The 57671-nt window shown below is 35.7% G+C and carries 56 protein-coding genes and 1 riboswitch (2 of these 57 cut by a window edge); of the genes, 20 read left to right on the top strand and 36 right to left on the bottom strand.

Annotation, left to right across the window (positions count from 1 at the left end; all coding sequences use genetic code 11):
- From eat to zwf, 7 genes are all read right to left on the bottom strand, one after another.
- The coding region annotated (gene eat, locus AC1MGI_RS21675) for an ethanolamine permease (protein ID WP_480350138.1) crosses the window boundary (this coding region is incomplete at its 3' end): on the bottom strand, positions 1–1195 show 1195 of its 1267 nt. 72 nt of the annotated region lie to the left of the window's left edge.
- A 515-nt stretch (positions 1196–1710) separates the two neighbouring features.
- Positions 1711–2289 carry a hypothetical protein gene (locus AC1MGI_RS21670; RefSeq protein WP_480350136.1) on the bottom strand — a complete coding sequence of 193 codons (579 nt, stop codon included), beginning with the start codon at positions 2287–2289 and terminating at the stop codon, positions 1711–1713.
- Between the two features lie 292 nt (positions 2290–2581).
- Positions 2582–3229 (bottom strand): 3-hexulose-6-phosphate synthase, encoded by a 648-nt coding sequence (hxlA, locus tag AC1MGI_RS21665; RefSeq protein ID WP_062186860.1) that lies wholly within the window; start codon positions 3227–3229, stop codon positions 2582–2584.
- 143 nt (positions 3230–3372) lie between these two features.
- Positions 3373–3504 carry a GapA-binding peptide SR1P gene (locus AC1MGI_RS21660; protein ID WP_157279684.1) on the bottom strand — a complete coding sequence of 44 codons (132 nt, stop codon included), beginning with the start codon at positions 3502–3504 and terminating at the stop codon, positions 3373–3375.
- A gap of 262 nt (positions 3505–3766) precedes the next feature.
- A complete protein-coding gene (locus tag AC1MGI_RS21655; RefSeq protein WP_480350133.1) occupies positions 3767–3901 on the bottom strand; it encodes a hypothetical protein in 135 nt (44 codons plus the stop codon).
- A 672-nt stretch (positions 3902–4573) separates the two neighbouring features.
- Positions 4574–5605, bottom strand: coding sequence for a glyceraldehyde-3-phosphate dehydrogenase (locus AC1MGI_RS21650; protein WP_062186858.1), 1032 nt, complete (start codon positions 5603–5605; stop codon positions 4574–4576).
- Positions 5606–5838: 233 nt separating this feature from the next.
- On the bottom strand, positions 5839–7299 hold the full coding sequence (zwf, locus tag AC1MGI_RS21645; RefSeq protein ID WP_480350147.1) for a glucose-6-phosphate dehydrogenase: 1461 nt from the start codon (positions 7297–7299) through the stop codon (positions 5839–5841).
- Positions 7300–7574: 275 nt separating this feature from the next.
- On the opposite strand from zwf, the gene AC1MGI_RS21640 reads away from it, so the two are divergent.
- The gene (locus tag AC1MGI_RS21640) at positions 7575–7937 is read left to right on the top strand and encodes a winged helix-turn-helix transcriptional regulator (protein ID WP_480350131.1); all 363 of its coding nucleotides are present in this window, start codon (positions 7575–7577) and stop codon (positions 7935–7937) included.
- A gap of 246 nt (positions 7938–8183) precedes the next feature.
- On the opposite strand, the gene AC1MGI_RS21635 is transcribed toward AC1MGI_RS21640, so the two are convergent.
- From AC1MGI_RS21635 to AC1MGI_RS21625, 3 genes are all read right to left on the bottom strand, one after another.
- Complete coding sequence (locus AC1MGI_RS21635) at positions 8184–10172, bottom strand: PAS domain S-box protein (RefSeq protein ID WP_480350145.1); 1989 nt, start codon at positions 10170–10172, stop codon at positions 8184–8186.
- A gap of 88 nt (positions 10173–10260) precedes the next feature.
- Positions 10261–11103: a CheR family methyltransferase gene (locus AC1MGI_RS21630; protein WP_480350129.1), complete on the bottom strand. Its 843-nt coding sequence runs from the start codon at positions 11101–11103 to the stop codon at positions 10261–10263.
- A 38-nt stretch (positions 11104–11141) separates the two neighbouring features.
- Complete coding sequence (locus AC1MGI_RS21625; protein WP_480350127.1) at positions 11142–13898, bottom strand: response regulator; 2757 nt, start codon at positions 13896–13898, stop codon at positions 11142–11144.
- Positions 13899–14401: 503 nt separating this feature from the next.
- Here AC1MGI_RS21625 and gnd point away from each other — a divergent pair.
- Together gnd and AC1MGI_RS21615 are read left to right on the top strand one after the other, a co-directional pair.
- A complete protein-coding gene (gene gnd / locus AC1MGI_RS21620) occupies positions 14402–15313 on the top strand; it encodes a phosphogluconate dehydrogenase (NAD(+)-dependent, decarboxylating) (protein ID WP_480350125.1) in 912 nt (303 codons plus the stop codon).
- Positions 15314–15379: 66 nt separating this feature from the next.
- Positions 15380–15553 carry a hypothetical protein gene (locus AC1MGI_RS21615; protein ID WP_480350124.1) on the top strand — a complete coding sequence of 58 codons (174 nt, stop codon included), beginning with the start codon at positions 15380–15382 and terminating at the stop codon, positions 15551–15553.
- Between the two features lie 215 nt (positions 15554–15768).
- Here AC1MGI_RS21615 and AC1MGI_RS21610 read toward each other — a convergent pair whose 3' ends face one another.
- The 9 genes from AC1MGI_RS21610 to AC1MGI_RS21570 all read right to left on the bottom strand — a co-directional run bounded on the left by AC1MGI_RS21610 (position 15769) and on the right by AC1MGI_RS21570 (position 24177).
- Positions 15769–16440 (bottom strand): GNAT family N-acetyltransferase, encoded by a 672-nt coding sequence (locus tag AC1MGI_RS21610; protein ID WP_480350123.1) that lies wholly within the window; start codon positions 16438–16440, stop codon positions 15769–15771.
- 3 nt (positions 16441–16443) lie between these two features.
- Entirely contained in the window at positions 16444–17133 is a 690-nt protein-coding gene (locus AC1MGI_RS21605; protein ID WP_480350122.1) for a GNAT family N-acetyltransferase, read from the bottom strand.
- A gap of 40 nt (positions 17134–17173) precedes the next feature.
- Entirely contained in the window at positions 17174–18028 is an 855-nt protein-coding gene (locus AC1MGI_RS21600) for a carbon-nitrogen hydrolase family protein (RefSeq protein ID WP_480350121.1), read from the bottom strand.
- Between the two features lie 380 nt (positions 18029–18408).
- The gene (locus AC1MGI_RS21595) at positions 18409–18930 is read right to left on the bottom strand and encodes an RNA polymerase sigma factor (protein ID WP_480350119.1); all 522 of its coding nucleotides are present in this window, start codon (positions 18928–18930) and stop codon (positions 18409–18411) included.
- 21 nt (positions 18931–18951) lie between these two features.
- Positions 18952–20922 carry a DUF6449 domain-containing protein gene (locus tag AC1MGI_RS21590; protein WP_480350117.1) on the bottom strand — a complete coding sequence of 657 codons (1971 nt, stop codon included), beginning with the start codon at positions 20920–20922 and terminating at the stop codon, positions 18952–18954.
- Positions 20897–21796: an ABC transporter ATP-binding protein gene (locus AC1MGI_RS21585; RefSeq protein ID WP_480350144.1), complete on the bottom strand. Its 900-nt coding sequence runs from the start codon at positions 21794–21796 to the stop codon at positions 20897–20899. The genes AC1MGI_RS21590 and AC1MGI_RS21585 overlap by 26 nt, the downstream gene beginning before the upstream one ends.
- A complete protein-coding gene (locus AC1MGI_RS21580; RefSeq protein ID WP_480350115.1) occupies positions 21789–22178 on the bottom strand; it encodes a GntR family transcriptional regulator in 390 nt (129 codons plus the stop codon). Before AC1MGI_RS21580 ends, AC1MGI_RS21585 begins: the two co-directional genes overlap by 8 nt.
- Before the next feature lie 232 nt (positions 22179–22410).
- Positions 22411–22869, bottom strand: a complete 459-nt coding sequence (locus tag AC1MGI_RS21575) for a hypothetical protein (RefSeq protein ID WP_480350113.1) — start codon at positions 22867–22869, stop codon at positions 22411–22413.
- Positions 22870–22926: 57 nt separating this feature from the next.
- Positions 22927–24177 (bottom strand): ParM/StbA family protein, encoded by a 1251-nt coding sequence (locus AC1MGI_RS21570; protein ID WP_480350112.1) that lies wholly within the window; start codon positions 24175–24177, stop codon positions 22927–22929.
- A gap of 540 nt (positions 24178–24717) precedes the next feature.
- Between AC1MGI_RS21570 and AC1MGI_RS21565 the strand changes: the two genes are divergently transcribed.
- The 4 genes from AC1MGI_RS21565 (at position 24718) to AC1MGI_RS21550 (ending at position 28539) form a co-directional block, all read left to right on the top strand.
- Positions 24718–25620, top strand: a complete 903-nt coding sequence (locus AC1MGI_RS21565) for a hypothetical protein (RefSeq protein WP_480350110.1) — start codon at positions 24718–24720, stop codon at positions 25618–25620.
- Between the two features lie 183 nt (positions 25621–25803).
- Positions 25804–25998: a Fic family protein gene (locus AC1MGI_RS21560; protein WP_480350108.1), complete on the top strand. Its 195-nt coding sequence runs from the start codon at positions 25804–25806 to the stop codon at positions 25996–25998.
- A gap of 11 nt (positions 25999–26009) precedes the next feature.
- Entirely contained in the window at positions 26010–26174 is a 165-nt protein-coding gene (locus tag AC1MGI_RS21555; RefSeq protein ID WP_480350106.1) for a hypothetical protein, read from the top strand.
- A 1495-nt stretch (positions 26175–27669) separates the two neighbouring features.
- Positions 27670–28539 carry a protein-glutamine gamma-glutamyltransferase gene (locus AC1MGI_RS21550; RefSeq protein ID WP_480350104.1) on the top strand — a complete coding sequence of 290 codons (870 nt, stop codon included), beginning with the start codon at positions 27670–27672 and terminating at the stop codon, positions 28537–28539.
- A 268-nt stretch (positions 28540–28807) separates the two neighbouring features.
- Here the strand turns inward: AC1MGI_RS21550 and AC1MGI_RS21545 are convergent, their stop codons facing one another.
- The 6 genes from AC1MGI_RS21545 to AC1MGI_RS21520 form a co-directional block, all read right to left on the bottom strand.
- Positions 28808–28957, bottom strand: a complete 150-nt coding sequence (locus AC1MGI_RS21545; protein ID WP_480350102.1) for an aspartyl-phosphate phosphatase Spo0E family protein — start codon at positions 28955–28957, stop codon at positions 28808–28810.
- Between the two features lie 35 nt (positions 28958–28992).
- Positions 28993–29075: riboswitch (cyclic di-GMP riboswitch) on the bottom strand.
- A gap of 454 nt (positions 29076–29529) precedes the next feature.
- A complete protein-coding gene (locus AC1MGI_RS21540; RefSeq protein WP_480350101.1) occupies positions 29530–29703 on the bottom strand; it encodes a hypothetical protein in 174 nt (57 codons plus the stop codon).
- A 225-nt stretch (positions 29704–29928) separates the two neighbouring features.
- Positions 29929–30951, bottom strand: a complete 1023-nt coding sequence (locus AC1MGI_RS21535) for a DUF4179 domain-containing protein (protein ID WP_480350100.1) — start codon at positions 30949–30951, stop codon at positions 29929–29931.
- Positions 30935–31471, bottom strand: a complete 537-nt coding sequence (locus tag AC1MGI_RS21530; RefSeq protein ID WP_480350099.1) for a sigma-70 family RNA polymerase sigma factor — start codon at positions 31469–31471, stop codon at positions 30935–30937. Before AC1MGI_RS21530 ends, AC1MGI_RS21535 begins: the two co-directional genes overlap by 17 nt.
- A 519-nt stretch (positions 31472–31990) precedes the next feature.
- Positions 31991–33787: a group II intron reverse transcriptase/maturase gene (gene ltrA, locus AC1MGI_RS21525; RefSeq protein ID WP_480345917.1), complete on the bottom strand. Its 1797-nt coding sequence runs from the start codon at positions 33785–33787 to the stop codon at positions 31991–31993.
- An 812-nt stretch (positions 33788–34599) separates the two neighbouring features.
- A complete protein-coding gene (locus tag AC1MGI_RS21520; RefSeq protein WP_480350098.1) occupies positions 34600–35151 on the bottom strand; it encodes a DUF3967 domain-containing protein in 552 nt (183 codons plus the stop codon).
- A 729-nt stretch (positions 35152–35880) separates the two neighbouring features.
- Here AC1MGI_RS21520 and AC1MGI_RS21515 point away from each other — a divergent pair.
- Complete coding sequence (locus AC1MGI_RS21515) at positions 35881–36582, top strand: lysophospholipid acyltransferase family protein (RefSeq protein ID WP_480350097.1); 702 nt, start codon at positions 35881–35883, stop codon at positions 36580–36582.
- 60 nt (positions 36583–36642) lie between these two features.
- Here the strand turns inward: AC1MGI_RS21515 and AC1MGI_RS21510 are convergent, their stop codons facing one another.
- The 3 genes from AC1MGI_RS21510 to AC1MGI_RS21500 all read right to left on the bottom strand — a co-directional run bounded on the left by AC1MGI_RS21510 (position 36643) and on the right by AC1MGI_RS21500 (position 38560).
- Complete coding sequence (locus tag AC1MGI_RS21510) at positions 36643–37293, bottom strand: hypothetical protein (RefSeq protein WP_480350095.1); 651 nt, start codon at positions 37291–37293, stop codon at positions 36643–36645.
- Between the two features lie 143 nt (positions 37294–37436).
- Positions 37437–38018 carry an SMI1/KNR4 family protein gene (locus AC1MGI_RS21505; protein ID WP_480350093.1) on the bottom strand — a complete coding sequence of 194 codons (582 nt, stop codon included), beginning with the start codon at positions 38016–38018 and terminating at the stop codon, positions 37437–37439.
- Positions 38015–38560, bottom strand: a complete 546-nt coding sequence (locus AC1MGI_RS21500; protein WP_480350092.1) for a GNAT family N-acetyltransferase — start codon at positions 38558–38560, stop codon at positions 38015–38017. The genes AC1MGI_RS21505 and AC1MGI_RS21500 overlap by 4 nt, the downstream gene beginning before the upstream one ends.
- Positions 38561–38766: 206 nt before the next feature.
- Between AC1MGI_RS21500 and AC1MGI_RS21495 the strand changes: the two genes are divergently transcribed.
- Positions 38767–39171, top strand: coding sequence for a UPF0715 family protein (locus tag AC1MGI_RS21495; RefSeq protein ID WP_480350091.1), 405 nt, complete (start codon positions 38767–38769; stop codon positions 39169–39171).
- Positions 39172–39318: 147 nt separating this feature from the next.
- On the opposite strand, the gene AC1MGI_RS21490 is transcribed toward AC1MGI_RS21495, so the two are convergent.
- A complete protein-coding gene (locus tag AC1MGI_RS21490) occupies positions 39319–39837 on the bottom strand; it encodes a hypothetical protein (protein ID WP_480350089.1) in 519 nt (172 codons plus the stop codon).
- Between the two features lie 197 nt (positions 39838–40034).
- Here AC1MGI_RS21490 and AC1MGI_RS21485 point away from each other — a divergent pair, with 197 nt between their 5' ends.
- Entirely contained in the window at positions 40035–40400 is a 366-nt protein-coding gene (locus tag AC1MGI_RS21485) for a DUF4259 domain-containing protein (RefSeq protein WP_480350088.1), read from the top strand.
- Between the two features lie 280 nt (positions 40401–40680).
- Here the strand turns inward: AC1MGI_RS21485 and AC1MGI_RS21480 are convergent, their stop codons facing one another.
- From AC1MGI_RS21480 to AC1MGI_RS21465, 4 genes are all read right to left on the bottom strand, one after another.
- Positions 40681–40911, bottom strand: a complete 231-nt coding sequence (locus tag AC1MGI_RS21480) for a permease (protein ID WP_480350086.1) — start codon at positions 40909–40911, stop codon at positions 40681–40683.
- 436 nt (positions 40912–41347) lie between these two features.
- Positions 41348–42483 (bottom strand): IS3 family transposase gene (locus tag AC1MGI_RS21475; RefSeq protein ID WP_480345679.1). Its coding sequence is split into 2 segments (ribosomal slippage): positions 41348–42249 and positions 42249–42483, totalling 1137 coding nucleotides; the frame shifts between segments, so codons are not numbered across the junction.
- A gap of 343 nt (positions 42484–42826) precedes the next feature.
- Positions 42827–43189: a hypothetical protein gene (locus tag AC1MGI_RS21470; RefSeq protein WP_480350084.1), complete on the bottom strand. Its 363-nt coding sequence runs from the start codon at positions 43187–43189 to the stop codon at positions 42827–42829.
- 144 nt (positions 43190–43333) lie between these two features.
- Complete coding sequence (locus AC1MGI_RS21465) at positions 43334–43528, bottom strand: hypothetical protein (protein ID WP_480350082.1); 195 nt, start codon at positions 43526–43528, stop codon at positions 43334–43336.
- A 350-nt stretch (positions 43529–43878) separates the two neighbouring features.
- On the opposite strand from AC1MGI_RS21465, the gene AC1MGI_RS21460 reads away from it, so the two are divergent.
- Complete coding sequence (locus tag AC1MGI_RS21460) at positions 43879–44040, top strand: hypothetical protein (protein ID WP_480350080.1); 162 nt, start codon at positions 43879–43881, stop codon at positions 44038–44040.
- 24 nt (positions 44041–44064) lie between these two features.
- A complete protein-coding gene (locus AC1MGI_RS21455; protein ID WP_480350078.1) occupies positions 44065–44241 on the top strand; it encodes a tyrosine-type recombinase/integrase in 177 nt (58 codons plus the stop codon).
- Positions 44242–45052: 811 nt separating this feature from the next.
- On the opposite strand, the gene AC1MGI_RS21450 is transcribed toward AC1MGI_RS21455, so the two are convergent.
- The gene (locus AC1MGI_RS21450; protein ID WP_480350076.1) at positions 45053–46174 is read right to left on the bottom strand and encodes a hypothetical protein; all 1122 of its coding nucleotides are present in this window, start codon (positions 46172–46174) and stop codon (positions 45053–45055) included.
- Between the two features lie 1193 nt (positions 46175–47367).
- Here AC1MGI_RS21450 and AC1MGI_RS21445 point away from each other — a divergent pair.
- The 3 genes from AC1MGI_RS21445 (at position 47368) to AC1MGI_RS21435 (ending at position 50261) form a co-directional block, all read left to right on the top strand.
- Entirely contained in the window at positions 47368–47853 is a 486-nt protein-coding gene (locus AC1MGI_RS21445) for a hypothetical protein (RefSeq protein WP_480350074.1), read from the top strand.
- Entirely contained in the window at positions 47853–49508 is a 1656-nt protein-coding gene (locus tag AC1MGI_RS21440) for a helix-turn-helix domain-containing protein (RefSeq protein WP_480350072.1), read from the top strand. Before AC1MGI_RS21445 ends, AC1MGI_RS21440 begins: the two co-directional genes overlap by 1 nt.
- 78 nt (positions 49509–49586) lie before the next feature.
- Complete coding sequence (locus AC1MGI_RS21435) at positions 49587–50261, top strand: transposase (RefSeq protein ID WP_480350070.1); 675 nt, start codon at positions 49587–49589, stop codon at positions 50259–50261.
- A 942-nt stretch (positions 50262–51203) separates the two neighbouring features.
- On the opposite strand, the gene AC1MGI_RS21430 is transcribed toward AC1MGI_RS21435, so the two are convergent.
- Together AC1MGI_RS21430 and AC1MGI_RS21425 are read right to left on the bottom strand one after the other, a co-directional pair.
- Positions 51204–51833 carry a hypothetical protein gene (locus AC1MGI_RS21430; RefSeq protein WP_480350068.1) on the bottom strand — a complete coding sequence of 210 codons (630 nt, stop codon included), beginning with the start codon at positions 51831–51833 and terminating at the stop codon, positions 51204–51206.
- On the bottom strand, positions 51814–52287 hold the full coding sequence (locus AC1MGI_RS21425; protein WP_480350067.1) for a hypothetical protein: 474 nt from the start codon (positions 52285–52287) through the stop codon (positions 51814–51816). Before AC1MGI_RS21425 ends, AC1MGI_RS21430 begins: the two co-directional genes overlap by 20 nt.
- Positions 52288–53263: 976 nt before the next feature.
- Between AC1MGI_RS21425 and AC1MGI_RS21420 the strand changes: the two genes are divergently transcribed.
- From AC1MGI_RS21420 to AC1MGI_RS21400, 5 genes are all read left to right on the top strand, one after another.
- The gene (locus AC1MGI_RS21420; protein ID WP_480350065.1) at positions 53264–54364 is read left to right on the top strand and encodes a carbohydrate kinase; all 1101 of its coding nucleotides are present in this window, start codon (positions 53264–53266) and stop codon (positions 54362–54364) included.
- 255 nt (positions 54365–54619) lie between these two features.
- Positions 54620–55531 carry an EamA family transporter gene (locus AC1MGI_RS21415; RefSeq protein WP_480350063.1) on the top strand — a complete coding sequence of 304 codons (912 nt, stop codon included), beginning with the start codon at positions 54620–54622 and terminating at the stop codon, positions 55529–55531.
- 91 nt (positions 55532–55622) lie between these two features.
- The gene (locus AC1MGI_RS21410) at positions 55623–56597 is read left to right on the top strand and encodes a carbohydrate kinase family protein (RefSeq protein WP_480350061.1); all 975 of its coding nucleotides are present in this window, start codon (positions 55623–55625) and stop codon (positions 56595–56597) included.
- Positions 56581–57510, top strand: coding sequence for a pseudouridine-5'-phosphate glycosidase (locus tag AC1MGI_RS21405; RefSeq protein WP_480350059.1), 930 nt, complete (start codon positions 56581–56583; stop codon positions 57508–57510). The genes AC1MGI_RS21410 and AC1MGI_RS21405 overlap by 17 nt, the downstream gene beginning before the upstream one ends.
- Positions 57511–57639: 129 nt before the next feature.
- On the top strand, positions 57640–57671 hold the beginning of the coding sequence (locus tag AC1MGI_RS21400; protein WP_480350057.1) for a NupC/NupG family nucleoside CNT transporter. The gene runs 1150 nt beyond the window's last position; 32 of the gene's 1182 nt are visible here — the first part of the coding sequence; its start codon is at positions 57640–57642; the stop codon falls past the right edge of the window.

The following is a 57671-nucleotide window of genomic DNA, read 5'->3' as shown; positions in this document are numbered from 1 at the left end:
ATAAAGCAATAATGCTTATAATAATAGAGATAATTGGTACTACTGGATAAAATGGTGCTTTATAGGGGCGTGCAAGATTCGGTTCTTTTTTACGTAAAATCATGAGTGATACATTCATCATAACGTATGATACCAATGCCCCAAACGTGGCAATTAATATTAATCGATCTGGATTAAACATTAGTACAAAGACGAAACCTATTACCCCTGGAACAAGTATCGCCATATAAGGAGTGCGGCGTTTTTCGCTTAACTTCGCTAAAAATTTAGGAAAGTAACCAGCTCTTGCTAAAGCGAATGTTTGTCTTGAATAAGCCAGGATTGCTCCTGCTAAGCTCGCTAGCATACCGAATAGACCGACTACAGAAAGGACACTAATTAACCATGAATTTTCATCAACACCAGTAGCAATTGCATAAGAGAGAGGATTTGCTTCTGGAGACGTGCCCGCAGCTCCTCCAAGACCTACAGTGACCGTGACTACAAGGACTGCAAGGATAACAAGTGTAAAAATAGCCCTCATAATACCTTTAGGCATGTCTTTAACGGGATTACGACATTCTTCTGATAACATCGGTAACATCTCCATACAGATGTACAACCACATTGCATAAGGTAGAGCTGCCCAAATACCAGCAATGCCCCCAGGAATAAGGTCTCCCCCAAATAGCTTATCTGCGCTAATGTGTGGCATCCCATAAAAAGAGAAGAGAAGGACCACACCAACGGATATCGTAACAAGAATCATTTCAATGGTGGCGTATTCATTCACACCCAGTATGTGTACAATAAAGAAAAATACATATAGAACAGCAGCAGCAAGAATAGGATGGATTTCAGGAATTAGAAAGTTTACGTAATAACCAGCACCCGAGGTAAACACCGCTGTCCCTACGGCAAACTCCAAAGTAACACCCACACCCGTTATAAATCCGGCTAATGGACCCATTGCTCTCCGTGTAAAAGCGTAGGCCCCTCCTGCATGTGGCATCGATGTAGATAACTCCGAAAGTGATAAACACAACGTCACATACATCACACCGATTATAGCAGTAGCAATTAACATGCCGACATAACCAGATTCAGCTAAGCCATAATTCCACCCAAAATAGGAACCTGAAATTACGATACCTACTCCTAATCCCCATATTTGTATCGGCCCTAAGACTTTCTTTAATTCCAAATTATCACTCATAAAAAGACCCCCATATATTAGTTTCTATAAATTGTCCAAAATAAGCATTTCCAAGAATGACTTTTCACTGAATTACCAGAAATAGGTGGATATTTATAGTGAATATTTGAAAACAGCCTATAAAACACTATTTGATACCATCATTTAGCCTTTAAATATCACAATTATATGAAGATTTTTATGAAGTTTGGTTGATTGGAATAAGTAAAAAATCCCAAAAAATTACACATAATCATAACTGGTTAAACAAAGTTAAGAACATATTAATCAATGCTTCTTCGATTTAGATCCAATTATCCTTGATTAAATAAGGCCATCATTATGTGGTGCTCAGAAATAAACTCATTTTAACGTAATTGAATATTCAGAATTCTTTACATTTAATGAGGGTAAATAAGAAACTATTACATTATGATAATTTCCGCCACATTATAATTATTTAATTTACAAAAATTCTAAATTATCGTGCCCGCATTCCGTTTTCTTCACTAGGTTCTCTATCGATGAAATTTTAATCATTCATGGTGGTGTAGATGTTCTTCTTGAACATTAGAATCGCTAAGTACAGGCTTTGTTTCGAGTTGTGCAAAAGTAAGTATAATGACGGTAGAAATAACTAATGTTACGATCCATGAAACAGTACGGGGATAAAAAGAAATCGATTCTTTAACACGTTTTAATTCAGAATTGATTAAGAGAACGATGAATAGAACACCGATCATAAAAAGAACGTCTGTGAATACCAGCATGAGTACATAACGATCGGAAGGCAACATTTCTCCTAGCATCGCTCCCATCATCCCACCCATTAGTCCAGCTGCAGTTCCTTCCACAAGGGTAAGAAGGTTAATGGCTCTTCCTGCTATAATTCCCACTACAATACTTAAACTCATCGCTATAATAGTAGAAAGTGTTAAGTCCCCTTTTAATGCGATTCCCGCAATTAAGCCGATCACTAAACCACTAGCCATCACTAATACCATGACAATCGTCATACCTGTCATATTTTTCAACTTGTCTTTATGCTTGTAAATATTTACGATACAGATAATTGTATAAATGATTACTAGTAACGTACTTATCACTAGTAACATAAGCATCCCCCCTATTGAGAATTGGACTGTCAATTTCTAAAAAAAGTCTACCAAACAAAAGATATCTTCATTTCCAAATTAATAGGATAAATCATTTAATTTGGAACGTTTTAATTTGTTAAGTAGTCGTTATTTGACAGCGCATACATTTTGTTAGTAACACCAGTTACGGACTTTTTCTTTAGACCCAACGTACCGTTCCCGTTCTATCAATCTTTCCACTTTTGATAGGCAGTGATTCAGTTTAGCTGTTTCACACATTTAGCTGTATATTGAATCATCTACGCTGGCATTACCCTTGGCTAACTAAGCCTTGTTTCACTAATCTTTGCATCTGAGCTGCAACATCTTTCTTATCTTCTTGTCCAGTAATGCCACCACCTACTATGACAAGGTCAGGCTCTGCTTGAATGACTTCTGGCAGTGTATTTAGTTTAATGCCTCCTGCTACTGCTGTCTTCGCATTTTTCACAATCCGTTTAATAATTTGTAGTTGTTCAAATGAGTTTTCTCCGACTGCTTGAAGATCATAACCGGTGTGTACACAAATATAATCTACACCAAGTGCATCAATTTCATATGTTCGTTTTTTAATATCCTTTACATTAATCATATCTACAAGGATTTTTGTCCCATGCTTTTTAGCTTCCTCTACTGCGCCTATGATTGTGGCATCATCCGTCGCACCAAGAACCGTGATGATATCAGCACCCGCTTCAGATGCTTTCATGACTTCATACCCACCTGCATCCATAATCTTCAAGTCTGCTAATACCGTCAGTTTAGGAAATGCCTCTTTCATTTCTTTTACAGCTCGTAAGCCTTCATTAATAATAACCGGTGTCCCGATTTCTACAACATCAATAGATCTCTCTACTTCCCTCACTAACTTGATTGCTTCTGGGATGTTGACAAGGTCTAATGCCAATTGAAGTTCCATGAATTCTTCCCCCCTTATTATTTTTTATGAGTCAATTGTTCTATGACCTATTATAGTTCTTAATTTTCAGAAAATGAAGTATGCACTTTTTTATCATATAGTATATGAAATATACTTTAAAAGAGAAAAGATCTTATCTATCGCTATTGTCCACCATCTACTCTTTTAGAGACATCTTCTAGACATGTACCACATTGTGAATAATGAATACTTACCTTTACACCCTCATAGTTTTCAATGATTTCATTGCAGTTTTTACAAATAATTGTTCCCATATGCCTGGCTCCTTTCAATAACAAATTTTTAAAATAACATGCTTACTTTCGTTCGATTTAATCAGTGTTTTACCATTATTCACTAAAATATTTTTTATCGGATATTGTATTTGAATATTCGTTTATTCCTTTGTTTCATACAAATGGCCATTATCTTAAACCTCATATTCCTAGCCGTTAGCTCCATCATCGCTAATCAAAAGACAAGTTAGCTAATTTGTAATCCTTCTCCAGATATTTGTGAAATGACGAGTAATCGAGTTCATCCCTTTATTTCTGACTTCGATTGACGTTGAACATCAATTTTTATTTCTTGGAATTCACTTTTCCCACACACATAGCATATTGTCACTTTCGTATAAAGAGTTTTGCAATGAATACAATATTTCTTCTCCATGGTAGCATTCTCCTGTTCTATATTTAAATAATTGAAACCAAAAAGAAAGCGCTTACTATATTCTGATCCTTATATACTACAAAAAAGGTCAATTAAGTAGATTGTACAAAGCTTCTAATTTCCTTCATATAGTATAACTATGTTGCATTCTAGTCTTCGCTCCTACTTTAGTAACTGATATCATATTTCCAAAGCTGGTTCACAAACGGGATCGACTCCGATATCCACTTTGGGTTCTTTTCCTATTCTTTGCTTATCGTCACTATAAAGCGTGGGTGTATCTTCCATTTCCCTTCACAACAATCTGTTCACTCACATCATTAACATTCATTCGATTGAACATGGTTTCTGTACCCGTTCATTTATTCGAGATATAACCTATTTAATATTTAGGATAATCCGTGTACTATTCATTATAACTCTTATAATATCAATTAGTAAGTACGCACTTTATTATCATATAGTATCTAAAGTTATAATGTAGGAGAGAAATTTGATGGGACATATTGACAAGAAGGCAAAGGGACTCGCTATTATTGGCACCAGTCAACAACTGGATATTTTTTCCACCCCCTTACATTCTAATTCCGCGAGCAAATTAACGTATAAGAAATGACGAGTCAGTCCTCGCTTGGGCAAGAACTGACAATAATATCACTCTTTTCTTTTATCCTACCCAACCTTAATTTGTGATAAAATTTTCAATTCCTCTGCAACAATTTTTACAAGCTCCACGACTCTGTTTGAATATCCCCATTCATTATCGTACCATGCTAGCACCTTCACTTTTCTATCTCCGATCACCATCGTAGATAGTCCATCAATAATAGCTGAATGGGGGTTTGAATTAAAATCAATAGAAACCAGCGGTTCAGTCGTGTACTCCAAAATTCCATGTAAAGAGCCATTTGCAGCAGATTGAAAGGCATCATTGATATCATTCATCGTTACGTCCTGTCTCAGGTCGACGACGATATCCACAAGTGACACATTAGGTGTAGGAACACGAAGCGCAATACCATGCATTTTGCCCTTTAATTGCGGCAACACAAGAGAAAGTGCTTTCGCGGCACCGGTCGTCGTTGGGATAATACTCTGGCCACAGGCACGGGCACGACGTAAATCTTTATGAGGATTATCAAGATTTTTTTGGTCATTTGTATACGAATGAACGGTCGTCATTAATCCATTTTCAATACCAAATTGTTCATCCAGTACCTTTACTACGGGTGCAAGGCAATTCGTGGTACATGAAGCATTTGAGATGATAAAATGCTTATCAATTTCTAAATCATGCTCGTTAACACCCATGACTATGGTCACATCTGCATTTTCCCCTGGAGCCGTTAAAATGACTTTCTTAGCCCCTGCATCCAGATGAAAAGCGGCTTTCTCCCTCGAATTAAATTTCCCTGTGGCTTCAACAACGATATCTATATCAAGTTGTTCCCAAGGAAGACTTCTCGGATCCATACTGCTTAATAACTGAATGCGGTGCCCATTTACAATTAAGGCTTGATCGCAAGAAACCACATCTCCCTCGAATTTACCATGGCTAGTATCATATTTTATTAAGTGAGCTAAAGTTTCAGCAGGATAGTTTGCGTTGATTGCTACTACATCAAGAGTTTCATCCAAGATTGCTTTACGGAACACAAGTCTACCGATTCTCCCAAAACCATTGATGGCTACTCTTGCCTTCATTTCTCGTTCCCTCCCGACATCAAATATTTTCAAATATCCATCACATTTAACACAAACATACATTCCATTCCCTACCACTGTTATATACCCATTAGACTGAAAAACTTCCACTATACATCTAAGGGATATCACAACATCTACTTTCAAGTTGTATTTCTTCTATATCGTACTTGTAATCGGAGTTCACTCCGTCGGTAATTTATTTTAGTGTTTTTTCTAACAGCGTTGGTTACCTACCACCATTTGAATCCGTCCTCTTGTAATAATTGTTCAGATGCTTCTGGACCCATGGAACCTGACGGGTATAAATGAAGCGGAAGATTATTTTCCTCAAATGCCTCTAAGATAGGTTCCGCCCATTTCCAAGATAACTCAACCTCTTTCCATTGAACAAAAAAAGTGGAATCCCCATGCAGAGCATCAGATAACAGGAGCTCGTAAGCTTCTGGCATACTTTTTTTGTTAGCCAAAAACCTCCCTGTAACAGGCTCGTTTTTTCCATGGTTTAATGGATTTTTACTATTGAATTGTATGGAAATTCCTTCGTTCGGACCGATTTCAATAATTAGGAGATTCGGAGCTGTTTCTTCGTTTTTTTCCTGATATAAATCTTTTATTGGATTTTTAAATTCAATCACAATTCTTGTAGACTTCTCCTTCATCCTTTTTCCTGTTCGTATATAAAATGGAACTCCACTCCAAAAAGGATCATCAATCCACAAACGAGCAGCAATAAATGTATCATTCATTGAGGTACCCTCAATGCTAGGTTCATCTGTGTAGGCTGGAACTAGTTCTCCGTTCATATACCCTTTTTCGTATTGGCCGCGGACCACATCCCTCACTACTTCGGCCTTCTGTAATGGCCTAAGGAATTCCATAACTTTTCTCTTCTTATTACGAATTTCGTTTGCGCTGATCCGTGTTGGTTGCTGCATGGCTGTCATCATGACGAGTTGCAACATATGATTCTGGACCATATCACGAATCGCCCCTACTTGGTCGTAGTATCCGGCCCGCTCTTCTACACCAACGGTTTCACTTGCCGTGATTTGTACATTAGCAATATGTTTATTATTCCATAATGATTGAAACATAGGATTTGCAAACTTGATAGACTCCATATTTTGGACCATTGGCTTTCCAAGATAATGATCAATCAGATAAATTTCATCTACTTCAAATGCTTCGCTTAGCTTTGTAATTAATGCTTGAGCTGATTTCAAATCGTGTCCAAATGGTTTCTCAATGACAAGACGCTTCCATCCTGTAATGGACCCTAATCCACTTTCTTTTATGTTCTGAGAAATCACATCAAAGAACTCTGGTGCGACAGATAAATAAAACAGCCGATTTTCAGGGGTCCCCAACTCTTCTTCGCGTTTCTGAACCATGCCAAGTACCTGTTTATACCCGTCATGATCCGTAACATCCAACGAACTATAACGAAATGCACTTAGAAATTCACTCACTTTGGAAGCGTCCTCATTTTTTAACCGCTTAGAAAATGTTTGCAATGATTTTTCTACATGCATTTGAAATGTTTGATCAGACCACTCTCTTCTTCCTAAGCCTATAATTGTAAAGGATTTAGGCATTTTTCCATCTAAAAATAAATGAAATAAAGACGGGTAAATTTTTCGTTTAGCTAAATCTCCTGTTGCTCCAAACAAAACAAATGTCAACGAATCCAATTCCAATGGCTTTAAAGTTTTCAAAGCATTTTCATCTACATTGATATCACGCGGAACCGCTACACCATTCATGCTATTCCCTCCCGTTTTTTAGCAAAACCCTTATATTTTTACATATGATTGAATGTACCGACTATAAATTTATTGTGAACCCTTCTAAAAATTATTATAATATTCGAACACTTTAATTGTAAGTACGCACTTTTTTATTATATAGTATAGAAAAGCATACTATTGTTCAGGTTATTCAATCCAAGTAAGTGGAGGGAAAACAATTGAGACATCCTATTGACAAGACGTTTAACTGCGAGAAGGAATTAACACTATCCATCATTAGTGGTAAATGGAAAATGCTAATTATGTGGCATCTGGGGAAAGAGGGAACGAAGCGGTTTGGTGAATTAAAATCTATGATGCCAGGTATTACACAACGAATGCTTGTAAGTCAACTACGGGATCTTGAAGATGATCTTGTCGTGAACCGTGAAGTATTTCCCGTAGTTCCACCGAAAGTAGAATATTCACTAACCGAAAGAGGAGAAAGTCTCTTACCTATCCTTGATTCTATGTATGAATGGGGGAAAGATTATATAGAGACATTTTTGACAAACCAACCTGAGAAAACTAAATCCATGTAGAAACGCAAAAAAATGTAAGGGGTTTCAATTGTTCGTTCCCTCTCACTAATAGTAGACATGATTAAGCTAAAAAAGAAAATGAAAGATTTTACTAAAACCGGCTACTTAAGAGAAAAAATGAACGAGGAATCGTTCATTTTTTTCTCTTAGCCAATCATCTTAAATGATCCGACCATAGCTCATATGAAAAGTACCACCGTATAATGGCCAATATTTTCATCATATTGTTCTAGAATTACCCGTCTGCTAGTTAATTACACTAATTCTTTCCTGTTGGTTGAATCGTATAAAAAAGACGGTTCCTTCCTCACTTGTTTTTAAATCAATGAACGCATTATGACGATTAGCAATACTATAACAGATGGCTAATCCCAGTCCTGTTCCCGTGTCTTTCGTTGTAAAGAAAGGAGTTCCGATTTCTTGAAGTAATTCCGTCTTTATTCCACATCCTTCATCATGCACTTCCAAAACAACCTCTTGATCTTCCATATACGTTTTTATTATTAGGATTCCTCCTGACTCCATTGCATCTAGACCATTTAAAGATAAATTCAAAATTAACTGGCTTATTTCCTTTTCATCTAGAAATAATTCAGGACATTCGTTCAACTGAAGCAGAATTGTCTTACCCGTCCGTAAAGCCTCTGCCTGTATCAAGGGATAGAGTGCTTCAATAATTGGATTAAGAAGTTGAGGTGTTTTATAACTTACCTTATTTTTAGCTAAATTAAGATATTCAGTAATAATCGAATTGGCTCGATTTAATTCTGCCAACATTAAATCAATATATTTAATGCTTAAATGTTCAGGATCGCCTTTTGACAATTCTAAAAACCCTCGGACTGTAGTCATGGGATTTCTAATTTCATGAGCAATACCAGCAGCCATAACGCCAATTAAATTCAAACGATCTAAACGAGCCATCTCATTTTCAAGTCGAACACGCTCCGTAATATCTGTAATCACTCTAAGAATACAAGTTTCTCCTTGAATTTCAATAATCTCCGTTGATAACAACCCTTCACGAACTTCACCAGACTTTGTCTGATATTGAATTTTTGCATTTTTAATACTCTTTTGGGTTTCCAAACTATGAATCTCTTCATTAATAGAATTTTCCGTAAGGTGTAAGATCGGGCTGTTTTGATGCATCACTTCTTTATAGCTATAGCCAGTATTGTTTAACCAAATTGGATTTACATTTATATATCTCCCATCTGTTAATGAGCGAATCTCAATTAAACAAGGACTTGATTCAAAAATTTTATAAAAATGTTCCTGTGAGAGGCGGAGATCTTCTTCGATCTTTTTTCGCTCTTCAATTTCTTTTCGGAGCTGTTCATTGGCGATCATTAGTTTCTGCGTTCTTTTTTCTACCAATTTTTCAAGAATCGTATACTGTTGTTTTTTTTCACTATCCGCTTTTTTCCGTGCCGTGATATCACGAATCGATAGGACATAAATATGTTCGTCATCTATTGCTGCTTCACCAATTTGAACATCAACGGGAAACGCCCCTTCTTTCTTGTGAGATGCAATGGCTTCAAGAAGTTGCCCTTTACTCTTCCGTAGAGCTTCCATTTGCAAAGGGGTAGATTCCTCATTAGGATACTTCACTTCAGGTAAAAGGTTGATGACATGTTGCCCTAGTAATTCCTCCATAGAATAACCAAACATATCTTTTACAGCAGGATTGACTGATAAAATATAGCCATGTACATCAAACGTAATAATCGTATCTAATAATGTTTCACCAATCACTCTAGCTAGTGCTTCATTTTTTCGTAAATCAAAAGTTGTACGTTCTAGTTGTTCATTAACGACTTGAAGCTCAGACCGACGACGTAAATCACTTTGAAGTTTCATTCTGTCATGATTTTGATAAATTTTTACAAACTCTTGCACTTTCATTTTTAACGTTTCAGGATGAAAAGGTTTAAAGATATAGTCAACCGCACCAAGGCTATAACCGCGCAGAACATGCTCTGTCGTTTGATTAATCGCCGTTATAAAGATAATCGAGATATATTTCGATTTTTCTCTTTCTTTAATGAGTTTCGCCGTTTCAAACCCATCTAACCCAGGCATCTGCACATCTAATAAAATAACAGCGAAGTCCTGTTTAAGCACACATTTTAATGCTTCCTCACCAGATCTTGCACTTACCAGATTATATTCAGAGGAGTTAAGCACAGCTTCCAAGGCTAATAAGTTTTTGGGATAATCATCAACCATTAAAATATTCACTTTTTGACTCGTTGTCTCGTTACTTGTCGTTTCAATTTCATGAATATCTAATGTATGTACTTGATTTGAAAAAAAATTATTGGATCCTTCGGTATAGTTTTTCAAGCGTATCAATCTCCTCATAATAGTTTGCAATGCTCGTAAATTTAATCGCTTCTTTACTGCCTAAACCAAGAATTCCAGATAAGCCTAAACTTTCATGAAGGAGATTGTATACTCGTTTTTGAAGCACTTTATCAAAATAAATCATGACATTCCGGCAGATAATCACATGAAATTCATTAAATGATCGGTCGGTCACTAAATTATGTTGTGCAAAGACTACGTTTTTCGTTAGGAATGAATGGAATATAGCATTTTCATGTTGCACTTTATAATACTCTGAAAAAGCTTTTGTCCCTCCTGACGCAAGATAATTCTTCGTATATAATTGCATTTTATGTAACGGAAATTTCCCTTCCTTCCCAACATCTAAAACGTTTTCATTCATATCCGTCGCGTAAATCCTCGTTTTTTCATATAGTCCTTCTTCATGTAAAAGAATGGCCATCGAATAAACTTCTTCTCCAGTCGAACAACCTGCATGCCAAATACGAATATAAGGATAGTCCCTTAAAAAAGGGACTACTTTTTTTCGAAATGATAAAAAAAAACTTGGATCTCGAAACATCTCTGTCACATTAATGGAGAAATCATCAAGCAAGCGATTCATAACGAATGGATCATGAAAAATTTTCTCCTGTAAACCTGATATGCTTGCGACTTTCTCTTCACGTATGCGATTCCAAATTCTACGATTTAAGAACGGTAAGGTATAGTTTCTAAAATCAAATCCATAGTAGCGGTAAATTCCTTCTAGCAATAAACTAATCTCAATTTCTTCCAATTCATTATGGACCTTATGTCTATTATTATTCATCTTTTGTCATTACTCCTTACATCACAGCAAGCTCCCACCTATCTGTATAGCCATACCCTCATGATTGAAATAAGTTGCTCCAAATTTACCGGTTTACTAATATAATCAGATGCTCCCGCCTCAATACATTGATTTCGGTCATATTTCATTGCTTTTGCCGTAAGTGCAATAATAGGAAGACTTTGAAATTTGGGAATTTGACGGATAAATTGAATCGCTTCAAACCCATCCATCTCAGGCATCATAATATCCATTAGAATCAAGTCAACGTCTGAATTATTTTGTAAAGTTGCAATTCCTTCTCTGCCATTTTCCGCAAATATCACCTCAACATGATAACTCTCCAGAGCCGTTGTTAAGGCAAATATATTACGCATATCGTCATCCACGACTAGTACTTTCTTCCCTTCTAGCAACGCTTTTCTTTCATGTAACTGTTTACGTGCTTCTTCGGTATGCAATGGAGGCACAACAGGAGTGATACGTCCAAGTCCAGGGTCCTCCAAAAGACCTGTGGCTACCTCTGCTTCAGAAAGTGATATTACCGATTTGTTCAAGTTTTTATTATTAGGTAAATATAAAGTAAATGTGCTGCCATTCCCTTCTATACTTTCAACTTCAATAAAACCACCTAATAAGCGGGAAATTTCCTGACTAATGGAAAGTCCTAACCCTGTTCCTCCATATTTGCGGTTGATTGTTCCATCTGCTTGTTTAAAAGCATCAAAAATAATAGCATGATTTTCTGATGGAATCCCAATTCCAGTATCCTTAACAGAAAATGCAAGTTCTATATCTGAAAGGGGGAAAGCACTCTGTTTTGAAAACATTCCTTTTTCAACTTTTTGAATGGTTAAGGAAACTGTACCATGATTGGTAAACTTGAATGCATTTGATAATAAATTATTCAAAATTTGCTGTAAACGATGTGTATCGGTATGAATATATATTGGCAAATTAGAAGCCATTTGAATGTTGAATTGAATATTTTTCTTACGTGCGACGGGCATAAATTGTGATTCAACAAATTTCTTCACGTCACTAAGGTTTACCTCATTCATCGTTATTTCCATTTTTCCCGCTTCCACTTTGGATATATCTAAAATGTCATTGATTAGATGTAGTAAATCATTTCCGGAAGAAAAGATTGTATCCGCATAATTCACCTGTTTTGCGGTAAGATTTCCATCGACATTTTCTGCTAGCATTTGAGCTAGAATTAGCAAACTATTAAGTGGCGTTCTCAGCTCATGGGACATATTGGCAAGAAATTCCGATTTATATTGTGAGCTAAGGGATAACTGTTGTGCCTTTTCTTCTAGAATACTTTGTACATTCTCCAATTCTCTCGTTTTCTTTTCAGCATTTTCATATTGCGTTTCGATTTGTTCATTAACGATTCTTAATTCCTCTTGCTGTGATTGAAGCTCTTCAGATTGACTCTGTAACTCTTCCGTCAATGCCTGCGACTCTTGAAGAAGCCTTTCTACCTGCATATGCCTTATAATACTTTGAATATTGATACCAAGATTCTTTATGACCTCTTTTAGCAACAGTTGTTCTAAATGACTAAAAGATTGAAAGGATGCTAATTCAATAACGGACAATACCTCTCCTTGATATTCCACTGGTATAATGAGTACTTCTGATGGTGATGCCATACCCGTACCAGAAGTAATCTTAATATAATTACTAGGAACTTGGTTAAGCACGATCATTCGGTTCTCTAATGCGCACTGTCCAACAAGTCCCTCCCCTAAACGAAAGTTATCTGTTCCTATTTTCTGCTGATTATAAGCATAGGCAGCAATTTTTTGAAAAACATCCTCATCTCCTATGCTCCGTTTTATATAGAAAAGACCGTAATTTGCCCCTATAATCGGCGTGAGTTTTGTAATGAACAGATTTCCTAAAGTCTCTAGGTCGTCTATTCCAGAGTACATGGTAGCAAATTCAGCCACTTTTGTTTTTAACCAGCTCTGCTCTTCAGTAGCATTTTTCAACTCTTTTTCATGAAGTGTATGCTCTTCAAGGGCTTGAGCCATTTCATTAAATGACACAGCAATTCTTCCAATTTCATCTTTTGTAGTCATATTTATGCGCGGCAATTTTTCCAAGCCATCAAAATTAACTTCTTCCATAACAGAACTGACCTTGTTTAGTCTTCTTGTGACATTCCACAAAATCCAACTTAGTAATGCGCTGCCCATGAAATAATCTAGAATGATATATATTTTAGTAGCTTTCGTAGTTTGAGTATAATTCTTGAGAGATTGGTTTAATTCTTTTTTCGTTCTTTCATTTTGCGCAGTTTGTAGTTGATTAGAAAGTCCAATCATTGTATCTCTAGCTTCTCTCCCCTGATCCCAGTAAAGTTGAGTTACTTCCTCTTTCTTATCTTCTTTTAATAGTACATCCATTTCTTTATCTATTTCAGAATATTTTTTTATACTAGTATTTAATTGCTTTATGATTTCTTGCGATTCTTTGCTTCCATCCAACTCTTGATGGGCATCTATTGCTTTATTTACATTTTGGAGGGCATGATCCCGATCTTTTGTAAATTGTTCTGCAAATTCACTAGGTGGATTGGCAAACAATTCTCTGGATTCCTTGCTGTAAACATTCAATCCCTCCTGTATAGAGTGAGTCAAATTAAGTATCCTGTAGCTTTTTATATAATTTCTAATATCCTGTTCATAGTTATTCATACTAGTCCAGTGGTAAACACTAAATATCGCATATATCCCATAAATAATACCAAAACATGTAATGACCTGTGTTTTGAATTTCATATAATCCTCGTTCCTATCGATTATTTTATATTTCTCTAAAATACCATTTGCTAATAAATAGAAAATTGTTTTCTTATTACCTAGTAATCAATATAATAAGGTCAATTATAATAATATTCAAACTATTATTTTGGCTATATCAAATAATTCAAAATTACTAAGACTTTCTAATTAATGATCTTAAAACAAATTGTTCGTCTTACACTTTGTGAATCTGAATAGTCTGAACTCGAGTATATTTTTCTATACTATATAATAAAAAAGTGCGTACTTACAATTTAGACTTATCACTATTATACTACTAGTAGGATAATTCAAAATAAATAAAAATTTATAGACGAAAAGATCCATACAACTGTATCACCTAAATAACAGAAGGAGATCTCATTAGTGGCTTGACCGTTCTATGCGAAATTTTAGAACGCTATAAAATCATGTGATAGCTTAGAGATAGTAAGCAGATTATTTTCTCAAATATAATGGGCATTCGGGAGGGAATTAACATGAAAGTCGGCTTAATTGGTTTAGGGAAAATGGGATTAAATATCGGTCAAAATCTATTGGACCACAATCACGAAGTAGTAGCCTTCGATTTAAACGCAAACTCAGTTAGGGAAATGGAAAAGTCCGGAGCTATAGGAGTATCTAGCATTATCGAACTCGTTAAATCATTAGAATCACCAAGAATTCTTTGGATCATGGTTCCCCATTCGGTTGTTGATTCCGTGCTTAGCGAAATAACCCCATTTTTATATGATGGTGATATTGTCATTGAAGCTGGTAATTCCCACTATAAAGATTCCATTCGTCGCTACAATAATTTAGAGAAATTCGGGGTCAAATTTTTAGATGTTGGAACCTCTGGTGGGATGGAAGGTGCCCGTAATGGAGCATGTTACATGGTTGGCGGAGATCCGGACGCTTGGGACATAGCGGAACCTATCTTTCGGGATACAGCTGTAGAAAATGGCTATTTATACGCAGGAGAAGCTGGTAGTGGTCACTTTTTAAAAATGATCCACAATGGGATTGAGTATGGAATGATGGCTGCCATCGGCGAAGGTTTCGAGGTATTAGAAAAAAGCGAGTTTGATTATGATTTTGAAAAAGTAGCAAAAGTATGGAATAACGGATCGGTTATTCGTTCATGGCTTATGGAGTTAACCGAACATGCATTTTCTAAAGATTCCAGACTCGAAGAAATCAAAGGGACTATGCATTCTTCTGGTGAAGGGAAATGGACCGTCGAAACGGCTCTCGATTTACAAACCGCTACGCCTGTAATCGCTATGTCACTATTGATGCGGTATCGCTCATTAGACAATGATACATTTACAGGAAAAGTAGTAGCCGCACTACGAAATGAATTTGGCGGGCACGCTGTAGAAAAAGGGAAACAAACCACAAATGTTTAAAGGAATAAACGAAAGATGATTTGATGAAAGGAATTTGGAATGTTCCTTTAAAGAAAGGTGACAAACATGGCCATACTGTTCCAACAATATTTTTTGAGCGAAATAGATCGAGCAAGTTATGAAAATGATGTGCTTCATGTCTGGCCAGAATTAAGTGAAAAAATCTTTGATTTGGATGATTATGAGCTTGAGGAGTTAGTCGAACAAATTAAAAGGAAGAGCCTTTTTTTGTGTAAATAATGACAAAAAACATCGAAGAATCCTATCTCATTCCATTTTTCATGCATGGAGTTAATTAGATGGATGAACATAAGTATCACCTAACTGCAGTACTTGTACTGCGGTTATACATATAGTCATATTGATACCCCCTGCCTCTAAAGAGACAGGGGTATCGTCCGGGTAAATAATACTGTTCCACTTTTCCATATAAAAACTATAATATTTACGATTTCTTAAAAAGATAATAGTTTTACCATTTCCTTCGTTTCTAAGCTATCAACCATAGCGTGCCATGATTTTGGTTTATTGGGTAAAATAGAATAATATTGTTTCAAAAACGTTACGATAAGATCTGTTTGAAGTTCATTAGTACTTTTATTCATTGGCAGAAAACAAAGATCGAGTCCTGTTACAGCTTCTCCATCATTGCTCCAAGATGGATGAACATAAGGAAAGTCTAGACGCTTATATCCAAGATGAGATAAGACTTCACGGCGGACATATGGATTCATCGACTTAATCATTCCAAATTCATAATGCTCTACTTGGTAAGGATCGTAGATTTCAGCAAACATCCCAAATAACTCTTTGTCATTAGCCGCTGCTAAAGCGTTCAAATCATCTAATCTTCTATTCGCTAAAAATGGACCAATCCCTTGCCCATCTTGACCGATGATTGTAAAATCTGTCATCGCCACATTAAATTCTTTATAATAGCGATACTCTGTCGCACCTACGACTTTGTTGTCATCAACAGCAACAAACACACGAATGTCTGGGTCTTCCAAAGGCTCTTTCCACAAATCGTATTCTAACACTTCATCTGCGGGGAATACATTTTGCATTAATTGATGCAATTGTTTGAAGTAAGGATCTTGTATACTTGTAATTCTGTAATATTCCATTTTTCAGCTCTCTCCTTGTTCCGATATTGGTAAGAAAAAGGGGTTTTTCCACTCCATTAATGCCCCAAAATCACATGATTCTTCATCTTTTAAATAATTCGCCACGACTTGAACAGGAGTTCGGCCACATTGGAGAAGAAACGTGATAACAGGATCTTTTAGTTCCCCTTTTACGACAGATTCTAAATATTGATCGGGCGTCATTTCATGCACCTTTTTATGATAACCAGGCATTCTTCCCCCGCCTAGTAATCGCTCTAATCCTTTATAAACGACGACTTCATACATCGATAACATCAGCCATTTCCCTAATCCTAATTTTCGATAAGAGGGACTCACACTAATATCTACGACATAGAGCGTATTTCCTTTTGGATTATGGTTCCGAATATACCCATTACCCGTAATTGCTTCCCATGTATGTTCTGGATGCTTGGAATCAAAATCAACCAACAAGCTGGTCATTGAACCAACCACTTGGCCTTCAATCTCCATACATAGTGCCCCTTCAGGGAATAATGTAACATGATTTTGTAATTGTTCCCTATTCCACCATAATTCAGATGGAAATGGTGGCGGAAAACACGCTTGTTGAACGGCGATTAAATCTGAAAAGTCCTTTTCTTGATAATTTCGGATCACGGCTGGGATCGGACGATTCTGATTGAAGACGAAAAACTCTTTTCGATACACATGATTCACCCCTACTATTTGTGCAGTGGCTCTTTTTAGCTCACCAATCTGGATATAAATCGGTTCGGCGATCACGCCATGTAGTAACGGAACCACTTTCACGAACACGGTATAACAATTCCAAATTCAAATCCGCTGTTACGATCATATCTTGATTGATTTCCCCTTCTACTAGAATACCACGTGGTGGAAAAGGAATATCATTTGGCGTGATCACTGCTGCTTGGCCAAAATTCGCTCGCATAAAGTCAACCGTAGGCAGTGCCCCTACAGTGCCTGTCGTTACGACATAGACTTGATTTTCGATTGTCCTTGCATGGCTGGTGTAACGAACACGATGGAAGCCGTGACGGTCATCGGTACAAGAAGGACTGAAAATGATATCGGCACCTTTAGCCTTCGCCATTCGAACGATTTCTGGAAACTCAATGTCATAGCAAGTCAACATGGCAATTGTACCTTTATCCGTCTCAAAAACTTCTAATTTTTCACCTGGAGCCATATTCCATTCTTTGATTTCCGTTGGAGTAAGATGGAGCTTTGCCTGTTCTGCCACTCTTCCATCTGGATAGAATAGATGAGCAACGTTATATAATTTATCTCCTTTACGAACGACATGGGTCCCCCCAATAATATGCATATTTGTTTGCTTCGCTAACTTTTTAAATAAAGATAGATATTGTTCTGTAAAGTCTGGAAGATCTTGTATCGTCAAAGCTTGTCCTTGTTTATCGCCAATGGACAATAGTTGTGTAGTGAAGAATTCTGGGAATAAGATAAAGTCTGTATCAAATTCTTCAGCTGTTTTCATATAATGTTCCACTTGTTTAGAAAACTCTTCAAATGAATGGATTGTATGTAAATGGTATTGCACTGCTGCAACTCTTAGTTCCATAATTTCCTCCTAACTTATCATCACTATAGAGGGTCTCTCTACCTATGATGCTACATTGATGGTTGCTATTGTTATTATTAGACACATCATGATTTTTAACAAGTACACACTTTAATGTTATATAGTGATAAAAAGTATACTTTAATGATATAAACTAAATTGATTATCCTTTTTACTCTAAATGAATGGATCAGAAAACCCCACTTCAAGTAAAAGAGGAGTTTTCTGATCCATTCATTTATTTTTATAATTTCTTCTATCAATTTATCTTTTAAATTAAGTGGATAAAGCAATTTCCCAAATGGACATACCATTTAGCTGCATTTCTACGATCATTTAAAATGTTCATTTTAAGCTTGCTGAAAGTTCATGAATTGCATTTAATACAAATCCACCCTTAGTTGTTCCTTCAAACTTTTCCTAGAACGAAAAATCCATGTTTTAATCGTGCCCGTTTTTATATTCATTTGTTGGGATATTTCTTCTTCTTTTAAGCCATGAAAGGATTTTAATAGAAACACTTTTCCTTTATCTGAATCCCACCCGCTTATTTGCAATTGGACAGCTTCCATTATCTCCATTAATTCAGCTGCTTGTTCTACAGAATTATTAATCGATTCTATGAAAAGCTGACCATCCTCAAGTGGTGAAATCAGATATCGATTTTCTTTCCTCAAATAATCAATAGCCGTTCTTTTAGCAATGACGGTCAGCCATGCACCTATTTTTTCAGAATCTTTGATTGTTTCCATTTTACTAAAAGCTTTAATAAACGTTTCTTGAACAATGTCTTCTGCAAGAAAAGCATCTTTCGTCATATTAAAGATCATTCTATTGAGCTTTTTAGAATATAGCTGATACATTTCAGCAAAATTTCCATCTAGAAGCTCACAATTTGTCATCTTCCTCATCCAATCTTTGCGTTATTTTTCAAAATGGTCCATAACAAAGTCAGGCATTTTATTATGGATAAGATCCATGACATCAACAGAGTTACCATTTTCATAAACAAACAATATGACATATTCTCCGTCACTAGGCCATTTACTGTTTTCCAAAACCATCTCTATTTCCTGCTTATCTTCGACTTTTAATACTGAATTTTTTGATTTAAACTCTTTTATTAGTTCATCGTTGCTATAAGCATGTAACAAATTCTGATCAATGTCCTTACGCGGAGCTATCCAAACCTGGTAAAGATCATCCGCTGTGACTCTAGATTTTTCTAGCAAATTATTTTGTTTAAGCCATTTTTCAAAATGTTTATAGTCAGGCATCCATTCTATATAAAGACGTTTATCATTATTAAGTAATAGTTCGATACCGGAATAACCTCTTGACTCATCCATCATTTCTTCATATGTTTCAGCTCGCAAATCCTCTCTTAATGCAGCGATACTATCAAGAATTTGTTTTTGCTCCGTTATGGAGGTCCCTTTATTTACTGGTGCATTTGAAGAAATAGAAATTTTATCAATCTTTGTCTCATCTAAGCTCAATATTGGATAAATCAATTCTTTATATTCTTTAGACTCATAGATTGGTTTTAAAAGATGCGTTAGAGATTGATTCTTAGGCACATTGTATTGGCGAACTAATTTCTTGCCATTCTCCAGCTCGTAAAAGAAAAACAGATGATCGTCATACCTATTTTCTTTCCTAGTCTTCACCCCTCCATTAATAAGCGTTTTGTGCAGCGCAAGGACATTTTGAATATTTTCACCTTTCTTTAAATACTTTGTTTGACCTAACTCGTCACTATCTACATAGCCATAAACACTATTACCTATATACACTTGCTTAATCTCACTAAATTCTGGAACTTTCTTTTCAAATCCAGTAAAATCGAATTGAAACAATACCAATATCAATCCGACTGATCCTGCGAAGTAGAGATATCTTTTATATTCTCCAAACACCCTCCATGTTTTTTCGATAATCATTTTCGCTCCGAAATACCCAAGCAAAGAGCCCGCAATATATCCAAAAATAAGCCATCCTGTACTATTTTGCGTTTCACCAAAATACATGCCACAGAAAAGCATCACACATAATGCCACCCCATAGACAAAAATCGGTTTAATAGTACGAAACGCCATTGCACTCGAGGCTGCTTCTATGTGTCGCTTTTTATACAACCATAGTGAAGCAAAATAAAGGACGACGATTAATCCACTGTACAGAAGGGCAGCAAAGATACTCATCCCGCGGTTTTCAAAAGACGCTCCATAGAGGATGGGTGAATAGGTCTCTATCTTTGAGCTGAGATAATACTCATAAGAGAAGCCATGTACAAAATCCTTAATATTAAAGGCCCCTAACACCAATATACCCGTTGGAAACAACAATAAAAGATATGTGAGTACCCCTTGGAGAATGGCCATACCTGTAATCATTCCCACAAAAACCGCACAAAAGAAAATAAATAAAGGGAATAACCATGTAATTCCTGTCCAAATTAGAATTTCTTCTATTGAAATAAATATCCCTAAATCAAGTACACTTCTGAAAATGAAAACAGAGCAAGAAATAACTAGAACAGGGATCGTTAAAAACGCAACTCCCATTCCTACATAGTGATTAAATAAAACTTTTCTACTTATGGGTAGACTATGTAGAAAATCAGCGGAGTCTTTCAAATGTACGTACAAAAATAAAAAGATTGCTAGAAGCACAGGAATAATCAGCATTAGTCCATACTGAATTTCAAAAAGATAAGAAAATGGATTTTTTATTTCCTGATAATATATGTATTCGTCATTTGTATGCATCATCAACATCTTTAATGGTAGCGCAAAAACTAATCCTAGAAAATAAACGATGCTGATCCAGCCCATATTTCGAAAGATTTGCATACATATTTCTCTATTAAACCAAGATGTTTTCGATGGCATAGCCTACTTCCCCCATTTCGTAAATAAAAATTTCCTCCAATGTGAGCGGAAGCATGTCAAAGATGATCGGATTATACGTATCAAAGTGTGATTCTACCTCAGACTCTTTGCCACGAACCACACATAGCCACACACTTCCCCTACGTTCGTAATGAAGGATCTTCATTTCTTGAAGCCATTCTTCTCTTGGTTCATTTTTAAAAGCAACCTGTATTTTATGGACGTCTGATTTCAAATCATCCAAATCTTTTTCAAGTAGAACGCTCCCCTTATGTAGAATACCAACATGGTCGCAAATATCTTCTACCTCACGTAAATTATGTGAAGAGATCAAAACAGTCATTTCTCTTTCAGCAACATCCTGTACCATCAGGTTTTTTATTTTTTTCCTTATGACTGGATCCAGACCATCAAATGGCTCATCCATAATCAGTACATCTGGCATAGCCGAGAATGCCAGCCAAAATGCAGCTTGACGCCTCATCCCTTTTGAAAATTTATGAAGCTTCTTATCCATCTCGATTTCAAAAATACCCTGAAGATTTTGGAATCGTTCCTCATTCCAATCAGGAAAAATCGATGAATAAAAACTAGCCATGGTCCTTAACGTATATTGAGAAAAAAAGTATGGAGTATCTGGAAGGAATATGATTTTTTTCTTCATATCAACGTTCTCAAATACAGGCGTGCCATGAATCAATACATCTCCCTTATCCTGTTTAAGGATGCCAGCTACTATTTTTAATAGTGTTGTTTTTCCAGCACCATTCGAACCTAACAGACCATAGATTGAACCTTGTTTCACCAGTAAATTCACTGCCTGAACGGCTTCATTTCCTTCATATTTTTTATATACCTGCTTACATTCAATCATCATTTTTCCCTCCCCCTACCGACGACTCCAAATCATGAATAAGCTGGATTAGCTCCTCCGGCTTTAATCCAAGGTACATAGCTTCAGAAAGTAGTTTCTTTAGTTCCTTTATAACGCTTACTAATTTTTCAGAATTCTTAACAAGACTAGTTGGATTCACAAAGCTTCCCTTTCCTTTCACCGAGTAGATATACCCCTGTGTTTCTAGCTCCCGATAGGCTTTCTGGATCGTGTTAGGATTAATGGTTAACTGTCCTGCCAAAGTACGAACGGACGGAAGCTGCTCATCAGGTTTCAACACTTCACTAATAATCAGCTCCTTCAATTTATCAACCAACTGTTCGTAGATCGGCTGTCTACTTCTCATATCTAACTCAAACAATCAAAATCACCCTCACTCTGTACTAAGTGTACTATGAGTATTAGTACACCTGAATTCTAAGTCATAATTTTGGAAATAACAAGTAGTATTTATTTTGTTAGAGATTGAACTTTAAATAATACTGAAAAAAAGAACTGATATAGGTCATATCGATAAATAACCATAAATAAAAGACCAACATATTGTTGGTCTCCAATCTAGCAAAAATTCAAGAAAAAAATAGATTAATGTTTCAACCTTTTAAATTCGTCATTCTACCCATTTTCAACAATTTAGAAAGAGCCTCATTTGATTCGGTTACACCTTCATTTTCCTTCTCAGCACTTTTGCCATCCATATTCACGTCCGATGACTGGATTTGTCGAGAAGCCTGATGCACCGTTTGATTGGCAAAAGTCGCGCTTTCAGGATTCCCTAGCATTAAAGAAACGACATTATATAGGATTCTCTTTCCTTCATCCGTTTTCAGTAGGGCTAATTGATCATTCGTAAAGGACTCCATAGGAATAAAAATCCCTTTTTCCTTATACGATCCATTCCGCCCCCTTAATCCTTCTTCTAAAAGTGTACTCATAAGTTCATTTCGGCTGCTATACTGGTTTAATAATTCATTAAACTCATCAGCCCACTCAATCGTAGTTTTAGGGGTATATTGAAAGCCTTTGCCTGGAACCATTTTGCCCTTCGACAACGTTACCACCACCTTGTAGGAATGCAACAGAGTGTGCCATTCCTTTTCTCAGAATTCTCATGCTTCTATTGTCTGTTTTTCAATTTCGGCAATAATATTTTTTAAGAGATACGCTTTACTAGTAAAGAAACTAGCTTCCTCAATATTAGGAGGAAATAGACAATCTTCATCTTTCAGTTCTTCTAAATATTGATGAGCAAATAGAAGTCCGCCACCGACAATAATCATCTGCCCCACATTTGTATCGACGAAATATCGGATGATTTTATCTTTTACTTCTTCTGCATATTCTTGTGTATATTTTTCAACGATTTTCGTGATATCCCCTGTTTTAGATTGCCAAGTTGCTTTAAATACAGGTGTATATTTAGGCTTCTTAATCATTTTTTCAATTTCAGGCTTTATAAATTTTCTCATGAATTCTTCACGTGTAAATGAGATTTTAGGTGTTTTGCTCACTCTTTCAAAACGCGCTCGAATGCTTGCAAATTCTTCAAGGTTAGCCGCCTCATTCATGATCGAATCAATAAATTTATTTGTTCCGATTGAATAGTTTGTCGATTTAGTTGAATTTAGACCATTTTCATCATACAAGGCTAAATCTAATGTTCCAGCTCCTAGGTCCGCTATCGCAAACTCATTATGAATTTGCGAGGAAAACTCTGTTTCCACCACTTCGCCATCTACTAGGTCGAAAGCTAAAGCTAAGTAGCTTGTTACCCCTTCCACGTTAAGCTGGACATCAGAAATATTGATCGTTATGGTTTTCCCTTTATACGGCCCTTTTATAGCAGTAATTTCATGCGTCCCTTTGTAAAGATTGATCTTTTCAGCAGACGCTTGTTTCGCTTCTTCAATTGGAAGTCCAAAACTCAAAGGAACGTCCACTTTATTTTCTTTACCAGATTTCCAGGCAGCTAAAGCTAAGCCAGCTAAAGTTGTCACGACATGGATTTCATTTCCAAGTTTATCTCTAGCCTCACTGTTTGTTTCTCTTAAGTTCTCTTTGTTATTCGTAGCAATTTGCGCATATTCCCCTACTGTGTAATAAGCATTCGTTCGATTCTTAGGCAAGGCATTACTTTTGATATGTAAATGAAGAATCATATCATCGGGAAACAATTTATCCCTGCTTTCATCTGGCATATCTTCAGCTGTTGTCTCAGCGTTCTCTCCTATGATACTCGCTATATTTAAAGAAACAACGTTTCCTTTTTGATCGATATACGTAATTTTATTAGAAATGTTTCCACTATCTACTCCTGCTATTAAATAATCCTTTTTAAATAAGAAATCAAGTTTTGTCACGGTCTTCCTCCCCTGGACTAATCTAGTCTAGTCTACTTTATTATTCAATATATCTACACCCGTCCGCAAAGTCAATGATTTTCTAGCGATAAATTGACGTTGTCGCTATTTTAACGATCGGCATAACAATTAAATTTTACAAACACTAGACAATACACACTTCCTTACTGTTTTCTTACCACCGCAAATTACCGTTAAATTACTGTTAATGTCGATTTATCAATAATTTGCAGCAACCTTAAGGTTTGTATTTAAAGATAATTCATCGCTAATTGCTTTTTCTACCGATTAATTAGCGCCTACTTAACGTTGTCTATATTTTGTTTTTTAACTCGAATAACCAAATAAAGCTCCTGTTCACCCAAACTAGTTCAGACTAGTTTAATATCATTTTACTTTTCATTGCAATTACAGATATAGTTGCTTACCCCTTATATAATAGGTAAAATGTAATTAACGATGCTTTAACGCTTAACAATAGATTATGTTTCATAGATAAAAATAAGATAACGTTAAACTAGCGTTAAAAGGAGGGGTTCTGTGTCAGAAAGATTCAATAGTAATAAGGTTTTTGTTACTGATGCACTTCATTCCGATGCTTTGTTTGCTTCATTGCTTTTGGACAAAGAGTATCATTCAAAACTATACGATGAAGAGATTTTAGCACTGGATCCTACTACGATGTATTCAACGACAGATTGTTCCGACAAATTTTTTCACATCGCTAATTCGACGCTAAGATATTATGTCAGAATGCTAGAAGGGTATTTGGAGATCTATGTTGAAGGCAGAAAGAAGAGATTACCATTCCTTAGTGTATTTAAAATCCATATGGTTTTGTTGGCACTTGAAAGAGGAGAGACCATTTCCGATATACAAGTTAAGCTAGCGCTAAAATCGATCCCGCAACAAAATAGCGGGAATGCAAAAGGAAACAAATATAATGATGAGATTCTGGATCAATTATTTTCTGAATTTGAAAGAAGACAGAATGTAATCATGGAAACACACGCACTTCACAATACGATTAATCAAATCGAAAGGGACTTATTGAAAGGGACTACATCAAAAGCCGATCGAGAAAGACAAATTGAAATAATAGAAGAAAAGATAAAAAATCATCGGTTATATCGAAAGATGGATAGACAAGCAGGAAATGTTTTACGAAAAAGTTTCGAACTTAATAAAAAAACGGGTCTTTTCTCACTTTTTTCAAAAAAAGCTACATATGATCCAAAACAAATAGAAACAGAGATTCTAGTAGATGAAAAGCTGATTAAAGCTGATAATTTAGAAGTAGAATTTATTATGCAAATCGAGATATTAAAACAGGAGATTAGCGAAATCGAAACAGAAGTAATTGCATTGGAAAAAAAGTTAGCAGTAGAATCCGCTCGTCTAACAAATGAAAGGGAACTACTTTTGCAAACCAATGAGGATTAACGATTTGTTTAGATTTTAGCAGGTAGTATGAAATTGAGATAAGAAATTAGGACGACGCATAGAGCGAAATTAGATGTTGGAACAAATAAACAGGAACAAGGCGCGTTTAGATTCCTTACGACCCTTGCCAAAATATACGTTAAAGAGTTTACGTGAAAAGCTATTGCTTAAATGGACCTATAAGTGTTTTTTGCTGGGGCAAAACATACACCACTAGCATCTTATTTAATAAAGGAACAAATGGAACAGTTGATTAAGTGGTCTGACAACGAGGCGCAAAAGTTACATCCAGTGGAGCGAGGAGCTATGCTGCATGCAATATTCGTTGGCATCCATCCGTTCATTGATGGGAATGGGCGTACATCTGCCTTCTTTTAAATTTAGAATTGATGAAAGCAGGTTTTCCTGCAGTTGTTCTTAAAGTGGCAAACCGATTAGCTTATTATGAAGCGTTAGATAAAGCTCACCCAACAAAAGATTATCGTGATTTCATTCGATTAATCACAATAGAAGTAGATAATTCACTAATTCTTTATTTAAGCGCTATTTCTTAAGATAATTGGGGGCTTTAGGTTAAGAAGCACCACTAAAAATGATCAATCCTTTTTATAAAGTAATCATTCAATTGAATATGTTAAGAGCATGTTTTGAACAATCCCTTTTTCAAAACATGCTCTTTCTATTTTTTCATTGATCAAGGTTATTTATATTAATTTGACCAAACTTTTTAAATCTACATTAATACTGTAATCCACCTTTTTCAATGTATCATATTCGTTATTTTCGTACATTAAAAAGACCACCAAAAAGAGTCTTCTTCTTGAACGGATGTCACCCTTTAGCTTAATAAGCTAGATTAAAAAACTCCTCTTATTTATTTCAAGAAGAATTTACATAATCAGATGTTATAGGCAATGGAAAATTAAACATATTTTAATTATCTTATTCCGTCGGGTGACTTTTAGGGGTACGACAACGATTTGTACTCCAATTTAGGAAATGTCTAGTATTGAGTATAAAATCGGGCGCTTTACAAAAGGTATTATTTACCTAATGACAATGTAAAGAGGTGATAGTCAGGGGATATTTTACAAATGTTTATTGGTTCCCATACTGGTATAAGTAGTAAGTACTCTTAGACATCTAACCAGAAGCTTATAGTCGATTTTATTTTATTACAAAATAAAAACAGACAATTTAGTAGTTAACTTCCTACAAATTGTCTGTTTCGTCGTTTATTTTATGCCCACGCACTTCTTTTGCTACAGCTTTTGTAGCTTCTTCTTTTGTATCAAAAATACGCCATTGATTGTTAATCATTGTCAATACCATTTTTACACCATCCTTTATCTATAATTTTTAAGAAATTAGTCTTTTTGCTCTTTTCTATTTCGTTTCTATGGTTATATTATACAATTTGAAGCTTTTTTAATCAAAGTCAATGAAAACGTAACCATTCACCATGAAAGCGAGAACATTACCCATGAAAACGCAATTAATTTAATTATTCTTAAAATTCCATTGTATATCTCTTGTTTTCGTGTATTTTTAAAATAAAAAGACATTTAACATTAAGTGTCCCAGATTAATCTAAAAAAAGTATATTACACGTTGTAGCTATTTTTCAAAATCTATTACCCCATTATGCGCACAGATTTTTAAAGTTTGTAGAAATCATTGTTTACAACACCTTAATTTTAAGTCGCAATATTAGGTTTAAAAAGTATGCATACTTTATACAAAAATAGTTACCATAATCATCTTTATCGGTACTGAAAAAGGATCTTCGGTTGGAAAATCCTTTTAGCTGTGTGTTCAATTAAAGCGCCCGATTGTGAAAGAACATAATGGGAATTTTAAATAACTTTATTGTCAATCAATATTTGTAGAACAAGAAAAATTTAATTCTTTTTTCTGCATTCTTAGCATATGTAAGGATCAGGGTTCTCGACCACAGCGATACCCAAAATTAAAAATAGACAGATTGTTTTTTGTTTAAATACACTAGGTAATAATACAATGATACTTAAGCTTGAAATGAGGGATAGTATGATCCAAATATCGGGGAAGGATATTCAACAAAGCGGCATGTGGCCGTCTGGTAGTATTGAAAGTGTAATTATTCAACGAATGCAGGAAGATAAGATCGTTAATTCGTATCAATCCATCGAGGAATTATCGTTTGAACTCAAGTTACGAAAAAGCATCATTGCAAGTGCAAAAGCTATGAACCAAGGTGATGCGCAGTTTGAAATCTTAGCAAATTCTCGTTGCAATCCTCAATACTGGCATTTGACAAATACCGGCGGATTCCAGCTTAGGCATGATGTAATACCATCTGATGCGATACAAGACATTTACAAGAATAGTTCACTATATATGTTTGAATGTGCCACTGCAATAGTGATTATCTATTACCATGCCGTTCTAAATAGTATGGATGAACATTTATTTAATCAATTATTCCAAAACCTCTATTTATACAGTTGGCATGTAGATCCTGATCTCGGTATACAATCCATTCATACGGATCATTACTTACCTGGAGATGTTGTTTATTTTAATAATCCAGACTTTGATCCAGAAACCTTCTGGTGGAAAGGAGAAAATGCCGTTGATCTTGGAGATGGTACATATTTTGGACATGGATTAGGAATCAGGACAGCTGAACAAATGATTCGAGCTTTGAATAAAAGGAGAAAACCAGGGAGTACTCAATTAGCCTATCTGATGAATTTAGTCATAAGGCCATCTTTTAAACATTTGGTGAAATTAGCGATGCTGCCACGTGGTTATACGACTAATAAAATTCAACATGTCGTAATAAACCATAACGAAAGTTCGATTTCATATGATCGATATCTATTCTATTTAAATAAAGTGTACAATCAGATGACCTATATAAACCCATTTCCATGATGATGGGTTTATTAGTTTTTAAATTAATTCATTAATAAAAACTTTCATGACCAAATTAGTGGGTTGGTTAGCCATTCTTATTGGCACCTATCTTTTGAATCAAATTCGATAGAAGTTGGGTTTTCGTTACACCACTAACTGGCCCTTTAGTTGAACAAGGCTTTAAAGTATCACATGAATACTCTATACAAATCTAGTTAACATAAAGTCTCTTATAGCCACTGAAAAAGGATCTTCGGCTGGAAGATCCTTTTAAATGCTTGTTTAATTAAAACGCCCTATGTTTTTGGTAAACCATGATAAGCTGATCTAATTTTTGACTGCAATTAATGGTGTCGTGGCTATTTAAGCCTGTTTCCTTTGCAATCAGAATTAATTCCTTTTTCAATTTATTGATCCTGTTTTCTAAATCGTCCATCCAATAAGGTAACCCCCTAAAATATGTATATTATTTTAGGCAACTCAGCCATCATAGTCAAAACTTTAGACCTGTAGTTTTGCGTCCTTATTTTTCAATAAGTTTGCCTTTTCTCGTTATATATTACTGTAATTAGATTCCGAAATTTGTCTCATTTTGTTGTTGCTATCGGAATAATTGCCAAGAGGGTGGATTCATGGATCCTTTAACAATATGGTCCTTTAGTTGAACAAGAATCTAAAGGTAATTTATGGCCAATCACAATCATATGTACCTTAAATTGCATGATTTTTTTAATCTATGTTTGTGAAACATTACTATATCAAGGATTGAACTATTTGAGACGGAGTATATTCTGACCTTGATTCCGAATGGATACCGTTTAACGAAAATAAAAATGAACCCATAACTAAAAACAACTTCTATAAGCATACTAAAGGAAAAATACTGAGGTGGGTTTAATGTATGATAAATGGATTTATAATCATTTCATCAATACTCTTTTTTTTCCTGTAGTAGTGATTGATGGAACGATAATAATATCAGCTATCTTTATTCATCTTGTAAGCAAATCAACAAACAGTTAGTAAAGAAATACCCCTTCTACTAGCTGCTTGTTTTATTAACTCTATTTCATAACACATAGCTTCAGACAAGATACCTTTTTTGATATTTATGTTTATTTCATAATAAAATTTAACTAATAAATCCATTGGAAGCTTATCGTATAAAGTTTCACCTTGCAATCTTTGTCGCCTCCTTTTATCTATTTTCTGAAAATTATACCAACGGGAAATTTATTTTTCTACTAAACTAAATGTAGATATGTATAGGTATCATAACTTATGAGTTATGATACCGTTTGTTTTAGCGAATTTAAAAAAGCCGATTTCTAATTTGAAATCAGCTTAAAAATTTAGTTATTCAATTAAAGCGCCCTTTAGTTGAACAAGGAAAAGTTAAAAAGCTAACTATTTTTTAAATAGTTCCACCTCACCAATTCCTTCTACAATAAGTTCTAGATTTTGGGAATTGTTATAAGATGTAATTGGGAAGTTTGTTGAAATAATCGTTTCGTTATTTTTTGTACTCTTTCTAAAACCAGTTGCCCGATAATCATTACCATCCTCATCTATGATTTTCATATCTACATCATTATCATATATTCCATCCAACGAAAATGTTAGATTTAATGATGTTGGATTTGCGCTGGCTTTGGAAACTTGAATGACAGATGACTGATCCTGCATTGCATATTGAATAATTACATTTGATTTTTCTTTATTATTGTTGGCGAGTGACAGTCCCCAATTTCCATCAATTTTTTTGAATTCTCCCGTACTGTAGAAAACATTGATACTTTCCACTTCTATTACAGCGTCTTTTAAAGGAGGGATAACACCTTCATTAGAATCGGATAACACATCATATTGAATTCTTCCCGTTTTTACATCCAATATTGGATTTTGAACCTCAGCACCAGATATATAATTATTGTCACCTTTCAAGGGTTTTGTATCTGGAATAAATTCATCGATGTATTCTCCATCACCATTTTTTAATCGGTAATCCATCGAGACCTCTCTTACATTATTTAAATTTGAGGGATCTTCAAATACTAACTGAAAACTTAATCCCACTTTATTTGCGTCCGAAAAATGCTTATCTAGTGTTACTTTAATACCTTGATCGGTAACTGAACTATTATTTTCTTGTATAAACCCATTATTTATGGCTTGTTCTATGCCCTTATCTCCAAAGTTAAAGAATTCGTTGATACTAGCCATTACGTTTTCATTTGTAAGAACTACACCAGTTACGATAAGAGCGCAAGCAGCAGTTGCTGCTCTTTTCCAAATGAAGTTGACTGTTTTCTCCTTTGATTTAGCTCGTATAATATCATAGGATTGATCCAGAGATTTCCTTACCTTAACAGGTATTTCTTTCTCTTCACTCATAATCTGATTAAACTCTTTTTCAAAGCAATTTTTCATATACCATCACTCCCTCATTTTTATAATAGTTGTTTCTTAATATCGATTTGGCCCTAGAAAGTCTGGATTTAATAGTCCCTTCAGGCTCCTTTAAAAATTCACTAATTTCTCTAACATTTAATCCGATAATATAATATAAAATAAGGGCTAACTTATAGACTTCGTTTAAACTATTAAGAGCATCATCTAGTTCAATTTTTTGAAATTCATCATCTCTCTTTTGAATAAGTAAATTCTCATCAATGACCGAAACGTTCTTGTTCTTGTTGAGTAAGCTGTTACATTTATTGATTAAGATTTTACAAATCCAAGTATTGAAGTACTCATCATTTTTTAGAGTATGTAATTTTTCATAAGCCGAGATAATAGCATCCTGCATAGCATCAGCTACATCTTCATCATTGTTCAACAATCTACTTGCAGTCCGGTACAATACATCCTCGTATTGCTTTACAAGTGAAACAAACGCTTCTCCATCGCCCTTTTTTGCCTTTTTGACCAAAGCTTTAAGTGATCCCATTTCAGCACCCCCTAACTAGTTGTTTTGTTTTTCAATATATTAGATATGTAAGATAACCAATTGGTTGCATTGATAAAATGATTTTATAAATCTCTTGAAAAATAAGATGATAGACATGTTGGACGTACAATGTGTCAAACAGCAAGTAGGCTTCCTCTAATGAAATCAAAATAGACTGAACGGTAAAAAACCGATCAGCCCATAAACTTAAAAGAAACATAGATTCCCACTGCTAACTCATCAATAAACCTTGCTATTCGATCCCTCCATTACCTATCCTGTCCTTGAATGGGAAGTCGTTAATGAAGTAAATGCCTACAAAATTCCTTCTATATTTTAACATAAATATCCGATTTCGTTTTAGAGTATTATTTAGTTAAAGTAGCAATAGGTAAGCCTTTGAAGTCATCTCCAGCTTTTCCCCTGCTCCGCACCGAACGTGCTAGTTTCCCAGCATTCGGCGCTCCATCTATCGATGTATACTGGATTATAAGTTCTTCGTTACCCTTAGACGTGAGATTAATCTACCTTTTCAAGCCCACATTCCATTCGGTATTGGTTTAGTTTCTTTATCATTGAAAAATTTAAACCGAATTTCTGTATTTCTGATGTGATTATTTCTGTATTTTTACGATGCACTAGCCGATGGATGTCCCTATGAAGGATGCGAAGATTGTTGAATCTGTCCGTTCCTCCAAGATGTGTTGGTACATAATGATGGCAGTGAACTTCATTAGCGGTTAGATTCCAACCTGTGATTTCACATTTTCCAATCTTCATACTAAAACGGCTGATGCGATTATCCATATACTCAACCGTCCTACCTGGAAGATTTGCCTTCATTAGTCTGCTGATTTCTAGGCTGACATTCGGCTTCAGTTTATCGTAAATTCTCTTTCTGCCTTCCTCCGTAAAAAGGGATAGGGTTGGACTAAAGTTCATTGCATTTACTGTTCTAACGTCCCCAATCGGAAACAGGTGGACTCCTGCGATTTTGAACGTTTTAACTTGTGTGCTATAGAACTTTTTGTAAGCAGTACTAGGATTGATTGGATGTCCATATTTCCCCACGGGACGAAGGCGATTATACAGAAAGGCTTTTAATTCGTAGGCAAGACGTGAGAATTCTAGATTGACATGTGTAGCTCGGTTAAAATAATTGTGAATGCCTAAAACAAAACTGTTAAAGCGTAAAACATTTTGAGTGGTAGGGGATGCTTTTATCCGTAGGATATGGATTTTAGCTTGTTCTTTGAGTTTCTCCCGCTTCTTCCGTTTAATGCCCGTGTGGGCAACTCTTTTACTTCTCTTCTTATTCGCTTTAATTGTAAAACCTAAGAATTCGGATTCTCTTTTTCGCAAATTTACGATTTGCGATTTTTCCGGTGAAATGTCTAGTTTTAACCGTTCCTTGAGGTATGATCTAACCGCGTGATACCACTTTTGAGCCGTTTTCCCATCTCGGCAGAGAATTTTAAAATCATCCGCGTAGCGGACAAGGTACCCTTCTTTGAGACTTGTGCGTTTCTTAGCGTACCTTTCTCCAGCCTTAGATTTATAGTTTTTCGAGAGAGGGAAGAACTCCCATTGGTCAGCAACCCACTGGTCTAGGTCGTTTAGTACCACGTTCGATAATAGAGTTGATAAAATCCCACCCTGAGGGACGCCTTTAGATGGTACACCTTCTTTATCAATTTCGGCCTTTAGCATTTTAGATATGCAGGCTAACACTGTTCTATCATGAATGCCTAAATTCCATAATTGTTTGATAAGAAGTGTATGATTCACATTATCGAAAAACCCTTTAATATCAAGCGCAACTACATAATGTAGCTGCGCTTGATTAATTAAAAATTGTACTCTTGCCATGGCATGATGAGTAGACCTTAACGGTCTAAAGCCATAGCTGTGTTTGTAAAAATGGGCTTCAGCAATTGGCTCAAGAACCTGTTTAAAACACTGTTGAATGATACGGTCAAGAATACATGGAATTCCAAGCGGTCTTAGATTACCATTTTCCTTTTCAATCCATTTTCTTCTGACCTTCTTAGGTTGATAGTTCTCTAGTTTTGTTTGAATTACACTCACTAATTCATTTTCCGTGAGCTCCTTGATATCATTGATGGTTTTTCCATCTGTACCAGGTGTTTTAGCCCCTTTGTTAGATTTAATTTTACGAAAAGCCAATAGGATGTTCTCTCTGGATGTGATGATTTCATAGATATGGCTGAAAATATCCTTATTACTAGCTTTTTCATATAAATCCGTAAAGGTTTCCGTCATATTGTAGTAATCCCAATATCTCAAAGTTGACACTGTGGCATCCCTCCTAATGGGTGATGTTCCCACATTCTTACCCGATCGGTGTCATTCACGTGAAGAAAATAATCGTTCTCATTCGTTAGACTTGGGGCTGTTCCTCCACTCCCATTACAGAAGTTTCGTCGGTCGTACCCCTACCTTCACAAGAGCAAATGCATTTCGGTTTTCACCTTATAGCAACCGTTAAGGATGACAGTCCTTGTTTCAACGTCTCTTGGTTCCCAAGTACCTTACAACATAGCTATCCGTTCTAGACGTAGGTGCTTCCTTTAAACCTGTGAGCTGGATACCGCCATTGTTCAGTATAATGTATTTCAGAGGGCCAAATTTTACTCTACACCACTCACCCCATCGTAGGATGGGACATAGCTTTCACTATGTTCAATCTATAGACCCTTAAATTCAGAAGTTCGTCAGTTCCTTTAGAGGGGAACATCCTCACCCTATCTAGTTTTTCAGCCACCCGGCATATCGGTTGGCATACCTTTTCCATAGGAATGGCTTTAGCTTTCCTTCTGCCGACTCTACCTGTGCTTCGAACCCCATGAACTGTCTTTCATGACGCACGCAGGAGTCTTGATGAGATAGTTTCAGAAAACATGGCTTCGTCATTCCTATCCTCCGTTGTAAAGTTGAAGCTAATTTCATAAACTTCCTGTGTTTTCACGCCATAAGGCGTTTATCACAGAACTTGTCGCGCTGGCCCGTTTGTTGAATAAGAACTGTTCCGTAACTCTTAAGTTGTGACACGGGAACAAACATAATAAAAAGAGCAGTCGGAATGACTACCCTTCTAAGAAGACCCTTTAATCCTTACTGAAGAATCTAAATATCCCTTTACGTTGTTTTCTCTCTTCTTGTGCTGCCAGAAGAAGTTGTTTCGTTTCTTGAGATTCCCTCATGGATTGCATTAGCATTTCATCGCGCTTATTTAAACGTTTATCTATGTACTCATGCTGTTCGTCTAGTTTAGCTAAAAGCATACGATTCATATCTCTTAACTGTTCCATTTCTGTTTTCAGTTCTTTTAGCGTCTCGTGTACGAACGGATCATTTGAGGCTGTAGAAAGGTTCTGTTCTTTCTCCGTCCCATTCTCGAACAGGATATCATCGCTATATTTAGCCGCGATTATTGCTGCTGCATTTGTGATGGATAAGTTTTTGTCCTGTACCAATATTTTAAATTGGCTAAGAACAAATATATCCTTGTCTGAAAAAATCCTTTTGTTTTGAGTAGTACGGACAAAATTATAATTTTGTTCTTCAAGCGCCAGAGCCCACTTCCTAAGCGTGCTATCCCCAATACTTAATTTCTCAACTACTTCTTTAGATGAAAAGGGATTGTCCAATTCTTGCATCGTTATCCCTCCGTTCTTTTGCTGTTATTGTAGTCCAATCTGCAATTAATGAATAGAGAACACGAATTCGTTTTATCCGATACCCCCTTAGGTTAGCTTGACGGGGGCAGAATCAGCATGACCTTCACCTTCATACCCTATTGAATTTACAGTAATCATTAGGGTTCGGAACTTCCGAAAGACATTCGAATGATTGTTGGGGCCATCCCTCCAATTTTGGTGATATTGGTCTCCAAACGCTATTATATCAGCATTTCCAAGGAATGATGTTCGTTAGAAAACCACGTACCTATGATATCGCTAACTGTATTGCCATGCATACATACATTGAAGCGAAAACGGAAGAATGACCTTCTTATTTTACGAGTTAACCTACGCTAAGCAAATTTGACATAAAAAAAGCCATATATCTGTACGTTAATCTCCACTACAATTTGATGTATTTAGGGCAATAGATTGTTTATTTTCGTGTGTCCCATTTTTATGACAATGGAAGTCTACAAAACACTTGATATATATGCATTTTTTAACTTTTAGAGGAAGAGGAGAAACTGTTCCTGATTGGCCTAATCTTGAAAACAACAATGAAGATCTTGGAGAAAAAATCCGATATTACTCCTCGTAAACATGACATATTCACTAATACACGGGTGACATTTGTGTATTATTTAATTTTTTCATGTCCTTTATAATTGTAATAGATTAAACATGATGGAAAAGAGGGGAATTATGCGCACTCTATTATTTCGAGGATACATGTGGGGTTATATTTTAAGTAAAGCAAACAAATCATTTACTATTAATAAATTAAACAAGGCAGGTAAGAACAAAGAAAAACTAGAACTGATGGATAAAATCATTCTAAAATGCACCAAAAATTTAATTAAAATCTCAGGTGCCTCCCTTACAATAACAGGAACAGAAAATATACCTTCAGATGAACCTGTGTTATATGTTAGCAACCATCAAGGTTTTATGGATATTCCAATTTTATATTCAACAGCTCCCCGAACTATGGCTTTTGTTGCTAAAGAGGAAATGAAGAAAATTCCGTTGTTGGGTTATTGGATGAAAGAACGAGGGTGCGTATTTATCAACAGGGATAGCGCTCGTAGTTCCCTAAAGGCTATTAACCAAGCAATAGAAGGTTTAAAATTAGGCAATTCAATAGCGATTTTTCCAGAAGGAACTAGAAGTAAAGGTCCAGAAATTGGAGACTTTAAATCTGGTAGTTTACGAATTGCGATTAAATCAGGGGTTAAAGTCATTCCTGTGACCTTCAAGGATTCTTACAAATTGATAGGAGGTAAGGGCAAGAATACACCAGCAAAAGTTTCTATCCATTACTCTGCTCCCATCGATTCAAGAAATTTTAAAGATACACACAAACTAGCCACAACAGTTTTAGCACAAATTAAAAAATATTTGTAACAGGACAAGTAGTCAGTGGGGATTATGCTGTTTTTCGTTTGTACCTAGGCAAAATCTCACCTATTTATATTTTTCTAAAAAGTCCATTAGTGCTAAATGCAGTACATCAGATTTATTGACCCTTTCAGCTTTGCAGAACTCATCTAAACGCTTGCCAATGCCTTTATCAATAACAATAGTCTTTCTTGTCTTTTCACCTTGCAGTAATGTCTTAATGCGGTCATATAAAGGCGTGACGCCGACCTCAAGGGCATAAGGTGCTACTTGTTGCCACGATTTAAGCATTTCCTTTATCGCCTTTATTTCATCTTGGGTGAACTGCTCGTGAATAGTTAGTGAATTTGGTGTGTCATTTGTATTACTGTCTGTGAAATCAATATTACTCGGTGTGAAGTCTGTATTATCTTCCCTGAACTCCTTATTACTTGGTGTAACAGGCTTGTGAACCCTCTGTGAAGTGCTTTTCTTACGTGATGAACTCTTGTTCACATAATCAAAAATACTTTTATCAAGGGGTTCTGCACCTTCTCCAATAAAAAACCAACCCTTTTGACCAGAGTTTCTAAATTCATATCCAGCCTCTTTTAATGCCTTTCTAAATGGTTTTTCACTTATGCCAGGTATTTGTTTAGCCACATCGCCTGTCTTTACTCCTTCTTGTGCTAATACTTCTAAAATGCTTCGTATGGATGCTTTTTGATCTACACTCATAGTTTGTTCACCCTCATTTCATTCAAACTCATATATGTATTATTCCATGTGAAATGCGTATGACCTTCAAGTAAGTGAACATAATCACCCTTATCGGCATTGAAAAAAGGATCTTCGATTAAAGATCCTTTTTTGCTGCCTGTTCAATTTTTATATAAATCCTTGATATAAGCGATTGTATCATCAGAGTTGCTATTATATTCCTCAACAGATTTTATACACTCTTTAATAAAATCAATTTCCTCTAACTGCTTACCATACTTATTAATAACAAATATTTTATTGTCCCTAATACCAACCCAATTATTATTACCGTAGTCCTTGCCTATAACAAAGTATCTATTCGTTATTTTCTTTGGAGCATCGGACTTATTTACTTGAATTATGTCATGATAAAAAAAGGCTTTTTCCTTTTGAGAGAAACCTTTCCATAACCCCAATGGCAGTCCAAAAAAGGCTAAATATCCACTTTCTAATGCAAAACCATTGCTCCCTTTAATAAGTTCCTTATAGATGATTGGAAATTCAATATTGAACTCCTTTTCGGTTTGTAATATAAAATCATCGGTTACATGGGAAAAAAATGCGTGAGCAACATTGTCGGGAAATACAATTTTCTTATCCTCTTTTAATTCTTGAGAAAGATAAACAATGGTTAATCCACTCTGCATAAACTGTTCGATTGGACCGTTATATTCTAACGCTTTTTTTATTATTTTTTTCATTCCCATTCCTCAGCCAGTTTTGCGTAAATAATATGGTCTACATAATGATCATATAGCCATTCTGCTTGTCTTAATCTTCCTTCTTCTATAAAACCCTGCCGTTCAGCAAGTGCTCGACTTTTTTTGTTCTCAACAGCTATGCTAACCTCAATTCGATTTAGCCCAAGTTCTCTAAATCCGTAATCAATAAATGCCTTAAACGCTTTTGTCATTATGCCATTCCCCTGAAAACCTTCTCCAAGCCAGTAGCCGATGCTCCCAATCTTACTTGCCTTGTTTATTTCATTAAATCCGATAGTTCCTGCTATTTCACCTCTATAAATGATAGCAACTGACTTTGGATACCCTCCAGTTTCTACTATGCTCTGTAGTCGAGATTTTATGGTCTCAACAGTATCCTCTACTTTTTTTACGTAATCAAGCCATCCAAGCCATTCTTTGAGATAAGGTTTTGAACTAATGATCAAATTGAAAAACTCTTCAGCGTCACCCACATTGAATAACCTCAAAGATACTTCGTCATCAATTTTATGTATTAACAAAAATTCTCCCCCTGACTTATTGCCCCTATCAATTCTATACAATAATACCATTTTCCTTCTTCAACTAAACTGCCCCGTTAGTTGAATATCGAGGTCTGAATGTATGATTTTAGTTATTTTCGTACATTGAAAAGACCACCAATTGCAAATCACATTATATTATTATATAGTGAAAATTGTATATTTTTGTAAAAAGGAGATTAGATATGTCTTATAGTAAATTAGTCGATGATATTATTGTTAGAATACTATTTTGTTCTATACTATCGGGGCTCTTTCTTAGTCTTGTGATGTTATTTTTTACGAGTTATTATCTATTTTCATTTGTTTACATTATCTTTTATTGGGTGATATTTGCTGTTATTTATCTTTTCACTGGAGCTCCAATACAGTACTTATTAAACAAAAGACCAGGTAAATTCAGTATTATTTACTTCCTTATATATCTTATAGTAGGGACTATCGTAAACAGCATCTCTTTCATAATAGTAAGTGACATTGAGCAATTCTATTTAACTAAAATATTCCACTTTATGATTTTATCAAGTAGTGTAATTTTTTGGTTTATGGATTCAATTTTCCTTACTAGTAGGGGTCCTGCCGTTTACTGAATAAGGTTTCTAAGGAACACATGAATGCTCTATACAAATCTAGTTAACATAATCACGCTTATAGGCATTGAAAAAAGGATCTTCGATTAAAGATCCTTTTTTGCTGCTTGTTGAATTAAAGCACCTGGTAGTTAGTTGAATAAAACCTTAATTATCATCCCATTTAGTAATTGCATAAAAAACTTCTTTCGGGTTGGGATCGTGTTCTAAATATCCCCCATAACGTGAAACAAGTACACCATACTTAAAATCTCGACCTATAATCCATACATCTTCATAGTTTATGCTTTGCCATAGAACTTTAAAGTTCTTTATTACCCAATTTCCGTTAACAAGGAATATTGGACTATCAGGTATTCCCAAAAATAAATAAACTTGTTTCTCTTCAATTTCTATCCCTTGTACATATTGTATTACTTCTTGTTCCCAGCTAAATTCTTTTCTGAAATTTTTATAATGAACAATAAAATTGTGTGTATGTAATTCATTGTTCCATTTCGAATTAACTGTTTCTAAGATTTTTTCTAATCCTGGAGAAGTGATTAAATCGGTGTTTTCTATCACATCGGACATATCTTGGGGAAGCATATTCATAAGTAACTTTCTCTGACTTTTTTGTTTGTTAACTTTCAATTTTTGCTGTAACAGTGTTTTTCGGTTATCCATAAGCTCCCCCCTATCTATAGACTATATAAATGATAAAACCAATTTTTAAACTAAGAATAGGTTAGTTGAAGAAAATTTTAAAGGGTATGCATGCAAATCTAGTAAACATAAGGAGAGGTTATCGGAAGAAACTCTCATGTAGTATGATTAGTTAGAATTATAGCTTTTATTTCTTAAAATAAAAGGAGTGTTATTAAATGGGTGCTTGGGGAACTGGAATATTTGATAATGATACGACTTGTGATGTCAGGGATGACTTCTATGAGTTATTAGAAGAAGGTTTATCTGTCCAAGAAGCAACGAAAGAAGTGTTGAATAATCATTTAGAAGATCCAGATGACGAAGATGATTTAGAAGTAATATCTTGGATATATACTGGACTTGCAGCTGCTCAATTGGAAAAGGATTTACTTCAAGAAGAAGTTCGAGTAAAAACTATCGAATTGATTGATAAAGGTGCAGACCTAGAACTTTGGGCAGAAGATGGTGAAGATGAGAATTTTGAAGAAAGAAAAAAAATCCTGTATGAATTCAAATCTAAACTAATAGGTGCTAGCAAATAAATACAACCAAAAATGGGGATTTTTCCATCATAGATTAATCTATATATGATTAAGTCATCATAGTTTATTTACTTTCTCATACTTATTTATTATGCATACTCTATACAAATTTAGTTAACATAAAGTCAACTATCGGAAGTTCCGAAACATAAAACCCCTTGGCGCTCAAGGGGTTCCGAATCGTTCATTTTACTCGTTTATACATGATTTTATACATGGTTGATGAATCAACATTTTTGGCTTCTGAAGAAGCCTGGTAGCTGCATAAAAAAGGGGTGTTTTATGCAAAATCTTCTTCCGTATTATTCCTCTTCTTTTTATCACCAAAATACTTCCAAAGATGGTATGTCGACCAAAATAAAGCTGGAGATATAAATATTAAAAATGGTGAAACGTAAGTTTTTTCAAGAATATAATCAGGGGTAAAAACAGCGAACAAGACCAAGATAATTATAGCTGGAATCAAAAGAATCCAGTAACGTTTGTCTTTAAAAGTGCTAAAACTCCACATACAATCCTCCCTGTACCAACAAGTGATTTTCAAACTAAAGATATCCATTTATTATACAATACTGTTGAACTATCCTGCCCCGTTAGTTTAATAAGAAAACTAAACGAACAATTGCTCCAGTAAGCCAATAAACAGAATTGATAATATTCCAGTTGGTATTGGAATTAATATCTTATTTTGCAACCTAATATTCTCGAATCGTCTATATATCTTATTTACTACTCGGTAAACGATTATTACGATAAGTAAACTTATACATATTGCTATTAAATCAACAGAAGTAAATGGTTTACCTAAGTATTTATCTTGGTAAAAGCTGTGGATCTACGTCAAGATTTTGGACACAAAAAAGTTAAGTTTTTTGATCTGTACAACAACCAATCATAGATTTTGCACATGAAAAATGTGAAAGGGGAATACTTTTGAATCCCCTTATTTATGCAGTTGCTCGACATATTTTTTCGAATGAATCTGGTGTTACATAACCGATGCTGCCATGAATTCGTTTGCGATTATACCAACCTTCTATGTATGTAAAGAGGGCGATTCTCGCAGTCTCAAAGCTATCATAATGCGTTTGATATACTTCTTCTTTTTTTAGTGTTGCGTGAAATGATTCAATACAAGCATTGTCGTAAGGGCATCCCTTTCGACTAAATGACGGTATCATTTTGTATTTCTTTAGGCGTTCTTGGAACGCTTCACTTGTATATTGGGTACCTAAATCCGTGTGTACAATGAGTCCTGGCCCAGGGCTTTGATCTTGTACGGCATTCTCTAAAGCTTCCAGTACAATTTCTGTTGTCATCTTACGAGAGAATTTATAACCTACCACTTTTTTCGTATGTAAATCTAGTACAGATGCTAGATAGCACCAACCATGACGAATTGTATGAATGTACGTAATATCGGCCACCCATTTTTCATTAATATTCGTTGTTGTAAAATCTTGTTCCAGTACGTTTTCTCGTTCTTCTACTGGTTTCTGTGTCGGTGTAGGACGGTATTTTTTTGTAGTGTTTGATTGAATGCCTGCTCTTTTCATGATGCGTTGAATTCGATTAATCGTGCCCGTGTAGTCTTCTTGCTTGAGTGTCTCAAAGATCTTGGGTGCACCATATCGCCCCTTACTTTCATGGTGAATGACACGAATTCGTTCAAGTAGCTGTTCATTGCCGACATGATAGCTATTCGGTTGCTTATGAAAAGATTGATAATACGTACTTTTAGGCATCTTTAAAACACGACACATCAGCTGTACTGGATGATGTTCGCTTTCACTTGTAATATAGTCGATCAATTCTTCGTTATCTATTTTCTCGCGAATATGGTCATAGCCTTTTTTAGGATTTCAAGCTCCTGTTTTAATCGGAGATTTTCCTTTTGGATGGCATCTACTTCTGTCACAGTTAATTCTTGTGTACCTTCAATTGGCGAGTGTTGCTTAATCCATTTATAAATTGTCACTTCAGAAATACCATATTCGCTAGATAGTTGACTGACTGGTGTACCTGAGCGATAAAGCTCAACTACTGTTTGTTTAAATTCTTGATTATAGCGTTTTTGACTCATAGTTCGGACACGTCCTCTCGTTAGTTCAATATTAATAACTTAACCAAGTTGTGTCCATACATCTATACTACATTCACTGATAACAATAATTGAGGAAAATAAGATGAATTGATAAATACAAAATCTAACATAATCCAAAGGTAATTTCTCCTATCCGATTAATGTATCCTTTATAGGATATTTCTATATTTAGTATATAACATCAGGATTTTTCTGAATGTATGATTTTAGATAAATTCATACATTAAAAAGGCCGTCATTTAGCAGCCTTTTTATTGAGCTATCGCACCCGTTAGTTTAAGTACATCATTTCACACTTTATTCCACAATCGCGTCCGTTTGCTTAATAACTTTCCTCGTATTTATTTACTATACTTTCTTTAAGCTTAGGTAATTTTAAAAAAAGAATAAGCGTTGGTAACATAATCACAGCTATATAACCTAAAACCCTATAATCAAAGTTAATCAATTCAAACCCAAACATAGTTACTGGGTACATTATGGCAATCATTAATAAATACGGGAAAAACATTATAGAATATAAGCCTTTTCCTTTTCTATATTTAAAAAGGGTACTCCACTTTTCTTCATTCATATTAAAAATCTTTTTCATTGCTATAAAAAGCAACAACAGTAATCCAACATAAAGCAATGAACTAATTACATCTAACACAATGTAAGAAACAACAAATAAGAATATTTTCAAAGACTATCACCTCTGTTCTATAATCTGGCCCGTTTGATGAATAAGAAATTCAATAAATATCCACACGATAATCCGAATACCTCATTATTCTTTCTTGAAGTAACGCACCCGTTAGTGAAAGAAGAAACTTACTTTATTAGCCGTTTATTTGAACTCTTTATAGTTATCAATATAGAATGAAACATAACCACAATTCGGACAAACAGACGCTTTTGGTTTTCCAGACACTTTGTTGAACAGTCCTTTACTCTTTTTAAATATTCTTAGTCCATACGTATCAGCTTCAACATTAACGCCACAATCTGTAACCATTTCACTTTGACATTGGTTGCATTTCAATTTTAAAACCACCTTTGATTTTTTAATGCTTTTATATTTTTAGATATGAACAATATTATTAAACTTCCCCTACTTGTTCAACTAAACTGCCAGTTAGTTGAACAAGGGATATTTTTATATCTTCAACGAATGTATGATTTTCTATATTTTCGTACATTCATTTCGTTGATATCACTGGACTCTTTTGATAAACTATCCTTATCATACGTTGAATGTACGATAACGGAGGAAAGTTATGAGAGAAAAGAACGTACAGCCGTTGTGAACGGCCAAAGAAATTGAGGATATGAAATGGGCACTGCGGCGATACGGTGCCGTTGACCGTTGGGGATGTTCGAGGAAAAACGCATGTGGTGATTCGAGAGAAAAAAACAAATAAAACGAAGCAATTTATGTTGCCGGTCAAGCTACGGGAGGAAATTGAGGATTATACGGCTCATATGAGCGACGAAGAGCACTTATTTCCAAGTCGGAAGGAAAAAAAACCACACAAGCCTACAGAGCGCTTGTGAAGGCTGGAGACGTGCTAGGACGGGATGATTATCGGTACCCATACGATGCGGAAGACATTCGGGTATGCATATTATCGGAGAACGAAGGATCTTGCGTTTCTGCAGAATATTTTTAACCATTCTGCACCATCGATCACCAAACGTTATATCGGGATTACGCAAGAGGAAATCGATGAAACGTTAAAGGATTTTTCTTTGTAAGATGCGTAGGATTAGTTGTATTTACAGACGAGCCTGAAGCAACCTATCATTATTCAAAGGGTGCTAAAACAGGGAAAATTAAACGCGACGGTTGGAAAGCAGATAACCCTAAACATTTAGAAAAACGTAATGATTAATTTGAATTTAATTACTATAAATCACCCTTATTTACGAAACAAACAAACCCCTGAATTCAGGGGTTTGTTTGTTTCGTAAATAAGGATAAAGAAGCTGCCATAATCAAAAAGGACGTTCTTCCGTATTCTTTCGATTCCTCAAAATTTTTTAATGTATACCTTTTTCTCAGGTGATTACTTTTAAAAACAATATCCTATTGAATAACTAAATCGAATGGTTTGTATGAGGTTTCTATCGTAAAAATTAACTTTAGTAAAAAAATCATATTTAGTAAAAAGAACATATTTAATAAATAATACAGTATTAATAAGCATATTCAATGATGTCGTGTCAATCCGTTGTTAAAGAAGGGTTCTAGTCGTTTAAGATGAGTGAGAATAACAGAATTTCCACGTTTCCACAGATAGAATAGTAAAGAATTCACATGTACACAAGTTTATATATGGATAATTGACATATTCACAAGGCACTATCTAGTATATCCACTAATTCACAAGTGGATATTCGGAATGATTTGAGCATAAAAAAAGATCCTCTTTGAAAAGCCTACTAAAATCTGTAAAAGAAAAAAGAAGGGAAGACTTTTTTTAAGAGAATACTTCTAGTTTTTATTTTTAGTTAATTCGAATAGCCCTGTGAATGTCAATTTTTTTCACAAGGCTAAGCTATTCGATTAAATGACACCATTCAGTTCTGGAATTCGGCCGGTTATGGTGTGCTCTCTGATTTTGGCAGTAGAGATCAAGCCATAAGGAATCTTGTTTAATGCTCCAAGAAGATACTTTCTAAAGGCCATTCTGAAAAAGGCGCCAATCGAGTAAAAATGGAAGGATCCTTTTCGACTTTTTTCCGTATGTATATGAGCTCCGATTTGATCCATCGTTTCCAAAAAGAAATCTTTTATGAATTGATCTCGTATGGTGTAGTTTAATTCATCATCATCTTTAAGATAATTCAATTTATTTATCACTTCCTGTTTAAAGGAAATCATGACATCAATTTGGTCTCTTGGTTTATAGTTAATTTGATAACCTTCAAAGAAATAAGTCAGTTCTTTCGATAATTTTGCCATAAGTGGGCTCACATTAAATTCATCCGTACTCTCTTCCACGCACTCCTCCTTCAAGGTAAAGGAGACTTTCTTAATCCATATTTGCTTTTTGCGGAGCTCAATCCCTGTAAATTCAATGGAAAAAAGAGCCTCTAAAACGCTTAATGTTTTACGAACGCCTTTTGCATTTTTGTTTAGTTGAAGTTTGAGTGTTTTCATCGTCCGTTCTTGTTTTATTTTTTCGATTTCACTAGTCTTGCTAAAAGACATACCGGTACGGAACTGGTTAAGCAAGGATAAAAGTAGTTCGATTCCTTCAGGGTTGGACGTACGGACAAATTCAGCTAAGATATTAGTTTCAAAAAGAGCATGAGGAATAATGAGGTAATTAAGAACTCCGCCATTATGTTCAGGTGTATTATATTTTTCAACATCTTTTAACACCAAAACAGGCAACCCTTCGCGGATTTCCTCTTTAACAAAATGATGATCTTCTAAAAAACGCTTTCCTCCCCAAAGAGTGGAGTAAGAGATTCCTAGTTTTTTTGACCAGGCAGAAAGGTTGTATTCTTTAAGCATGCCCCGTTGATTTTGTTCTATATGCATTTGCTTTAACATGGTCATGTACACAACATAGGCAGAAGCAGGAGGGCGTTCAGATGATTGATCGCGAATAAAACGGAATTCTTCCAAGATAGCTTGATGCATTCTAAAACCTTCAATTCTTACTTTGGACTCTGTCATTTTTAGCCCTCCTTTCGTCTATAATCTTAAGTTGATTATAGCAAAATGGAAAACGAGAAAATGAAGCCCTTTATTAAGCGATTTTAAAGTTGCACAATGGTCGTCAAAGCCTTGCGCCACAAGGGTTTGAAAAAAGATGAATTTTTTTTGTGTGAGAGCAAACGTCATTTATTTTATCGATTTGTGCACGATGTGAAAGGAAACGTCATGAATGGATTTTTAAAAAAGTGAATAGAAACGTTGATATATCAACGTTTCTATAAAAAAATGGATTCTTAAAAAAATCAAAATTACGAAATTCACACAGAATTATGTGCAAGTTACTGTGAGAGCAAACGTCATTATCTGTCGTTTTTAAGCAAAAAGCGAGAAAAAAATTACTATATTTTACATTTATTCATAAAAATGAGGGGGATTTGCTTATATTTTGATAAAATGCGAAGGGGGTTACGACTCATTTCGTGCATTATCGTTTCTATCGACCGTATGATCCAGGTTTTATTCCGCATTAACGGGCAGCAAAATCTCCACTGATTGAAGTTTTATGTTATTTCAATCATCAGCGTCAATTATATAGACAAAGAGGAGGGGAGCTGAGCCGTATTTAACGTTTTGTGCACATTGTGAAAGGAAACGTCAGGTATGAAAAAAGTTGCACATAAGATGATTGGTGAAGTTTCCAGTGAAAGAAGGAGCTATATTTTCTAGGTCATTGTATGTGTAGAAAAGCCCCATCTTGATTTTTAATCGTCACTCATTGTGCACATTGTGAGAGGAAACGTCAAGTATGAGAAAAGTTGCACATAAGATGATTGGTGAAGTTTCCAGGTCATTGTATGTGTAGAAAAGGGCCTCATCTTGGTTTTCAAAGGTCTGTCATGGTGCATATTGTGAAAGGAAACGTCAAAACGAGGGAAAGTTGCAGATCGGGCAAATGGTGTGCAGGATAGGATGTGAATAAGTTCGAGTGGTGGTAGTTACGATTGTTTGATGGTTCAAAAAAGGATTTAGAAAATAAATGTGCATATTGTGAGAGGAAACGTCAAACTGAAAAAAGTTGCACGATCTACTATTGCGTATGTTTAGGCAGGTAGCAGTCATATTTGACATATAAAATAATAGGTAATCATGTTGACAAATGCAACATGCCTCACTCATAATTATTTTAATATGAAAATTGAAGGGGAATCGGTATGAGCTTTTTAGTAGGCGTTAAAGAAACGGGGGAAATTTTAGGGTGGGATCGTAGAAAGGTCTCTACCTATCATCTCCGTGGCGTATTGCCTAAACCACTAGTGAGTTTATCGAGTGGTCCTATATGGCTTAGAAAACAGATTGAATCTTATAAAGCCGGAAAGGAATCTGGTGTAACGATTTATTATAGCGATCATCGAGTTATCTATGAATGTAAGAAAAATCATACTTTCATAGAAACTTGTTATTCACCTGAAGAATTTGAGGAACATAAGGGAAAGTATATCGTGTATAAGGAAAAAGACGTCCAACATCTGAAAAAAGTCATATTGGAGAAAAATCCGATTGCTCAATTCCTATCGTTTGAAACCATTAGTTTTCTATATGATTACGGTATAATCGAAACGAATGTGTTTCATGAATATATTCAACAGTACTTTTATGAATACATAGAGCCGGCTATAGAAGGGCGGGGTGAAGAATAATGGTTAATAGCTTGCAAAGGAGAATATTGAATGTCACGAACATGATATTCCCAGATCATCCTCAACTCTACGTCGAGTGGAACATGGATATAAAAAACTTGATGGCAAGTGAAGAGTATTCTCAGCCATCTCAATCCTTAAAGGCTTTTTTTGTGATCATGGAACGATTAGTGAAAGAACATGACTTGGAATTCGAGAGTATGGAACAATGGGCTTCTAATTATTTAGAGGTAATTAGAAATTTTGTTCTTCCATACATACGATATACCGATGAAGAGACTGTCTCCTACTCTCCAAAAACTAGCAATAGGGAAGTAATAAATTCCATGTTAAATCAAAGTTTTGCCGAGTCCGGATCCGCTTTATTGTTCCATAAGTTGAGGGATACGATTAGTAAAAATGAATTTGACGTTGCAACAGCTGTTCCCACTGCTAGAATTTCGGAGAAAGCACTAGAAGCGACGGCCCAAGTAAGAGCAGAAAGTGACTATTTGAAGATAAAATCCAATGCCGCGATTGAACAATGGAAAAATCTCACTTCTCAGGCCATCACGTCGATGGATGATTTAACGGCAGACATTTTTGATATCGTTTCGATTCTATGGATGCAGCAGGCCACTCACAAAGATCAGATGATTCATTTTCACACGGATGATGCTTTGAATTTAAGAAGGTTGCAAGGAAGGAATGAAGACCCTGACGGCTACCAAACCTCTTACCGAAAAAAAGAACGGGATGACATTATGAAAAGGCTAGCAGCTCTCAGTACGATCTGGATTAGGATTGAGCGAGAAAATTTGAGATTCATCAATGAAGATCAGGGGAACTTTGAGGAAATCGGGCAAGTACAGTTTAATCCTTTATTTTTGGTGGATAGCGTGACGGTGGCTTACCGTGGAGACAATCCGATTGGGATTTATGAATGTAGTATCCGTCCGGGTGAATTGCTGGCAAACTTTCTGTACGGATCTCAAAAGAGTAGCGGGTTACTGGCATTGAAGACACTTGAATATCACCCGACGAAGCAAAGGTACCATAAACGGTTATCACGTTATCTATCTTGGCAATGGAGAATTCGTCAAAAGAGCGCGGACTATCTAAGAGCCTATTATATTGGTGGAGAAAAAGGTCTGTTAAAAGTTATGGACTTGGACGTGAATCCACGATATGGCTCAAGAATTAAAGAGCAATTTGAAGAAATACTAGACACCCTGCAGCATGACGGCATTATTAAGGGGTGGAGTTACAAGGACAAAGGGATTGAGCAGAAGATTGATCGAGAACGAAACTGGTTTGCTACTACTTGGTTGAAGGCGCGCGTCCAAATTATTCCACCTACCGATATCACAGGGATAGTAGACGACAGGGATTTATTGTTGATGGAGAGCGTAGACGATGACACTGTAAATTTATCGACGATGTTGAAGGGCATGACAGAGAGAGAGGTTGCAGTAACCATAGAAATGAATGAAGAAAAGCAGGTGACTCCTGAAACCATCAACAAGGAACGAACGGACCGAGGGCTAAGCCTTTTAGAGGCGGCTAAGGAAATGGGGATTTCCCATAGTACTTTGTCCCGATACGAACGAAACTTGATTAAACGTCCTTATACAGGTAGTTTAGAAAAAATGAAGGAATGGCTACATGAAAAATAAGCATTTAGCGGTGCTTATTTTTTTATCATTTTTAGGCGAGAATCCCCCTTCCTCAAGGACTGTGAAGGGGATAGCCCAATGAGTAGAGAAGGGATGGAAACCGTACTCTTCCAAGGAAAAAAAGCTCATTTTAAGAAGTATGGATCCCTGACTTCTCTTGAAGGGAAAACCAATAAATCAGGCATTCGCTTTAAAAATAACGAAGTACATTGGAATGGACTCGTTCTTCCTGTACTCATTCGAAAGAAGGATCTGTTTGTAGAAGAATCCCTTGCTTGCCACAAAATTAAGTATTGTCGTCTTGTTAAAAAGGTGATTCGTGGCAAAGATACCTACTATGTACAATTGGTCATGGATGGAATTCCTCCTGTAAAAAGGATCAATTCGACAGGAGCCTTTCGCCATAAAGAAACACCTCCAAATCGTGTAGGAATGGATATCGGTACATCGACTGTTGCGGTGTCTTCTGAAACAGAGATATGGATTCAACCACTCGCCCCAAAGATTCCGCAAATGGACAAAGAAAAGAGACGATTACTACGAAAATTGGATCGCAGTCATCGCTACCTAAAAACACTTTACCAAGTAAAAGAACTGTACCGAAAGAGAACGGCTTATGTAAAAGAACAGCATTCTTCTTTAGCCAATCGTATTTTGGCATGTGGAGATGAAGTCTATATAGAAACCATGAACTTTAAAGCGTTAGCCAAACGAACAAAAGAAACAAAGAAAAATCAAAAGGGCAAATTTTAACGGAAAAAGCGGTTTGGCAAGAGTATTGGCTCTTATGCACCTGCGAAGCTTGTTGATATCATCCATCAAAAATTGACATACACCCATAATCAAATTCATAAAGTCAACAACCTTTAAAGCAAGTCAATACAATCATGTAACAAACAGCTATCAAAAGAAAAAACTTCATCAACGATGGACATGGATCGGAAATCATCTCGTTCAGCGAGATTTGTATAGTGCCTTTTTATTGATGAATAGCGAAAGGAACGTCCAACAAACCAACCGAGAATTATGCTTACAAACCTTTGGAAGATTTGTAGCGTTACACAATCAAGAAAGGGAACGATTAAAAAAAAACAAAGAAAATTTGCCAAGTAGTATCGGAATCGACCTTCGTAGGTGGAGCTACCCGCCTTCGTTAAAAGTGTTCGCTAACACAACAATGGTTGTGTAGAACATAAATTCTCATGGAACAGAAGAGTAATCAAAGATGTTGTACACAGAAATCCATTTTCGTAAAAAAAGAAAGGAAATGTGCCTTTCCTGTATATATGATGATGACCTGTGGAGAGCTTTGTAAGGCTTCTATTAAGTACATGGGAACCTCACTTCTTTAGAGGTGGGAGTAGTCAGGATCACACCTAGCATTCAACAAGAAAAAACCTCTTCGACTCTTTAATAAGCTATTTTATTCAAAAAGTAGCAAGCCAATATAACTTTTTTAGAGTAGCTTTCCATGTTGAATGGATTGTCCCAAAAGGATCTGACTCTTAGTACGAATGCCTATCATGTAAACGGCCTATCAGCTGCAACATAATTCTTTTTCTTTTCTCTTTCTTTTTATTATTCTTATTCTTATTCTTATTCTTCCCCCTAGTCTATGGATACCGTATCAATACAGTATCTATATCGATATCTGGAACGGACTTTTTTGTTTAGGCATGATCACTCTTCCATCGTTTAATGATGAGACTTCAGGTGAAACAGGATGTTTTTTTGAACTTTCTCTGAGTTTCCATGTTTTTTTATTTGGTTAATGAAGTCCAAATAAAGGATCGTCAATAAATCCTCAATCGTTATATGTTCTTTTTTGAGGTAAGGGGAGAGGTCATGTAAGAAGATTTCACCTCTTAATATTTCGGACTCTTTGATTCGAATCGTAAGATGGGCTTTTTTTTCTTTTTCAGGTTTTGCCTCGATGATCTCTTCTTCCGTGGATTCATAAGAAAACACATGCTCCGTCAATGCCTTCATGACTCGTTTTTCCGTTCTTTTCTTTCCTAAATAGTCCGCCTTTCCTGACAGGAGAAATCCCGCTACTTGCTTAAATTCCGTTCCTTTCTTGATTTGGGTGATGAAGTCCCGATAGAGTAGGTGAATCAAGACAGCCAAATCGAAACCTGGTGGAATATCTTCGTATAGATCGAGCATGTCTTCGATGAACACTTTACCTCTTAAATAATCATAATATCCAATGACTAAAGTTAGGTACTTTCGGTTGTGAAAGATATATTCAAAGAAACCTTTTGGAGAAGACGTTCCTGTTAACTTTTGCTGCAGAAGATTTAGGCTACTGTAAGATTTTTTCAAGAGAACCACCCTTTTCAATCCAGAGTAAGACGCTTGCCATCATAAAAAAAGCGACCTTTCGTTCAGACACTTGTTTTTGAATGGCTAGACCATATGGCCCGCCGATTCTCTGGTATTCCTGTTCCTTAAGCATCGTATGCATATACGTTTTCGTATCTTGATAGGGGAGGGTCCAATCCACAATTTCGGTGTGATGCAACCCAAACTGCAAAAGCGAGGTATTAAAAACAGTCTGACTTAAGGCTTGTCCATTTTGAGCATAATAAAGTCCGTTCATTTGCTTACAGTAAGTCCGCAGCTTCATCTGCATGACGGTTGTCACTGGGAATTTGATGTTATGGCATTTATCTGAACGTGTTTGCCGCTTTCTCCTAAGGGGGCGTTCCGCTTCTTCTTTTGTTGAAATACCTTTTTTTAGCGGCTTGTCCTGAAACATTGGGTTTAAACTTTCCACTTCTCATCCTCCCTCTCGTACTTTTCGAATCTAGCTCATCCTCCCTCTCGTACTTTTCGAATCTAGCTCATGGTCACTTTTCCACTTTTCCATGCTTTATAAGATATATAGAGAAGAAGGGCGAATTTTAGACCTCTTTTGTATATTTTCCTAGAATAAGGGCATAATGGCTAATACGAATGGACAGAAGAAAGGAAGAGATGAAGATGGCGAATAAAAAGAAGGATGAGGATGTTATCAAACAGTTGAAGAAAGCGGTAAAAGAGGCAAAAAAAGCAGGCGTGAAATTAATTAAAGTAGAAGTGCGATAACAGGTTACATACAAAACGGGTAAGGGAATTATTTTTGAGAATAGGCCTTCAGTCATGCGTTCGGAAAGTTTACATATATAAACTAGTTCAATCTAGACTAGATCGAACTAGTTTAGTTTACGATTGCGGTTTACTCTTTCTTTAGATCAACGATTATCTTGATATTAAGGAAATATTAAATAGATAAAAGAGGAGTACCAAAAAAGCCATCCTCATGACCAAAACAGGTGATAATATTTTAGAATGGTGTTCACTGTTGTGTTTATGGATCTTCTAATTTTTTTGAAGTCGTTTAATTGACATGGATGGACAGGATCTTTCATCCTATTTCTTCCCTCTGTGCCTTCCTCTAGACTATTTTTCTATGTATCTCATGGTCACTTTTCCACTTTTCCATGCTTAATAGAATAGAAAGAGGAGAAGGGTAACCTTGAAAAGTGTACCTATAATCAATCGCATTCTACCAAGTAAAATAAACAGGAAAAAAGCTACAAATTAATTCAATTGTTGCTTTTTTCCTGTTTATTTTTGAATTTTGTCATATAGTATTTTCGAATGACGAAATAATAGTTTTGAATAAGTAGCGCCTTTAATCTGTTGCATGCGAAGAATGATAAGTATTATACTTAATATTAACAGATGTTGTATAAAGGGAAGGGGAATACATGGTCAAGGATCAGCACATTTTGTCTTTAATTAAAGAAAACCCATTTATTTCTCAACAAGAACTATCAGCAAAACTTGGACTTTCCAGATCAGCGGTGGCTGGATATATATCCACCTTAACGAAAAAAGGAGAAATACTTGGACGTGCTTACATCGTACGGGAAGAATCACGAATTACTTGTATCGGTGGAGCCAATATAGATCGGAAGTCACAAACTTTGAAGCCCATTCAGTACGGTACTTCCAATCCTGCAACGGTTAGACAGTCTTGCGGAGGTATTTCTCGAAATGTAGCAGAGAACTTAGGGAGGCTGGGTTGCCAAGTGTCATTGATCACTTTAATCGGAGATGATCAAGAAGGAAGATGGCTTTTGGAAGAAACTAAACGCTATGGAGTAGATGTTAGCCAATGTTTAGCAATAAACCTGGAAAAGACAGGGACTTATACCTCGATTCTTAATGATACGGGTGAAAAGATTCTTGCTGTAGCTGATATGCAAATCTATGACCAGTTCAGCATTGAATTCATTGAAGCGCGCTGGTCGCATCTGGCATCCTCTCATATAATATTTGCTGACTCCAATCTTCCAGAAGAAACGTTGACCTATCTTATTAAAAGATGCGAAAAAGAGCAACTGACTTTATGGGTGAATCCCGTTTCAGCACCAAAGGCGTTGAGACTGCCTTATAATTTACAGGGCATAGATTTGCTGATTGCGAATCGTGAAGAAGCAGCCGCATTGTCTCAAATGGAGATTAAAACGATTGAAGACTGTAAGAAAGCAAGCGAGCAAATAATACAAAGAGGCGTCAAACAAATTATTGTTACGTTGGACGGACTGGGTGTATTTTGGTCGGCCCATGATGGAAGACAAGAGTATCTGCTTCCAATACAAACTGGTATTTTGGATCGTGCTGGAGTAGAAGAATCGTTGATAGGCGGTGTTCTATTCGGCATGAGTCATGATGAATCCTTTGAACAAGCTGTACGTTTAGGTATGGCAGCTTCAGCTATCACTTTGCAAACATGGGATACAAATGCGGATTTGACAGCAGAACAACTGTATTCGCTTGTTGAAAATAGCTTTAAGAATGATTAGACCCCTTAATTAACCATATTAAGGTGATTTTGTTGTTTGATTTTTTGCAAAAGAAAAGAAAAGAAAAAAAGTGAAGCGAAAGAATTAATAATAGGCCGATATTTCCTTATGTCAAGGGCAGTATCGGCTTTTTTGCGCATGAAAAATGGTCAAATAGCATTTACTAACAAATGTCTGTGTGATAAACTTTTGTTTTCTAAGAATTTAGATGTCACTTAGATAGATCTACTTAAGAAATGAAAGGAGAGAAAATCAATGAGAAAGAGCTATTTGTATCCTTTGTTGGTGGTTATAGGGGCTTGTAGTTATGGCATCGTTTCAACCATCATAAAGCTGGCAATGCGGGAGGGTTTTTCAGCCTCGGAAGCCGTTACGAGTCAATTTGTTATCGGTTTTGCTATAGCTGTATGCATATTTGCTATCCAAGGGAAAAAAGTGGATGTGAGAGGGATGAAAAATATTATTCCCGCTGGTATTTTAACAGGGTTGACTAATATTTTGTATGGTTTGTCATTGAATTATTTACCTGCCTCTTTGGCAGTCGTTCTTCTATTCCAATTTACATGGATAGGTATGTTAATCTCGTGTATTGCAAATCGACAATTACCTAGTCGAAAGGAGTATTTTTCTCTCATTTTATTGTTTGTCGGAACCATACCAGCAGCTGGTTTAGTAGATGTCGATTTATCGACAATCCCTATCCAAGGTTGGTTGTGGGGGTTAGGAGCAGCTTTATGCTATTCGCTATTCTTATTTTCAAATGGCAAATCGAATACGACGTCGACTTCTAATCGTTTAGTATTGGTTTCTTTCTTTGCTTTAATAACAACATCTGTCTTTCAGTCTCCACAAATCATTTGGGATGGGACGTTGTTTAGTGAAGGGCTTTGGATGTTTGGTTTAGCTTTGGGTCTATTCGGAATGGTTGTTCCAGTCTTCTTATTTAGTATTGCTATTCCAAAAGTGGGGTTAGGAATCTCATCAATATTGAGTGCAGTGGAATTGCCAATCGCGATGATTGTTTCCGTCCTATTGTTAAATGAGACGGTTTCAATCGTGCAAATGGTTGGTGTATTCATCATTATTGTTGGAATATGTTTACCTACATTAAGTGAAAATGTAAGGCTGGGAGGGAATAAAAATGAAAAGAATAGTATTTTAAACTAATCTTTTAAAAAATTATTGACAATTCAAAATGTAAGCGTATACTAAACATATGTTTAAAGGTTAAACAATTGTTTTCAGAGGGGTGTTGAGTTTGACGAATGCTTTTCATGAGGAAAAACAAAAGTTCCCCATTATTTGTATAGGGGGAGCGAATGTTGATAAAAAGTTATACATCAAAAATGAAAGGGTTTACCAAACGTCTAATCCAGTAAAATCCTCAAGGGCAGTTGGTGGGGTAGCAAGAAATATTGCTGAAAATTTAGGGCGGTTAGGCGAAGAAGTTGTTTTGTTTTCAGTAAGAGGGGATGATCCAGATTGGTTGGATATTTACAAATCATCCTCACCTTTTATGAATTTAAATCATGTCACGAAGTTTGAAAATTCGTCAACAGGTTCCTACACAGCCGTTTTAGATGAGCATGGCGATTTATCGATCGCCTTAGCAGATATGGATATTTTTGATCATATTACACCTGAGCTGCTTATGAAAAACACCGATATTCTTATCAAAGCTAAATGTATTCTAGTGGATTTAAATTGTTCTGGGGAAACCATTGAATTTCTATGTGACTTCACATCTATACATAGTATTCCATTAGTTATTATCCCTGTTTCGTCGCCAAAAATGAATAGGCTTCCAAAAACTTTGAGTGCAGTGAGTTGGCTCATCGTAAATAAAGATGAAACAGAAACGTATATGAATATCAAAATCAACGATAAGAAAGATTGGGAAAACTCGGTAATGAGTTGGTTAGAATTAGGGGTAAAAAATGTGATTGTAACGAACGGATCACAAGGTGTCATGGCAGGGGTTGAAAATGGTGAGCTTCATTACTACCCAGCTATCGAAACCCCTATGGTTATTGATGTTACTGGTGCAGGCGATTCATTTTGTTCAGGGGTGATGTATTCCTGGTTACAAAAGAAAGAATTGGATTGCGTTATTAATTCGGGTCTGGTTAATGCACATAAAACCATTATGTCAAAATATACAGTTAGACAAGAATTGTCACAAACACAATTTAAATTGGATATGGAGGAATTTTTAAATGAAAAAGTATATTGAATTATCACAAGAGGTACAACAAGCAAAAGAGGAAGGAAAAGCAATCGTTGCTTTAGAATCTACAATTATTTCTCATGGTATGCCTTATCCTCAAAACGTTAAAATGGCTCGTGAAGTGGAACAAATTGTTCGAGATAACGGGGCTGTTCCAGCAACAATTGCGATCATAGATGGGAAAATTAAAATTGGGTTAACAGATGATGAGCTGGAGTTATTCGGTAAAAGCTCAGATGTTGCGAAAGTATCAAGACGTGATTTAGCTCAAATTATTGCTTCCAAACGTTTAGGAGCTACGACTGTAGCGACAACGATGATTTGTGCGGATTTAGCAGACATTAAAATCTTTGTAACAGGTGGTATCGGCGGGGTTCATAAAGGGGCAGAAACGACGATGGACATCTCAGCTGACCTTGAAGAATTAGCTCAAACGGATGTAGCTGTAATTTGTGCAGGTGCTAAATCGATCCTAGATTTATCTCTTACACTTGAATACCTTGAAACAAAAGGGGTGCCTGTCATTGGTTATGAAACGGAGTGCCTACCAGCATTCTACACTAGAAAAAGTGAACATCAATTAAACTTCTCTACGGATTCAATTGATGTTATTGCTGAAACCTTAAAAGCGAAATGGGAATTAAACCTTAAAGGTGGAGCCGTAATCGCGAACCCAATTCCTGAAGAATATGCGATGGATGAAGCTTATATCAATGGCATTATCTCTCAAGCAATCAAAGAAGCAGAAGAAAACCATATTATTGGTAAAGATAGTACACCATTCTTACTTGGAAAAATTAAAGAATTAACGGATGGTAAAAGTCTTGATGCCAATATTGAATTAGTCAAACATAATGCTAAAGTAGGATCGAAAATTGCAGTTAGCTTCAACGACAAAACTACATTAGTACTAAACTAAGTTCGTAATTAGTATAAACTCAACTTCTATAAAGTTAGCTGTCTGCGATTCTTGTTAACAACTAGACTTTATAGAAGTTGTTTTTTTTAGAAATAATTGTAAACGTTTCCATTCGGAGGAGGCTTGAATATGAATTTTATATTCTTACTAACAGGAATTTT

The sequence above is a fragment of the Peribacillus sp. BM1 genome (genome assembly GCF_056679975.1).
The sequence above is the reverse complement of the archived record's forward strand: the minus strand, read 5'-3'. Positions and strand labels throughout refer to the sequence as shown.

What these genes read in the sequence shown, in the direction of transcription:
- AC1MGI_RS21415 (WP_480350063.1), top strand. Translation starts at nt 54,620, where the DNA reads ATGAGAAAGAGCTATTTGTATCCTTTGTTGGTGGTTATAGGGGCTTGT.
- AC1MGI_RS21595 (WP_480350119.1), bottom strand. Translation starts at nt 18,930, where the DNA reads ATGACAAATTGTGAGCTTCTAGATGGAAATTTTGCTGAAATGTATCAG.
- AC1MGI_RS21550 (WP_480350104.1), top strand. Translation starts at nt 27,670, where the DNA reads ATGATCCAAATATCGGGGAAGGATATTCAACAAAGCGGCATGTGGCCG.
- AC1MGI_RS21405 (WP_480350059.1), top strand. Translation starts at nt 56,581, where the DNA reads ATGAAAAAGTATATTGAATTATCACAAGAGGTACAACAAGCAAAAGAG.
- AC1MGI_RS21445 (WP_480350074.1), top strand. Translation starts at nt 47,368, where the DNA reads ATGAGCTTTTTAGTAGGCGTTAAAGAAACGGGGGAAATTTTAGGGTGG.
- AC1MGI_RS21450 (WP_480350076.1), bottom strand. Translation starts at nt 46,174, where the DNA reads ATGACAGAGTCCAAAGTAAGAATTGAAGGTTTTAGAATGCATCAAGCT.
- AC1MGI_RS21615 (WP_480350124.1), top strand. Translation starts at nt 15,380, where the DNA reads ATGGCCATACTGTTCCAACAATATTTTTTGAGCGAAATAGATCGAGCA.
- AC1MGI_RS21670 (WP_480350136.1), bottom strand. Translation starts at nt 2,289, where the DNA reads ATGTTACTAGTGATAAGTACGTTACTAGTAATCATTTATACAATTATC.
- AC1MGI_RS21655 (WP_480350133.1), bottom strand. Translation starts at nt 3,901, where the DNA reads ATGGAGAAGAAATATTGTATTCATTGCAAAACTCTTTATACGAAAGTG.
- AC1MGI_RS21495 (WP_480350091.1), top strand. Translation starts at nt 38,767, where the DNA reads ATGTCTTATAGTAAATTAGTCGATGATATTATTGTTAGAATACTATTT.
- AC1MGI_RS21435 (WP_480350070.1), top strand. Translation starts at nt 49,587, where the DNA reads ATGAGTAGAGAAGGGATGGAAACCGTACTCTTCCAAGGAAAAAAAGCT.
- AC1MGI_RS21625 (WP_480350127.1), bottom strand. Translation starts at nt 13,898, where the DNA reads ATGAAATTCAAAACACAGGTCATTACATGTTTTGGTATTATTTATGGG.
- AC1MGI_RS21660 (WP_157279684.1), bottom strand. Translation starts at nt 3,504, where the DNA reads ATGGGAACAATTATTTGTAAAAACTGCAATGAAATCATTGAAAACTAT.
- AC1MGI_RS21480 (WP_480350086.1), bottom strand. Translation starts at nt 40,911, where the DNA reads ATGTGGAGTTTTAGCACTTTTAAAGACAAACGTTACTGGATTCTTTTG.
- AC1MGI_RS21630 (WP_480350129.1), bottom strand. Translation starts at nt 11,103, where the DNA reads ATGAATAATAATAGACATAAGGTCCATAATGAATTGGAAGAAATTGAG.
- AC1MGI_RS21545 (WP_480350102.1), bottom strand. Translation starts at nt 28,957, where the DNA reads ATGGACGATTTAGAAAACAGGATCAATAAATTGAAAAAGGAATTAATT.
- AC1MGI_RS21535 (WP_480350100.1), bottom strand. Translation starts at nt 30,951, where the DNA reads ATGAAAAATTGCTTTGAAAAAGAGTTTAATCAGATTATGAGTGAAGAG.
- AC1MGI_RS21610 (WP_480350123.1), bottom strand. Translation starts at nt 16,440, where the DNA reads ATGGAATATTACAGAATTACAAGTATACAAGATCCTTACTTCAAACAA.
- AC1MGI_RS21455 (WP_480350078.1), top strand. Translation starts at nt 44,065, where the DNA reads ATGATTATCGGTACCCATACGATGCGGAAGACATTCGGGTATGCATAT.
- AC1MGI_RS21555 (WP_480350106.1), top strand. Translation starts at nt 26,010, where the DNA reads ATGAAAGCAGGTTTTCCTGCAGTTGTTCTTAAAGTGGCAAACCGATTA.
- AC1MGI_RS21510 (WP_480350095.1), bottom strand. Translation starts at nt 37,293, where the DNA reads ATGAGTGTAGATCAAAAAGCATCCATACGAAGCATTTTAGAAGTATTA.
- AC1MGI_RS21515 (WP_480350097.1), top strand. Translation starts at nt 35,881, where the DNA reads ATGCGCACTCTATTATTTCGAGGATACATGTGGGGTTATATTTTAAGT.
- AC1MGI_RS21635 (WP_480350145.1), bottom strand. Translation starts at nt 10,172, where the DNA reads ATGGTTGATGATTATCCCAAAAACTTATTAGCCTTGGAAGCTGTGCTT.
- AC1MGI_RS21490 (WP_480350089.1), bottom strand. Translation starts at nt 39,837, where the DNA reads ATGGATAACCGAAAAACACTGTTACAGCAAAAATTGAAAGTTAACAAA.
- AC1MGI_RS21505 (WP_480350093.1), bottom strand. Translation starts at nt 38,018, where the DNA reads ATGAAAAAAATAATAAAAAAAGCGTTAGAATATAACGGTCCAATCGAA.
- AC1MGI_RS21485 (WP_480350088.1), top strand. Translation starts at nt 40,035, where the DNA reads ATGGGTGCTTGGGGAACTGGAATATTTGATAATGATACGACTTGTGAT.
- AC1MGI_RS21530 (WP_480350099.1), bottom strand. Translation starts at nt 31,471, where the DNA reads ATGGGATCACTTAAAGCTTTGGTCAAAAAGGCAAAAAAGGGCGATGGA.
- hxlA (WP_062186860.1), bottom strand. Translation starts at nt 3,229, where the DNA reads ATGGAACTTCAATTGGCATTAGACCTTGTCAACATCCCAGAAGCAATC.
- AC1MGI_RS21650 (WP_062186858.1), bottom strand. Translation starts at nt 5,605, where the DNA reads ATGAAGGCAAGAGTAGCCATCAATGGTTTTGGGAGAATCGGTAGACTT.
- AC1MGI_RS21440 (WP_480350072.1), top strand. Translation starts at nt 47,853, where the DNA reads ATGGTTAATAGCTTGCAAAGGAGAATATTGAATGTCACGAACATGATA.
- gnd (WP_480350125.1), top strand. Translation starts at nt 14,402, where the DNA reads ATGAAAGTCGGCTTAATTGGTTTAGGGAAAATGGGATTAAATATCGGT.
- AC1MGI_RS21590 (WP_480350117.1), bottom strand. Translation starts at nt 20,922, where the DNA reads ATGCCATCGAAAACATCTTGGTTTAATAGAGAAATATGTATGCAAATC.
- AC1MGI_RS21420 (WP_480350065.1), top strand. Translation starts at nt 53,264, where the DNA reads ATGGTCAAGGATCAGCACATTTTGTCTTTAATTAAAGAAAACCCATTT.
- AC1MGI_RS21585 (WP_480350144.1), bottom strand. Translation starts at nt 21,796, where the DNA reads ATGATTGAATGTAAGCAGGTATATAAAAAATATGAAGGAAATGAAGCC.
- AC1MGI_RS21520 (WP_480350098.1), bottom strand. Translation starts at nt 35,151, where the DNA reads ATGCAAGAATTGGACAATCCCTTTTCATCTAAAGAAGTAGTTGAGAAA.
- AC1MGI_RS21600 (WP_480350121.1), bottom strand. Translation starts at nt 18,028, where the DNA reads ATGGAACTAAGAGTTGCAGCAGTGCAATACCATTTACATACAATCCAT.